The organism is Rhizobacter sp. LjRoot28 (genome assembly GCF_964253025.1).
Classification (GTDB): Bacteria; Pseudomonadota; Gammaproteobacteria; order Burkholderiales; family Burkholderiaceae_C; genus Rhizobacter.
This window is the reverse complement of the sequence record NZ_CAXUQC020000001.1, coordinates 2295702-2351994: the sequence shown is the minus strand read 5'-3', so window position 1 is coordinate 2351994 and position 56293 is coordinate 2295702. Positions and strand designations below refer to the sequence as shown.

Genomic DNA, 56293 nt, shown 5'->3' with positions numbered 1-56293 from the left:
GCGGCTTGCCCACGGGCGTCATCCTCGACCCGGCCCGCAACCTGGCCTTCGTGACGACGCGCGGCGACAACGGCGTGTCGGTCGTCAACACGCAGACCTTCACCGAGCAGGCCCACGTCAAGATGTTCAACCCCGAGCCCGCCTCGGTCGTGAATGGCCGCAAGTTCCTGTTCGATGCAGCACTCACCTCGAGCCGCGGTGATTCGTCCTGCTCGGGCTGCCACATCTTCGGCGACCTCGACCACCTCGCGTGGGACCTGGGCAACCCGGATGGCCGGCGCGTGCAGAACCCGGGCGCCTACAACGTGAACATCCCCCGCCTGGGCCGCAACACCAACCTGCATCCGATGAAGGGCCCGATGACGACCCAGAGCCTGCGCGGCCTCAAGGGCAACGGTCCGATGCACTGGCGTGGGGACCGCACGGGCCAGAGCCGCTCGACGGGCGAGACCATCGAGCAGCAGGCGTTCCAGGACTTCAACGTCGCCTTCACCGACTTGCTCGGCAATGCGACGGAGCTGTCGGACGCCGACATGGCCGCGTTCACCAACTACGCCTTGCAGTTGACGTACCCGCCCAGTCCCATCCTGAACCTCGACCTGTCGCTGACCTCGGCGCAGGCCGCTGGCCAGAACATCTACAACACCATCACCTCCGACACGCTGACCACCTGCAACGGCTGTCACGTGGTGAATGCTGGCCAGAACCGCTTCGGCACGGATGGCACGCTGGCCATCGAAGGTGGCGGCGTTGACGAGGACATGAAGATCCCGCACCTGCGCAACATGTACACCAAGGTCGGCATGTTCGCGGACAACACGCAGATCGCCGGCGTGCCGAACCTGGGTGACCAGATCCGCGGCTTCGGCTTCGACAATGCGGGCGCTTCCGGCACGGTGGCCGACTTCCTCGCTGCGCCGGTCTTCACGCTGAGCGCCACGCAACGCGCGCAGGTCGAGCAGTTCGTGCTGGCGATGAACTCGGAGATGAACCCGGTGGTGGGTCAGCAGGTGACCGTCACGCCTGCCAATGCCGCGCAGGCCGATGTGCGCAACCGCCTGAACCTGCTCATCACCCGCGGCAAGGTGACGAGCCCGCGCGTCGAGTGCGAGGTGGTGGCCAAGGGCGTCGTCGGCGGGGTCGCCAAGGGCTGGGTGCACAACCGAAGCACCGACCAGTTCGTGCCGAACAAGACCACCGAGGCCGCGGTCAACCTGACCACGTTGCTGTCCGATGCGGCCGCCGACAACGCCGCGATCACCTTCACCTGCGCGCCGCCTGGAAACGGCACGCGGTTTGGTGTCGCCCGCAACGGCAGCAAGCGCGACCGCGACTGAGCGAAGCGACTCCCACCCTGCTGCCTCGGCTCGCCGTGGCAGCAGCACGGCCCCCGACTCGCCCTGTGTGAGCGGGGGCCGTCTTCTTGTGTCGATCCCGGACGAGCGACCTCTGGACGGGCCGGGTTTGCCGTGCGTGGCCCGTGTCACCGAGGCGCGTTTCCACATCGTTCGCGAGGGAGTCGTGAACGAAGGTGGGCTCATGCTGCAGCCATGTGCCGTCTGCGCCCGATCACTCGTCCTCCTGCCTTCGCTCGGTTCGCTGTGCACCCGCGGCGGGGAGCGCCGAGACACGCCGGTGGCGATTTGCTCCGGCCAGAGGGGCCTTGCGGAGGATCGCAGTGACCCGCGCTTCCCTGCACGCCAGCCGTTCGGTGGGACTCGATCCCTGCGAGCGGGGGAGGCCTCCACTTCCAGGCCTGGCACCCGTCGATGTCGCCGGCACCACGCCGGCAGCAGGCGCCGCCGGGGATGATGTCATTCGCATCAAGCTGGGCCGACTGGCCCACGCAGACGTCGGGCTGCCGGGCCGGCGCCGCCGCTGGCAGGGCGATGGGGGCGCATGGCACGAATGCGGCATGGTTTCCGTCGCACCCTCCGCCATGCCCCTCCCGCATGCGAAGTTGCTGGGGTCGGGAGCCCTTGTGCTGGCATTCCTGTTGGCGGGCGTGTGGCTGCTTGGCCGCGACCGCGTGGTGACCGCCGCGGGAATGGAAGCAGGGGCGGTTGAGCAGGCGGCCCTGGGCGCGACTGCGGGTGCGAGCGCGGCTGCGTCTGCGTCTGCGTCTGCGGATCCGGGTGCCGGTGCCGGTGCCGGCGTAGGCGTAGGCGCGGGCGTGGGCGTGGGCGTGGGCAAGGCGCTCCCTCCGTCACGGGTCGTGGTGCGCCGCCATTCAACGGCTTCCGATGTCGATCGCATCTTGCTGCCGGATGGTGCGACTTCCGGGACCGAGGGCAACCCTGGTGCGGCGCGGTCGGCCCCGCCAGGGCCTTCACCGCTGCAGCTTGCCGCGGTGCCCGCGTCGACAACGGACGCGTCGCAGGCGGCGGTCCCCCTGCCGGCGGGACTGCGCCTTGGCGTCGCGCCGGGCTCCGATCTTCCGGGGCTTCACGGTCTGCCGGCGGCCGGCGCAGTGCCCCTCCCAACCGCGCCGAGCCGCATGCCCACTTCGGTGGCGAACGCACCGGCCCGTTCGGCAGCAGGCGGCGGGCCGGCCTTGCACGAGCCAACCGGGCCCGTGGCGGGCGCGGGCCCGAGCGCAGGCACGCAACCGGGCGCCAGGTCTGGGCGGCAAGAGGGCGATTGGCACGACGGCATCTGGGACGACGCCCGAACGGTTGCCGCCGCCTCTTCCAGCCCGCGCGCCGGCCTGCGAGCCGCGAGTGGCCCGGATGCACGCGAGCATGCGGACGCGGTCGCCATGCTTGTGCCAGGGGACGCTGTGCGCCCGACCGCGGTCGACGCTCGCTTGGGAAGCGATCCGCCGCTCAAGCGGCCGGAGGGCGCGCCACGGGGCAACACCCGCAAGTCGTCGCGCCCGCGGCCCGCGGAGGGCAGTGCGGTCGTTGCGGCGGCGACATCGAAGAAGCGACGCGGCACAGCGCCGCAGCAAGACGAGCCGGAGCGGGTCGAGCCCGCCGACACACCGCGGCCGGCATCCGCATGGCAGCGGACCGGGCACCGGGAACGGCTGGTGGCCATCGTCGACACCGACACCGTGGTGGTTCCCGACAGCCGGGGTGTACCGGCACGCTTCCGGCTCGGTGACCGACTGCCTTCCGGTGCACTCGTGGTGCGCATCGATCCATCGCGCGGTCGAGCCGAGACCGACCGCGGCACCTTGCTCCTGGAGTAACCCCATGAGATTCGAGCTGGACCTGACCCGGCCTTGCGGCCCCCAGCCGCCTGCCATCCCGCGGCATGCGGTCGTGAGCGACTCGAGCGCGCGTGCCAGCACGGCAGCAAGAGGAAGCTCGCCCGCCGGCTCCAGCCTGGCGCTGAGGCTGCATCTGGGCAGCGGGAATGCAGCGCTACGGGACACGCATGCCGCCATGCATCTGTCATCGCCTGCAGCAATGCGCGCGCTTCCTGTGCTGAGAACGGAAGTGCCGGTGCCGGCGCCAGCGCACGCGCCGGCAGGCGGTGCATTTCGCGAGCCGCTTGACAGCGACGTGACGGCGCAGTGGCTTCATCTGCCGCGACCCGCCCAGGGCCTGTTCGTCGTGCCTGTCGGCACACGCATCGCCGGGGATTGCCGGGCTCGGCACGTCTGGGTCCGCGGTGAGGTCACCGGTCGTGTCACGGCAACCGAGGGCCTGCTGGTCGTCGATCTCGGCGCGCGGGTGCTCGGTGGCGTGGAGGGCAGCGGGTCCGTCGTCATCGCCGGGTCGGTAGCTGCAGGGCACGCCGAGCATGCCGTCATCGCGCGTGGCCGGCTCGATCTGGCGTGCACGGCCATCATCCACGGCTCCGTTCAGCACGGGCTCGTCACCATCTACGAAGGCGCTGCCGTTGACGGTGAGTTCGTCGGCCTGGAGAAGTGACGCCTGGCCATCGGTCCGGGCCGTGCTCGACGGGCAGCGACTCCGGCAGCAAGAAATGCTGTCGGGCCTTTGCTGAGGGGCGGCCGTCGCGGCGGCACCGCACAGTGGCTGGCTCGATCCGAACGCCTGGCCAGCCGGCCCGGTCAACCGCGCATGACGACGCAGCCGCGGGCGCCAGTCTTGCGGCATTTGGCGTGCGTCTCGGCTGAGCCACTCAGGCCGTGGTTCAGGCCTCGGCGGTCCGCGCCCGCGAAGTCAACGCGGGAGGCCGGCCCAACACCAAGGCCGCCGTCGCCGGCTCGGCGTGACGACCTTGCCCAGCGGACCATGCCGCCCGGTCGGCGGACAGATGCAGGACATCAGCACGCGCCAGCAAACCGTCGCCTGGTTCGTCGACCAGGTGCAACGGCTGCCTGCACCGCGGACAACGGGCCGGCTGTCCGAAGTAGAGGTATTCGCAGGCAGCGCAGCAGCCGGTGCCGCGATGGAGTTCGGCGGCGGCGAGTTCGGCAAACACGGTGGGGCGCATGCGCGTCACGGTCGGACGGCAGTCGGCGCAGTCTTCGTGAGGCACGGGATGGTGGAGACAGAACATGGAGGCTCCCTGTCGAAGCAGTGCAGCGGTCATGATCGGGGCGGCCGTCGCCCGACGGTGAAGCAATAAAGCCGGCCATGCACTCGCAATTGCGGCGATGGCCGAAAAGCGCTGCGGTTTGCGCCAATACCGACCTCTCGAACGGGCGTCGTCCTACAGTCAGTTCACGGACCTTTTGGGACGATGGACGTCTCACGAAAGACGAAGGAGAAGTCCCATGCCGCTCGAAACCAAGCCGTCCACCTTCCAGGACAAGACGCAGCGCCTGCGCCGTGCGCTTGGGGCCTGGGGCTATGACCCGCGAGACTTCGATATCGAGGCCGACCGGACGTCCGCCCTCGCGAGCCTCTTCAAGCTGGCGGGCGGGCTGTTGATCGTCCGTCGCCGATCCACCGGCGAGGAGCGCGCCTATGCCACCGACGCCGAATCGGCATGGCTCGACTCCGTCATGCTCGACCTCGCGAAAGGCCACCTCGCGGAGGCCCCTGAAACCATGCCCGCCGCGCTCAACATGCTGCCTCACGAGGACAGCCCGCGCGCACCCACTGCGCATCCTCGGCTGCGCTGAATCAAAGGACACACCATGGCACAGAGCAGCATCCTCGGCGGCCAGCGCGCCCCCACCCAGGCGTCCGGTCGCGACACCGACGCACTCGGCCCGAGCGACAGCACCGACAGCGGGAGCGACGTCCAGGGCGAACGGCCTCATCAGGCGGCCGACGATGCGAACATCGGGGCGCTCCCGGCGGACCTCGGCAGCGACACGGATTCCGCAGGCACCGGCGAACGTGGTGCCGCCTTCGGCGACGACGCCCTCGAAGGGGCTGACATCCTGCCCGATCGCATCGATGCCAATCCGGACGACGCGGCGGACCTCGACGTCGAGGACCTCGGCGACGTCGCGCTCGACGACACCGAGGAAGACCTCGACGAAGCGGCCGACGAATCCACTTCCCGGTAGCCTGCGTGCCTTCCGGCTCGAAGTCCCCGTCGCTGCCAGCGCGACTCAAGCGGCTGCTCCGTTCCACCTTCGGACTCTCGGCGCTGCGCGAAGGGCAGCAAGCGGTGATCGAACGGGTGCTGGCCCGGCGGAACACGCTGGCCGTCATGCCCACGGGCGCCGGCAAGTCGCTCTGCTACCAATTGCCGGCGCTCATGCTGGAAGGCCGCACGCTGGTGGTGTCGCCACTGGTCGCGCTGATGAAGGATCAGTGCGACAAGCTGCGCGAGATGGGCATTGCCGCGGTCCAGCTCAACAGTGCCATCTCGTCCGAGGAGCGCGACGCCTCGGAGACCGCTGTCGCAGACGGGTCGGCGAAGCTCGTCCTGGTGACACCCGAACGGCTTCTCGACAAGGGGTTTCTGCAGCAGCTGGCCCAGCACCCCACTGACTTGCTCGTGGTGGACGAGGCGCACTGCATTGCGCAATGGGGCCATGATTTCCGCCCCGCGTTCCTCGAGATCGGCCTTGCTCGGACCGCCCTCGGCTCGCCCACGGTGCTCGCGTTGACGGCCACGGCGTCGCCCGAGGTGGTCGACGACATTTCCCGGCTGCTCGGCATTCCTGCGGACGGGCTGGTGAACACCGGCATCTGGCGTGAGAACCTCCGCTACCGCGTCGAGCACCTCGCCGACGAAGCCGGCAAGCTCGCGCGCGCGGTTCGCTATGTGAAGGACACCTCCGGACCCGGGCTGGTGTACGCCGCGACCATCAAGGCCGTCGAGGCGGTCAGCAGCGCCTTGGCGCAGGAAGGCGAGTCGGTGGCCTGTTACCACGGGCGATTGCCTGCGGCACGCCGCCGAGAGGTCCAGGACGCTTACATGGCCGGAGAGGTGAGGGTGGTGGTCGCCACCAACGCCTTCGGGCTCGGCATCGACAAGCCCGACACCCGCTTCGTTCTGCACTACCAGATGCCCGGAAGCCTCGATGCGTACTACCAGGAGTCCGGACGCGCCGGCCGGGACGGCGAACCGGCTGACTGCACCTTGCTCTTCCTGCGCGGCGACAAGGCCGTCCAGCAATTCTTCCTCGTCGGCCGGTATCCCGGCGCGTCGGACCTCGAAGCCATCTACCGGGCGCTTCACGGCAGTGGCGGCGATGCGCCCCGTTGGACGGTGGCTGGGCTGTCGGAGGCTTTGCACGTGCCGCTGAGCAAGGTCCAGGTGGTGATCAGCCTGCTGCGTCACGAGAAGGTGATCGCCGCCGACCGCACGGGGCAGTTGGTGCTGCGCAGGCCCGGCCTGGTGGGCGCCGAGCTGGCCGAGCTGCACGCGCTGTACGTCCGCAAGCGGGAACAGGAGCGGGCCACGCTCGAGCGCATGGTGGCTTACGCCCTCGAGGGCGGATGCCGCTGGAAGGCACTGCTGGCGCACTTCGGTGAGACGCCGTCATTCGACCGTTGCGGCACCTGCGACAACTGCGTCCGACTGGCCGGTTTCGAAGCCGACAAGGCGCGTGAGGACACTGCGGAGCAGGTCGAACCGGTCCGGCTCGCCGCGCCGGTCATCGCCTTCGAGACCGGGCAGGCGGTGCGGGTCAAGCGTTACGGCAAGGGCACCGTGGTGTGCGCTGATGCGGCCAGCGTGACAGTCGAGTTCGAGGAAGGCGAGCACCGCTGCTTCCAGCCCGACTACGTGATGCCCGTGCGGACCCGGACGGCGCGGGCGACCCGCAGCGTCAAGGACGTTCCGACAGCTGCCTGATGACGACCTGGCAGCGGATGCCGTTGGGCTCGACCTCGCGCCACTCCACCTCACCACCGAGCTGCTTCACGCGTTTGCGCACGCCGCCGAGGCCGAGTCCATGCGCCCAGGCCTGTGGATTGCGGCCCTGACCGTTGTCCGTGACGCTGAGCACAAGCCGGTCATCGGCGAGCTGGAATTCGATGTCCAGTTGCGTGGCACCGGCGTGGGCGATGGCGTTGCTCACCAATTCCCGCATCACGCGCGTGAGGCCTGACCACTGGACCACGGTGAGCGAGATGTCGCGGTCGAAGTTGAGGTGCCAGCCCAGTCGGATCTGCGCCGCAGACAGCCGTTGCGTCAGGTCCGCCTTCCACTCGCCGGCGGCGTGTGACAACGCGTGGCTCGGTGCCGCCAGGCCGCGGGTGAGCGTCTTCAGGTCTTGCAAGGTGTGCCGGACGTAGTCCTCCATTTCGGGTGACTGGGCCTTGTACATCAGCGTCAGCAACCGGGCGCCGATGTCGTCATGCAGGTCCTGGGCAAGGCGCAGGCGTTCCTCGCTGCGTCCTTGCTCGACGGCACGATCGAAGGCGACCGCCCGGCACAGCTGCTCGACGATGCGGTCGGTCAGGCGGGCATCATCCGAGGTGAAGAGGCGTTGCCCCCGGTCGGCGAAGCGCATGACGATGGAGCTCGGTGTGCCGACCTGCTTGTCGGTGAGCGCCGGCACGGGCAGCATCAGGGTGGAGCCATCTCCCACGACCCGCACCGTCGAACTGCGCTTGTCCACCACCACGGCCTCGAGCGGCTCGAAGAATTCCTGGAGCAGGTGCAGCAACAGGGCCGGGGCGCGGTCGGGATGGGCCTCGACTTCCCGCGCGATGCGGTAGAGCTTCTCGAACAGGCGCTCGGTCGTCAGCATGTTGCGGTGACGCACGCGGTTCAGCACCCATTGTCGCGCGCCGGCATACAAGCCGAGGGACAGGAACAGCGCAAGCGTCACCGAGGCGAACTGCCCGAAGGAGAACACCGCCACGAACAGCAGGTCGAGCGAGGTGGCCACCGTGCTGATGGCCGCGAGCAGCGAGAACTCCCGCATCACCTGCTGCGACTTCGACAGCAGCGGCATCAGCAGCAACAGCGACGCCAGGAAGACGTACCAGATGACCGGCCCGACCGCGGCCACCTGCTGCTGCACCGAGGGCACATGGTCGAGCGCAGCGAGTGCGACCGCGACCGTCAGCAGCACCCAGGTGCTCACCGCCATGACGCCGAAGCGCCGCATGACGATGGCGAACGGATGACGCAGCAACTGGTACGACCACGCCAGCACCGCGATGGTGACGATGCCCATCACCGCCACAGTGTTCTGGATCCACCACCAGATGTCGGAGACCAGCCCCGAGGCAAGCAGCAGGCCGATGGCCCCCATGGCCGACCACCCGAGCCAGGCGACCGCCATCTGGCCTGGTACGCGTCGCGGGTGCAGCGAGGCGGCGTGCACGACAGCGGCGCACATCACCAGATCGAAGCCGATGCGCCACGGCAGGTCCAGCTGCGCGAAGGGCTCGGGCAATCCGAGCAGGAGCGTCGACTCGACCGCAATGAAGGTGAGGTGGCCGGCCTGTGTGGCACACATGACCGAGAACAGCAGGGTGCGCATGGAAGGATGGGCCAGGGCCACCACCATGCCGACCAGGTAGACCACCAGGGCGATGGTCATCATGACCCAGAACATCGCGCCCAGGCTTGCCAGGCCCCGCGGCGCAGGTGCGACCGTCACGGCACCACCGTTCGCAAAGCGAAGGGTGACCGCCGGCTCGGCCAGCACGTGGTCGATCCGCCAGTGCATCGCGAGGTGCCGCTCGCGCAACGCGTCTTCGATGATCCAGCGCGGCGAACGCGTCAGCGCCAGTGCATCCAGGCCCGCCACGCTGCGGGCGGGCGTGGCCAGTTGCACCAGTCCCTGGCCGAGAAAGGGCTTCAGCCGTTCGTCCGACGTGGCGGCAAGAACAAGTTGTCCGGCCGGGTTCATCTGCCAGTCGGCCGGCAACTGCGGGCTGTCCGCCAGCCACCGAGCGAGCAGCGCCACGCCGACGCAGCCGATGAGTGCGGCAACGACGAGGAGTCGAAGCCGCCAGCCCATCCAGCGGGCAAAGTGTTCGACGCTGCCGAGCGTCTGTTCGATGAGGCGGGAGTCGAGGAGCGAGTCCGGCCCGCTGCTGCGGCGTGCGTCGGCAGCGCGAGAGGGAGGGGCGGTGCCGGCACCGCCGGCGGTCGGATCCATCGAGAACCGGGGCGTCACCGCCAGGTCAGACCAGGCCGTGCTTGCTGGCCAGCACTGCGGCCTCCGCACGGCTGGAAACGTTCAGCTTCTTGTAGATGGACTTGATGTGATCGTTCACCGTGAACCACTTGATGCCCATCAGGTTCGCGATCTCCTTGATCGTGAACCCCTTGCTGAGGTACGTCAGGACCTCGCTCTCGCGCGGGGTGAGGCGCTCGTGGTCGAGCGGCGCCCCGCGCCCGAGGGGCAGCGGCCGGCTGCTCTGGAAGCCCGAGCCGCTGAGCAAGGCCGGTTCGCCCAGGCCGGCCAGGGCGCCCATGCCACCCGGGCCCTGGCGGAAGTGGCTCAGCAGCCGACGCGCAATCGCCGGCGAGAGAGGCGGCTGGCCGCGAACGATCTTCTGCAGTTCCTCGACCAGCACCTCGAATCGGTCTTCCTTCAGCAGGTAGCCGTCCGCCCCGCATTGCAGCGCAGGAAAAAGGTGGTCGTCGTCGGAGTAGAGCGTGGTGACGATCTTGGTCGCCGGGTAGCGGACCAGTTCGGTGAGCAGCTCCATGCCGTTGCCGTCAGGCAGTTCCAGGTCGACCAGGATGAGCTTGAAGACGTCGGGCGAGTTCTCATCGACCTTGGGGTCGACGACGCCGATCTGGCGACGTGCGCTCTCCAGGTCACCGGCTTCGGTGATGACGATGGCGTCGCTGAAGCTCTCGCGCACGACGCGGCACAGGAAGCTGCGCGCGACGGGGTTGTCTTCGACGATCAGGACCTTGATTGCCATGCCGGGATGTAGCTTCGAAAGGAAGCACATCGTAGCTTACTCACGCGGTACAAATGGACAGGGAAAGAGCCCCCTGTCAATGTTGACAGGGGGAAGGAGCACGGGTCGATTTTTCTGCTAAGCCCGCATCCCGCGACTCGGCACATCGGCCGTCCTGCAGGCTCAGTCGTTTGTCAGGACCAGCTTGCCATGCACCTTGCGGGTGCTCATGCGGGCGAAGGCATCGGGCAGCGCCGACATCGGCAGGCGCTGGTCGATGACGGGCTTGATCTTCCCTTGGGCGTACCAGCTTGCCAATTCCGCAAGGCCGCGGGCGCTGTTGCCCGGCTCGCGGCGAGCGAATTCGCCCCAGAACACGCCGACGATGGACGCGCCCTTGAGCAGCGTGAGGTTGAGCGGCAGGGAGGGAATCGTGCCTTGCGCAAAGCCGATCACGAGGTAGCGGCCGCGCCAGGCGATGGAGCGGAACACCGGCTCGGCGAGGTCGCCGCCCACGGGGTCGTAGACCACATCCGGGCCCTTGCCGTCTGTGAGGGCCTTGATCTGGTCGCGCAGGTTGCCGGTGCTGTAGTTGATCGTGGCGTCCGCACCCAGCTCCTTGCAGAGCTGGCACTTCTCGTCGCTCGATGCAGCAGCGATGACCTTTGCGCCCGCCGCCTTGGCGATCTGGATGGCCGCCGTGCCGACCCCGCCGGCGGCGCCCAGCACCAGGACGGTTTCACCGGCCTTCAGCTGGCCGCGGTCGATCAGGGCGTGGTGAGTGGTGCCGTAGGTGCAGAGGAAGGCTGCCGCATCGTCGAACGCGAAGCCCTCGGGCAGCGGCATCAGCTGCGCCGCCTTGGTGATGACGTGGGTGCCGAAGCCGCCGCCGCCGCCGAAGGTGGCCACCCTGTCGCCGACCTTGAACTGGGTGACGCCGTCGCCCACGGCCTCGATGACGCCCGCGTACTCCGAGCCTGGAACGAACGGCAGCGGCGGCTTCACCTGGTACTTGTTCTGCACGATGAGCAGATCGGGGAAGTTCAGGCTCGCGGCGCGGATCGCGATGCGCACCTCGCCCGCTTGCGGCTCAGGGGTGGGAAGCGTGGTCCAGACCAGGGCTTCGGGACCGATGGGGTTCTCGCACAACCAGACTTGCATGCTGTTCTCCGGGGTTCTTGTGAGCGTCGAGGATCATAAACAGCGTGCAGATGCCCCACCGTCCCGCAGGTGACGTGTCCTTACAATCGCGCCATGCGCATCCTGATTGCCAATGACGACGGCTACCTTGCTCCGGGCCTGGCCGCGCTCGTCCAAGCCTGCGAAGGCCTGGGCCAGCTCGACGTGGTGGCCCCCGAGCAGAACGCCAGCGGTACGTCCAACTCACTCACGCTGAACCGGCCGCTCTCGGCCTTCACAGCGCCGAACGGCTTCCGCTACCTGAACGGTACGCCATCGGATTGCGTGCACGTCGCGCTCACCGGTTGGCTCTCGGAGCGCCCGGATCTGATCGTGACGGGCATCAACCAGGGCGCCAACATGGGGGACGACACCCTGTATTCGGGGACCGTCGCGGCGGCGATGGAGGGCTTCCTGTTCGGCATTCCGGCCATCGCCTTTTCCCAGGTGCACAAGGGCTGGGCCCACCTGGACGCAGCGGCCCGCGTGGCTCGCTCGGTGATCGAACAGGTGCTGGCGACGCCGCCCGCCGAGTCGCCCTTTCTGCTGAACGTCAACATCCCGAACCTGCCCGACGCCGACCTGCGTCCTCGCGAGGTGACGCGGCTCGGCCGCCGGCACGTGAGCGAGCCCGTCATTCGCCAGACCAACCCCCACGGCGACCCGATCTACTGGATCGGTCCGCCCGGTGACGCGCGCGAAGGCGGCGAGGGCACGGATTTCCACGCCACGGCGCAAGGCCGCGTGTCGATCACGCCGCTTCAGGTTGACCTGACCGACCACGCTCGTTTGCCGCAATGGCGGCGGTGGGCAGAGGGTCGGAGCGGCGCATGAGCCAGCCGCCGTCCCGTCCCAAATTCCCGTTGCAGCTCGATGGCCTTCACAAGCCGGCGCGGCGCCCCGCTGCCGCGGTGCCGACGGTTCGCCCGGCCGTGCCCACATCCGCTCAACCCATCGTGTCGCCCAAGGCTGTGGCGACGCCCATTGCCGGCGCCATCCACCGCAGCGAGCCCCGGCCCTTGCTGCGCCCGCAGCAGCCGCTGCTGCAGGCCGCGCGCGACCTGGCGCGCCACGTGGCACCGTCCGGCCTCGGCCTCGATTCCGCCGGCATTCGCCGGCGCATGGTCGACCGCCTGGCCCAGGCGGGCTTGCGCGACGACCTCGTGAAGGAGGCCATGCGCCAGGTGCCGCGGCACGTGTTCGTCGACACCGCGCTCGTGAACCAGGCCTACGAAGACACGAGCCTGCCGATCGGCCATGGTCAGACGATCTCCAAGCCATCGGTGGTGGCCCGGATGATCGAGCTGCTCATGCTCGGGGCGAACGCGCGAGCACGGCGTTCGCTGGGCCAGACGCTGGAAATCGGCACGGGATGCGGCTACCAGGCGGCGGTGCTCGCGCAGATGTCGCGCCAGGTCATGAGCATCGAGCGCATCCGCCCGTTGCACGACAAGGCGCGTGAGCACCTGGCACCCCTGCGCCAGATGAACATCCGGCTGGTGTATGGTGACGGGATGCGGGGGCACCCTCCGAACGCCCCCTATGACAGCATCATCGCCGCCGCCGGTGGCGAGGCGCTTCCGGACGCCTGGCTCGATCAGCTCGCCGTCGGTGGCCGTTTGGTGGCCCCGGTGCACGACGCATCGGGCTCCCGCCAGGTTCTGGTGGTGGTGGATCGGACGGACGAGGGCTTCACCCGCTCGGTGCATGAGGCGGTGCACTTCGTCCCTTTAAAATCAGGAATCGATTGATGGCTTGGGTACCGATGGGATTGAATCTGGACGGGGCGCTGCGCGCCGATGGGATGAAAGAGGCGGGCCGGGTGGCCCGCTTCTCGGGTGCGCTGTTCCTGGCCGCCACACTGGTGGCCTGCGCCGGTCCCGGCCGTACGTCCCGGGCGCCGGTCGAGGAACGCAACGTTGGCGGCCGTGCCGCCGTCCCCTTGCCGGGCGCCGCCGCCTCGGAGCCGGCCGAGGCGGTGAAACCGCTGCCTGGTGCCGAGAACGCCGGCAAGCCAGGCTACTTCACCGTGCGCCCGGGCGACACCCTGATCCGGGTCGGCCTGGAGACCGGCCAGAACTGGAAAGACCTGGTCAAGTGGAACAGCCTCGAGAACCCCAACATCCTGGAAGTGGGGCAGGTGCTTCGTGTCGTCCCGCCGGGGGCCGATCCTGGGGCGTTGACCACTCGCCCCGTGACGGCGGCGAAGGTGGAATCGCGTCCCCTCGATGCGCCCAAGCCGGCCTCCGCGCCCGCATCCACGCCGCCGCCGACGGCTGCGCCGGCACCCGTCGCGCCGCCTCCCGTCGCGGCACCCACGGGCGACGACAACGTCAACTGGCTCTGGCCCGCCAACGGCACCGTTCTCGCCCGCTTCGATGAAGTGCGGAGCAAGGGGTTGGCCATCGCGGGCAAGGCCGGCGACCCCGTGCTGGCCGCGGCGGACGGCCGCGTGGTCTACGCGGGCAGCGGCCTGCGCGGCTATGGCAACCTCGTCATCCTGAAGCACAACAACACCTACCTCACGGCCTACGCCCACAACCAGGCGCTGCTGGTGAAGGAGGAGCAGAACGTCAAGCGCGGCCAGAAGATCGCCGAAATGGGCGCGACGGACGCCGACCGCGTGAAGCTGCACTTCGAGATCCGCAAGCAGGGCAAGCCGGTCGATCCCGAGCGACTTCTCCCTGCTCGCTAGGCCTGCGGCCGCTCCGCTGGACGAAGAGCGGGTGCGCTGGACTGACGGGAATGACGGAGTCTGCGGGTCCCGTGCTGTTCGGGGTTGCGTACCGCTGCAACCGCGCAGTCACTGGCGTTGACCTCTGAGGTTCATCGATGGGCCGGGCCAACGTGGCCGGCAGCCAGCACATGGCGCGACGGCGCGGTTTTTGGCGGTGGAATGGCATTTGCCGATCGAGGGCCTCAATCCTGGAGGCTGCAATGACTGTCAACCGCTTTGCTCTCGTTTTCGGCATCGTCTTCCTGCTGGTCGGGGTGGTCGGGTTCATCCCCGGCCTCACGACCATGCACTCACACCCTGATGTGACCGTCACCGCCGGTCTGGGGCTGGCCCTGGGCCTGTTTCCGGTCAACATCCTGCACAACGTCGTGCACCTGCTGTTCGGGGCGTGGGGCCTCGCGGCGAGCCGTTCTGCAAGTGCCGCCGTGCTCTACGCCAAGGTCGTTGCCGTGAGCTACGCGCTGCTCACGGTGATGGGCCTGATCTCGGCGGCCCGGCTGTACACGACGTTCGGGCTGATTCCGCTGTACGGTCATGACATCTGGCTCCACGCCGTCCTTGCCGCGGTGGGCGCCTATTTCGGATTCATGCGCCGGGACGCTCACGTCCGCGCCTAAGCGCGCGGGCGCCTCCAGCGGCGCGGTTCGTCGCTTGCCGGCCGACGCCCGTTCCGTCCCCGGCCGCGCCTGCGAAGGGGCGGCGGGCTCGCCGGGTCTTCAATCGCATGCCCCGCAGGGTCGAGTGGGTCCTGTGGTCGCGCCTCCCCGCGCTTGTATCATCGGCGGGAGGCAACACCATGGCAAACACCGATGCCGACGGATTGGAAGGGACGCCGGCTGAAGGGCCGATGCCGCCCTTGCCGGCCGTCGACGGTCCGGATCCGATGATTGCCACCGGTTTGACGGCGGGCGAGGCGGAGGTGGGCAACACCTTGCAGACCTACCTGCGGGAAATCAGGCGGGCCCCGCTTTTCACGCCCGAGGAGGAGTTCGATGCCGCCACCCGGGCGAGGGGCGGCGACTTCTCCGCCCGCCAGCAGATGATCGAGCGCAACCTGCGCCTGGTGGTCAGCATTGCCAAGAACTACCTGGGACGAGGGCTGCCGCTCACGGACCTGATCGAGGAGGGCAACCTCGGGCTGATGCATGCCATCGAGAAGTTCGAACCCGACCGGGGTTTCCGCTTCTCCACCTATGCCTCCTGGTGGATCCGTCAGAGCGTCGAGCGGTCCATCATGCACCAGGCGCGATTGGTTCGTTTGCCGGTGCATGTCGTGCGCGAACTCAACCACGTCCTCAAGGCGCGGCGTGCTCTCGAATCCGAGCAGCCGGCTGATGGCAGCGAGCCACGGGTCAGGGTGGAGGCCATCGCCGCCCGGATCGGCCGCTCCGCCCGTGAGGTCGCCGAGCTGCTCCGCCTGGCGGAGCTGCCGGCGTCCCTCGATGCGCCCCTCGACCGCGACAGCGCCGACTCCATGCTCGACGGCGTCGCCGATGAAGCGGCCCTTGACCCGCTCAGCCTCACGCTGAGTCACGAGGTCGACGTGCTGTTGAACCACGGGCTCGAAGGGCTCAACGAACGTGAACGGGAAGTCCTGTGCGGGCGATACGGCCTTCACGATCGGGAACCCGAGACGCTGGAGGTGCTGGCGGCACGCCTGGGCTTGACGCGAGAACGGATTCGCCAGATCCAGCAGGAGGCCCTGATGAAGCTGCGCCGGCGGATGGCGCGCAGCGGCGTGCACCGCGACTCGCTCTTCTGAGATTGCCGGTCCGGCGGCGCGGGATAATGCCGGGATGACTCAAGCAATGGAATGGCTCAAGGTCGAATCGCTCGACCTCGAAGGCCAGGGCGTGGCCCACAACGAGGAAGGCAAGGTGGTGTTCATCGACGGGGCGCTCCCCGGCGAGGAAGTGCAGGTGTCCGTGGGGCGCCGCAAGAACAACTGGGAACAGGCCACCATGACGGCGCTGCGGCGGGAGAGTTCGCAACGTGTCGTCCCGAAGTGCCGGCATTTCGGAACCTGTGGCGGCTGCAAGCTGCAGCATCTGCACGTGGGCGCCCAGGTGGCCACCAAGCAGCGCGCCCTGGAAGACGCCCTGTGGCACCTGGGCAAGGTCAAGCCTGAACGGCTTCTTCGTCCGATCGAAGGTCCCGCCTGGGGGTATCGGTTCCGGGCACGTCTCTCGGTGCGGCATGTCGCCAAGAAGGGGCGCGTCCTGGTGGGGTTCCACGAGCGCAAGTCCACCTATGTGGCCGACATGACCACCTGCGAGGTGCTGCCGCCGCAGCTGGCCGCGCTCATCGTGCCGCTGCAGGAGCTCGTCATGTCGATGGATGCCCGCGACCGCGTTCCGCAGATCGAGGTCGCGGTTGGCGCAGAGACGACGGCGCTCGTGCTGCGCCACCTGGAGCCGCTCAGTGCCGGCGACCTCGGGCGGCTCGCCGCGTTTTCCTCCCGGCACGCGATCCAGTGGTGGTTGCAGCCCAAAGGGCCGGACACCGTGCACCGGCTGGAGGAGGGTGGCCCCGAGCTCAACTACACGCTGCCCGAGTTCGGCCTGACGATGCCCTTCAAGCCGACCGACTTCACGCAGGTCAACCACCACATCAACCGCGTGCTGGTGGGGCGGGCGCTGCGCTTGCTGGACGCGCAGCCCGACGAGCGCGTGATCGACTGGTTCTGCGGTCTCGGCAACTTCACCCTGCCGATCGCGACCCAGGCGCGCGAGGTGCTGGGCATCGAAGGCAGCGAAGCACTGGTGGCGCGTTCGCGAGAGAACGCCGATCGCAACGGATTGGCGGGCAAGACACGCTTCGACGCCCGAAACCTGTTCGAGATGACGCCGGCCTTGCTCGCGGCCCAGGGCGCAGCGGACAAGTGGCTGGTCGATCCTCCGCGGGAAGGCGCGTTCGCGCTGGTCAAGGCGCTGGTCGACCTGCACCAGGACCCGGCGCTCGCGCCCGGCTTCGAGCTGCCGCGCCGGATCGTCTATGTCAGCTGCAATCCGGCAACCCTGGCGCGCGACGCCGGGTTGCTGCAGCACCAGGGCGGTTACCGCTGCACTGCGGCGGGTGCGGTCAACATGTTCCCGCATACCGCGCATGTGGAGAGCATCGCGGTGTTCGAGCGGTGGGCGCCCGGCGAGGCTCCGCCGGCACCAGCAGCAGCGGAATGAGCAACGGGGCCGCTGAGGGCCCCGTTTTTCAATGGCGAGCTGTCCGCGGCTCCGTCGAAGCTCAGTCGGAGTCGCCGCCGAAGATGCCGAGCAGGCTTAGAAGGTGGACGAAGACGTTGTACACGTCGAGGTAGATCGCCAGCGTGGCAGTGATGTAGTTGGTCTCGCCACCGTCCACCACCCGCTTCAGGTCGTACAGCATCAGGGCCGAGAAGATCACGATGGCGAGCACCGAAACCGTCAGCATCAGCGCTGGCATCTGCAGCCAGATGTTGGCGACACTCGCCACGATGAGCCCGATCACGCCCACCATCAGCCACTGGCCGAGACCCGAGATGTCGCGGCGGATCGACGTGGCGAGCGACGCCATGCCGAGGAACACGAGCGACGTCCCTCCGAAGGCCATCATGATCAGCTGGCTTCCGTTGCTGTAGTTGCCCAGCACCGCCCCGATGAGGCGGGAGAGCATCAGGCCCATGAAGAAGGTGAAGGCCAGCAGCAGGGCCACACCGACACTGGAGTTCTTGAACTTCTCGATGGCGAAGAAGAAGCCGAAGGCCACGCCCATGAAGACGATGAAGCCGATGAAGGGGTTGCCCGCGAACAGGCTGAAGCCGGTTGCGACCCCCAGCCACGCGCCCAGCACGGTGGGCACCATCGACAGGGCCAACAGCCAGTAGGTATTGCGCAGGACGCGGTTTCGGTCGCCGGCCAAGGTGCCGGACGGGCCATGGGCGGCAGTCACCGCCTGCAAGTGCTCGTTCATGGAACCTCCTTGTGATCGGGCCGACCACCGGCCCTACGGCATCATGAGACCCGGCGGCCGACCGCAGGTTCCGCCGGCATCACGCGCGGCAGGGATGGCAGTCAAGGAGGGAAGGGAGCCGAGCTGCCCGGGACGGCAGCTCAGGCCTGCGGCTGCAGGCGGGACGGCCGATCAGGCCGCCAGGGGAATTCGAGCCGGAAGATGGTGAACCGGCGCCGTGCCGTTCCGCGCGGCGTCGAACACGTCGCGCGCGCAGTCGTTGCAGTTGCCGCAGCAGGAAGCCACGCCGGTCTCCATCTGGAGTTCGTCGAAGCTGGCGCAGCCACTGCGGGCATGGCGCTCGATGTCGCGGTCGGAAACACGTCGGCAGACACAAACGATCATGGTCAGGAACTCCGGCGGCCTTGACACTGACCGCTGGACGGAATCATAAATAGGAATGATTCCTAGTTCAAGCCCCTTCGCCCCTCAGCCGGGATGGCCGCAAGGTTTTGCCAAATACGCCTCACCGACCGCGTGCGGGATCAGCTGAGTTCCGCCATCTGTGACTGCAGGTAGTTCTGCAGACCGACCTTGGCGACGAGGTCGATCTGGGTCTCGAGGAAGTCGATGTGCTCCTCGGTGTCTTCGAGGATGGATTGCAGCAGGTCGCGCGACACGTAGTCACGCACCGACTCGCAATAGGCGATACCGTCCTTGATGGTCGCCTGGGCGCCGCGCTCGAGCTTCAGGTCGCAGTCGAGGATCTCGACGGTGTCCTCGCCCACCAGCAGCTTGCCGAGGTCCTGCAGGTTCGGCAGGCCGTCGAGCGTGAAGATGCGGTCCATCAGGGCGTCGGCATGCTTCATCTCGCCAATGGACTCCTCGTACTCCTTCTTCGCGAGCTTGTCGAAGCCCCAGTGCTTCAGCATCCGGTAGTGGAGGAAGTACTGGTTGATGGCGGTGAGCTCGTTCTTGAGTTGAGCATTCAGGTGCTCGATGACTTTCGGGTCGCCCTTCATGGCGTGTCCTTCCGGAGTGGGTGCAATGCGGACATTATGGGAGCCCCTGACGCCATCGGGGAGAAGTCCCCCAAGGCGGAGGTTCTTCGCCTTGATGGCGTTTCCGCCAGCCGCGTTCAACCCGGCGTCTCGCGCCTCGGGTACAATGCGAGGGTTTACCTGCAACCATCTCGCCCAGCGAAACCTTCGCGGTTTTCCTGCTGAAAACTCCCCCAGTTTTCTCCACCGGACTTTAGCTCTTCGAGCAGAGCTGGGCGCGCCAAAATTCGGAGAATCGCGTGCCCGCGCCACTGCTGCCCATACAAGAACAGGCTCTTCTCGCACTCGCGGACGGAACAATCTTCCAAGGCATCTCGATTGGCGCTGCGGGGCACACGGTCGGGGAAGTGGTGTTCAACACCTCGCTCACCGGGTACCAGGAGATCCTCACCGACCCGAGCTACGCCCGCCAGATGGTCACGCTGACCTACCCGCACATCGGCAGCTACGGGGTCAATGCCGAGGACGTCGAAGCGCGCAAGGTCCACGCCTCCGGCCTGATCATCAAGGATCTGCCGATTCGCGCGTCGAACTTCCGTTCGACCATGACGCTCACGCAGTACCTGCAGCGCGAGGGCACCGTCGCCATCGCGAACATCGACACCCGTCAGCTGACCCGCGTGCTGCGCACCAAGGGCGCCCAGAACGGCTGCATCCTCACGCTGTCCGCCGGCGAGGTGATCACCCAGGCTGACCGCGAGCGGGCGATCGAACTGGCCCAGGCCGCGCCCAGCATGGCCGGGCTCGACCTGGCGCAGGTCGTGTCGCAAGGCGACATCACCGAGTGGACCGAAGGCGAGTGGGCCCTGGGCACCGGCTTCGCGCAGCTCAAGAATCCACGCTTCCACGTGGTCGCCTATGACTACGGCGTCAAGCGAAACATCCTTCGCATGCTGGTCAGCCGCGGTTGCCGCGTCACCGTGGTGCCGGCCCGCACCCCGGCAGCAGACGTTCTGGCAATGAAACCCGATGGCGTCTTCCTGAGCAATGGCCCCGGCGACCCGGAGCCGTGCGACTACGCCATCGCGGCCACCCGCACCATCATCGAGGCCGGCATCCCGACCTTCGGCATCTGCCTCGGCCACCAGATCATGGCGCTGGCTTCGGGCGCGCGCACCTTCAAGATGAAGTTCGGCCACCACGGCGCGAACCATCCGGTGAAGGATTTGGACAACCTGCGCGTGAGCATCACGAGCCAGAACCACGGTTTTGCCGTCGACGAGAAGTCGCTGCCGGCGAACCTGCGCCCGACGCACGTGAGCCTGTTCGACGGCACCCTGCAAGGGCTTGCTCGCACCGACAAACCCGCCTTCTGCTTCCAGGGCCACCCCGAGGCCTCTCCCGGACCCCATGACATCGCCTATCTGTTCGACCGCTTCACCGCGCTGATGGAGAAGACCAATGCCTAAGCGCCAAGACATCAAATCGATCCTCATCATCGGTGCCGGCCCGATCATCATCGGCCAGGCATGCGAGTTCGACTACTCCGGGGCGCAGGCCTGCAAGGCGCTGCGCGAGGAGGGCTACAAGGTCATCCTGGTCAACAGCAACCCGGCGACCATCATGACCGACCCTGAGATGGCCGATGTGACCTACATCGAACCCATCACCTGGCAGGTGGTCGAGAAGATCATCGCCAAGGAGCGGCCTGATGCCGTGCTGCCCACCATGGGTGGCCAGACGGCGCTCAACTGCGCGCTCGACCTGCACAAGCATGGCGTGCTCGCCAAGTACGGCGTCGAAATGATCGGCGCCAACGAAACCGCGATCGAGAAGGCGGAAGACCGCCTGAAGTTCAAGGACGCCATGACCGGCATCGGCCTCGGCTCGGCACGCTCGGGCATTGCGCACTCGATGGAAGAGGCGCTCGCGGTGCAGCAGCGCATCATGCGCGAGATCGGTGGCACGGGCTTTCCGATGGTCATCCGCCCGAGCTTCACGCTCGGCGGCACCGGTGGCGGCATCGCCTACAACCCCGACGAATTCGAAGAGATCTGCAAGCGCGGCCTCGACCTTTCGCCCACCAAGGAGCTCCTCATCGAGGAGAGCCTGATCGGCTGGAAGGAATACGAGATGGAGGTTGTCCGCGACAGCAAGGACAACTGCATCATCGTCTGCGCGATCGAGAACCTCGATCCCATGGGCATCCACACGGGTGACTCCATCACCGTGGCGCCCGCCCAGACGCTGACCGACCGCGAGTACCAGCTGCTGCGCAACGCGAGCATCGCGATCCTGCGCGAGATCGGCGTGGACACCGGCGGCTCCAACGTGCAGTTCTCGATCAACCCCGAAGACGGCCGCATGGTCGTCATCGAGATGAACCCGCGCGTGAGCCGGTCATCGGCACTGGCCTCCAAGGCCACCGGCTTCCCGATCGCCAAGGTGGCGGCAAAGCTGGCCGTCGGCTACACGCTCGACGAGCTGCGCAACGACATCACGGGTGGCGCCACGCCGGCCTCGTTCGAGCCGAGCATCGACTACGTGGTGACCAAGATCCCGCGTTTCGCGTTCGAGAAATTTCCCGCGGCCGACTCCCACCTCACGACGCAGATGAAGTCGGTGGGCGAGGTGATGGCCATGGGCCGCACCTTCCAGGAGAGCTTCCAGAAGGCACTTCGCGGCCTGGAGACCGGCATCGACGGCCTCACCGAGCGCAGCACCGACCGCGACGAGATCATCGAGGAGATCGGCGAGCCGGGCCCCGAGCGCATCCTGTTCGTGGCCGATGCCTTCCGCATCGGCATGTCGCTCGACGAGGTGTACGAAGAGACGTCCATCGACCCCTGGTTCCTCGCCCAGATCGAGCAGCTGGTGCAGACCGAGCAGGCCCTGCAGGGCCGTGCGCTCGAAAGCCTGTCCGCCGCCGAGTTGCGCTACCTGAAGCAAAAGGGCTTCTCCGACCGTCGCCTGGCCAAGCTGCTCGGCACGCACCAGCATGCCGTGCGCGAGGCGCGCTGGGCGCAGAACGTTCGCCCGGTCTACAAGCGGGTGGACACCTGCGCGGCGGAGTTCGCCACCCAGACGGCCTACCTGTACTCGACGTACGACGCCGAGTGCGAGGCCGCGCCCACCGACAAGAAGAAGATCGTTGTGCTCGGCGGCGGGCCGAACCGCATCGGGCAGGGCATCGAGTTCGACTACTGCTGCGTGCACGCGGCCCTCGCCATGCGCGAGGACGGGTACGAAACCATCATGGTCAACTGCAACCCCGAGACCGTCTCGACCGACTACGACACCTCCGACCGCCTCTACTTCGAGCCGGTGACGCTCGAGGACGTGCTCGAGATCGTCGACAAGGAAAAGCCGGTCGGCGTGATCGTGCAGTACGGCGGCCAGACGCCCCTCAAGCTCGCACTCGACCTCGAGCGCGCAGGTGTGCCGATCGTCGGCACGACGCCGGACAGCATCGACATCGCCGAAGACCGCGAGCGCTTCCAGAAGCTGCTCAACGAGCTGGGCCTCAAGCAGCCGCCCAACCGCACGGCCCGCACAGAGGACCAGGCCCTGACGCTGGCCCGCGAGATCGGCTACCCGCTGGTGGTGCGCCCGAGCTATGTGCTGGGTGGTCGCGCCATGGAAATCGTGCACGGCGACAAGGACCTCGAGCGCTACATGCGCGAGGCCGTCAAGGTGTCAGAGAAGTCGCCGGTGCTGCTCGATCGCTTCCTCGATGACGCCATCGAGGTGGACGTCGACTGCATCAGCGATGGTCAGGACTGCATGATCGGCGGCATCATGGAGCACGTCGAACAGGCCGGCATCCACTCCGGCGACTCCGCATGCTCGCTGCCGCCGTACTCGCTGTCGACGGCCATGCAGGACGAGCTGCGCCGCCAGACCGTGCTGATGGCCAAGGCCTTGCACGTGAAGGGCCTGATGAACGTGCAGTTCGCCATCCAGGGCGAAGGCGCGGACGCCGTGGTCTACGTGCTCGAGGTGAACCCGCGTGCCTCGCGCACCGTGCCGTTCGTGTCGAAGGCCACCGGTCAGCCGCTGGCCAAGATCGCCGCGCGCTGCATGGTCGGCCAGAAGCTCTCCGAGCAGCGCGCCAAGGATGGCAAGCCGCCGCGTGAAGTGATCCCGCCGTACTTCTCGGTCAAGGAAGCGGTCTTCCCGTTCAACAAGTTCCCGGGCGTGGACCCGATCCTCGGCCCGGAGATGCGCTCCACGGGCGAGGTGATGGGTGCGGGCCGCACGTTCGGCGAGGCGATGCTCAAGAGCCAGCTGGGCGCAGGGTCCCGCTTGCCGACCAAGGGCACGGTGTGCCTGACGGTGAAGCACAACGACAAGCCGCGGGCCGTGGTGCTGGCCCGTGAACTGCACGCGCTCGGCTTCCAGGTGGTGGCCACGCGCGGCACCGCCGCGGCCATTGCCGAAGCCGGCGTGCCGGTGCGTGCGGTGAACAAGGTCAAGGACGGCCGACCGCACATCGTCGACATGCTGAAGGCCGGAGAGATCCAGCTCGTCTTCACCACGGTCGACGAGACACGCACGGCCATCGCGGACTCGCGCCACATTCGCCAGGCTGCGCTTGCCAATCGCATCACTTACTACACCAGCATGGCGGGGTGCGAGGCTGCGGTCGAAGGCATGAAGCACCAGGACGATCTGGTGGTGTTGTCCCTGCAAGAGCTGCACTCGGAACTGCACTAAACTCGTTCGACACACACATCTGTTTCGTCGGCCGCCGCCGGCCTCCCGCGAGGGAGTGGGCGGCGGTTTGTTTTCAGCATCACGTCATTGCGATTCAAGGTTCGACCATGGCCACCATTCCCCTTACCCAACGCGGTGCCGAGAAGCTCAAGGAAGAGCTTCACCGGCTCAAGACCGTCGAGCGCCACGCCGTGATCCAGGCGATCGCCGAAGCGCGCGCGCAGGGTGACCTCTCCGAGAACGCCGAGTACGAAGCGGCCAAGGACAAGCAGGGTTTCATCGAGGGCCGCATCCTCGAGATCGACAGCAAGCTGGCCGCTGCACAGATCATCGATCCGCGCTCGCTCGATGCCGAAGGGCGCGTGGTGTTTGGTGCCACCGTCGACCTCGAGGACGAGGATTCGGGCGCCGCCGTGACGTACCAGATCGTCGGCGAGGACGAAGCCGATCTGAAGGAAGGCCGCATCTCCATCAGCTCGCCCATCGCACGCGCGCTGATCGGCAAGGAAGCCGGCGCCGTGGCCGAGGTCAATGCGCCCGGCGGCATCAAGAGCTACGAGATCATCAACGTCCGCTACATCTGATCGACGCCGCCGTGCCGGGTTCTTCGAAGCGACGCGCAGCGGCCGTTCTCGCGGCCGTCTGGGCCGGGGTGATTCTCGGGGTGGCTGCCATCGGCACGCCAGCGGGATTCGCGCTCGTGCCCACCGACGTGGCCGGCCGCCTGGCGGGTTTCATGCTGCGGCGGGAGGCCTACGTCAGCATCGCGATGAGCGTCGTCCTGTTCATCATCGTGCGCGCACAGGCGCGCGATGCGGCGCGGCGCCGCCAGGGCTCGGTGCTGAGCACCGAGGTCCTGTTGGTGATGGGTGCGCTCTTCTGCACGGTATTCGGGCACTTCGGCCTGCGTTCGGCAATGGACGCGGCGCGCGCGGGCGAGGGCATGCTGTCCTTCGGCGCGCTGCACGGCATCTCGGTGGCGATCTTCGGGTTCAAGGGCCTGCTGGTGCTGGCCCTGGCCTGGCGCCTCACGGCGAGCCGGCCTGCTGCGGACTGACGCGGGGCGCGTGGCGACGCGCTTGACGCCCTGCGGCCCGGCGTCGGGCAACTGAGGCGCGCAGCGCCACGTTGCCCGCCGAGGGTCAAGCCTGCTGGGTCTTCTTGACGCTGGTCACGCGCTTGCGAGCGCGCTTGACTTCGCCGCCGGCGGCGATGCGCTGGTTGCCCAGCACCTTGATCTTCTTGACCTGAGGGCGGTGGTTGCCGCTCTTGGAGAACTTCAGGATCTTGACGACCTTCGGGCCGGGCATGCGGTCGTCGCGCTCGGCCTTTTCCTTCGGGACCGGCGGGCGCCAGAGGATGAGAAGCTTGCCCAGGTGCTGGATGGGCGCGGCGTTCAGGTCGTGCGAGAGCTTGGCCATCATGGCTTCGCGTGCGGCGCGGTCGTCGGAGAAGACGCGCACCTTGATGAGCCCATGGCTGTTGAGGGCCAGGTCGACCTCGCGAACGACGGCGGGCGTGAGCCCGTCGCCGCCGATGAGGACGACGGGGTCCAGGTGATGGGCGGCCGAGCGCTGTTCTTTGCGCTGGGCGGGAGTAAGTTCGATGGCAGGCATGCCGCTATTATCGTTGGGCCACGGGAATCGCGATGAAAACGCAGACAAAAAGCAAGAAGGTCAACAAGGCGTGGCTGCATGACCATGTCAACGACACGTATGTGAAGTTGGCTCACAAGGAAGGCTACCGCGCGCGGGCGGCCTACAAGCTCAAGGAAATCGATGAGCAGCTTGGCCTCATCAAGCCCGGGCAGCTCGTTGTCGACCTGGGTGCGACCCCCGGGGCCTGGAGCCAGTACCTGCGACGCCGCTTCGCCCCCCGGGATGCCGGCACGGGCGGCGCTGCCGCGGGACAGCTCAACGGCACCATCATTGCGCTCGACCTGCTGCCCTTCGAGGCCATCGAGGGCGTCACCTTCATCCAGGGCGACTTCCGCGAGGAGGCCGTCCTCGCGCAGCTGGACGAGGCCGTGGCCGGGCGTCCGGTCGATGTCGTGGTGTCGGACATGGCGCCCAATCTCTCCGGCATCGGCAGCGCCGACGCGGCCCGCATCGAGAACCTGGTCGAGCTCGCGGTCGACTTCGCGCAGCACCGGCTGACGCCCGGCGGCGCGTTGGTGGCCAAGGTATTCCATGGCGCGAGCTACGACCCCCTGGTCGCGCTCTTCCGAAAGACCTTCAGGGTGGTCAAGGCCATCAAGCCAAAAGCCTCCCGGGACAAATCTGCTGAAACCTTTTTGGTGGGAATCGGTCTGAAAACGGGCGGGAAGCTGGCGGGCAAACCGGTCGGAGCCTCGGAATAGCCGTGCTGGAAGGTGATACATGCCAACATGGCGTCGGGCTTGACTGGAATAGAATCGTCCCCATCTGCCGTGGATGCGTGGCACATCGTGTGCCGGCGAGGAAGATATTGATGGCAAGAAGGAGCCGCGGTGAACAATCAATGGTTCTCTAAAGTCGCTGTTTGGCTGGTGATCGCACTCGTGCTGTTCACCGTGTTCAAGCAGTTCGACAAGGGTGCAGCGCAGGGCCAGCCGATCGCTTATTCGGAGTTCCTCGATGAGGTCGCCGCGAAGCGCATCAAGTCGGTCACGTTGCCCGAGGGGCCTGTGGGCGGCGATATCTACGCCATCACGACCGACGACCGCCGCCTGCGCAGCACCGTGACCTACCTGGATCGCGGTCTGGTGGGCGACCTGGTCAAGAACGGCGTCAAGTTCGACGTCAAGCCCCGTGAGGAGCAGTCCCTGCTGGTGAGCATGTTCATCAACTGGGGCCCGATGATGCTGCTCATCGGCGTGTGGATCTACTTCATGCGCCAGATGCAGGGCGGCGGCAAGGGGGGGGCGTTCAGCTTCGGCAAGTCCAAGGCGCGCATGCTCGACGAGGCCAACAACTCCACCACCTTCGCCGACGTCGCCGGGTGCGACGAGGCCAAGGAAGAAGTTCGCGAGCTCGTCGACTTCCTGAAGGACCCGCAGCGCTTCCAGAAGCTCGGCGGCCGCATTCCCCGCGGCGTGCTGCTCGTCGGCCCTCCGGGCACCGGCAAGACGCTGCTGGCCAAGGCCATCGCGGGCGAAGCCAAGGTGCCGTTCTTCAGCATCTCCGGCTCCGACTTCGTCGAGATGTTCGTCGGTGTGGGCGCGGCCCGAGTCCGCGACATGTTCGAACAGGCCAAGAAGAGCGCACCGTGCATCATCTTCGTCGATGAAATCGACGCGGTCGGCCGCCATCGCGGTGCAGGCCTCGGCGGCGGCAACGACGAGCGCGAGCAGACCCTCAACCAGATGCTGGTCGAGATGGACGGCTTCGAGACCAACCTCGGCGTGATCGTGATGGCGGCCACCAACCGGCCGGACATCCTCGACCCCGCGCTGCTGCGCCCGGGCCGCTTCGACCGCCAGGTCTACGTGACCCTGCCTGACGTGCGCGGCCGCGAGCAGATCCTGACGGTTCACATGCGCAAGGTCCCCGTGGGCCAGGACATCCGTGCCGACATCCTGGCGCGGGGTACCCCCGGTTTCTCCGGTGCCGACCTCGCCAACCTGGTGAACGAGGCGGCCCTGTTCGCCGCCCGCCGCAACGCCCGCGTCGTCGACATGATCGACTTCGAGCGCGCCAAGGACAAGATCATGATGGGGCCGGAGCGCAAGTCCATGGTCATGCCGGAAGAGGAACGCCGCAACACGGCGTACCACGAGTCCGGTCACGCCCTGGTGGCTCGCCTGCTGCCCAAGACCGATCCGGTTCACAAGGTGACTGTGATTCCCCGTGGCCGCGCCCTGGGCGTGACCATGCAGTTGCCCGAAGGCGATCGCTACAGCCTCGACAAGGAGCGCATGCTCAGCACCATCTCCGTGCTGTTCGGTGGCCGCATTGCCGAGGAGGTGTTCATGAACCAGATGACCACCGGCGCCAGCAACGACTTCGAGCGTGCCACCCAGATCGCCCGCGACATGGTGACCCGTTACGGCATGACGGATGAACTCGGCCCGATGGTTTATGCCGAGAACGAGGGCGAGGTGTTCCTCGGTCGCTCGGTCACCAAGCAGGTCAACGTCTCCGAGCAGACGATGCAGAAGGTCGACGGCGTCATCCGCCGCATCATCGACGAGCAGTACAGCATCGCCCGCAAGCTGATCGAGGACAACCAGGACAAGATGCACGCGATGGCCAATGCGCTGCTCGAATGGGAAACCATCGACGCCGACCAGATCGACGACATCATGAACGGCCGTCCGCCGCGTCCGCCCAAGGACTGGACCAGCAGCACGAGCAAGCCGAGCGGCCCCACGCCGCCGGTGAACCCGGGCAGCGCGCCGGCAGCGGCCTGATCGCCTGACGGTTGTTGGTTCAATGAACGCGTAAACGGGGCTTCGGCCCCGTTTTCGTTGGTGCCCGACCATCGGGCGCCCACGCTCCATGCGAGCCGCGAGCCTGCCACCGGCCGACCTACGGACCGTTCCTGCGCTGATCCGTCCTCCCAACCCATCTTTGCTCCACTGCACCATGATCTGGCAGACCACAAGGTTCCGCATCGACTTGAGCCGTCCGCAGGTGATGGGCATCGTGAACACGACGCCGGACTCCTTCTCCGATGGCGGCAGTCATGCGAGCGCGTCCGCCGCGGCGCGACATTGCGAACGCCTCGTGGCGGAGGGGGTCGACATCCTGGACATCGGGGGCGAATCGACTCGCCCCGGCGCCACGCCGGTGCCGCTGGCCGAGGAGTTGGCGCGGGTGCTGCCTGTGCTCAAGGCTGCCGTGACGATGGGCGTACCGGTGTCGATCGACACCTACAAGGCGGATGTGATGGCTGCCGCGCTCGACCTCGGCGTCGACATCGTCAACGACATCGCTGCGCTCCAGCAGCCGCGGGCCCTGGCAGTCGTCTCCGCGCACCCGTCCTGCGGGGTGTGCCTGATGCACATGCAGGGAGAGCCCGGCTCCATGCAGGCGGCCCCGACATACGGCGACGTCGTCGCCGAGGTGGACCGATTCCTTCGGGAGCGTGCCCGGGCCGTCCGGGATGCCGGTGTGCAGGACGAACGCATTGTTCTCGACCCGGGCATCGGTTTCGGCAAGACGGCGGCGCACAATCTCGCTCTGCTGGCCCGTCAGCGGGAACTGCTCACACTCGGCCATCCCTTGCTCGTGGGCTGGTCTCGCAAGCGAACCTTGGGGGAACTGACGGGGCGCCCGGTTGATGAACGCGTGGTCGCCAGCGTGGCGGCGGCGCTGGCTGCAGTGCTCCGGGGCGCCCATGTGTTGCGGGTGCACGACGTGGCCGCCACGGTCGACGCGTTGAAGGTCTGGCAGGCCGCCGGTTCGGGGGATGTGGCAGCCACGTGACTGCCCGACAATCCCGGACTGGAAATAATTGCCTGATTCGCAGGAACCGACATGAGCAGAACCTACTTTGGCACCGATGGCATCCGGGGCACGGTCGGGCAATCGCCGATCACACCCGACTTCATGCTCCGCTTGGGCAATGCCGTCGGCCGCGTGCTCAAGTCCGACATCGACCGGCCCACGGTCCTCATCGGCAAGGACACCCGCATCTCGGGCTACATGATCGAATCGGCCCTCGAAGCCGGCTTCGCCTCGGCCGGGGTCGACGTGCTGCTCACCGGTCCGCTCCCCACGCCGGGTGTTGCCTATCTCACGCGCGCCCTGCGGCTCGACCTGGGTGTGGTGATCAGTGCCTCGCACAACCCGTACGCGGACAACGGCATCAAGTTCTTCTCGGCGAGCGGTGAAAAGCTCCCCGACGAGTGGGAACGTCGGGTCGAAACTGCATTGCTCGACGAGCCCGAATGGGTTCCGTCCGCGCAGCTGGGCAAGGCGCGTCGCCTCGAGGCTGCGCGCGGGCGCTATGTGGAGTTCTGCAAGAGCACCTTCGGCAACGACCTGTCGCTCAAGGGGCTCAAGATCGTGGTCGACGCCGCCCACGGGGCTGCGTACCAGACGGCCCCGGAGGTGTTCCATGAGCTGGGCGCCGAGGTCATCTGCATCGGCTGCAATCCCGATGGGGTGAACATCAACGCCGGATTCGGCGCCACGGCACCGCAGGCGCTGGTCCAGGCCGTGAAGGAGCACAAGGCGCACTACGGGGTGGCCCTGGACGGGGATGCCGACCGACTTCAGCTCGTCGACGGGGAAGGGCGCCTGTACAACGGCGACGAGCTGCTCTACGTGATGGTCGCCGATCGTCTGGCGCAGGGCCAGCGCGTGCCCGGTGCCGTCGGCACCCTGATGACGAACATGGCGGTCGAGGTCGCACTGAAGGCGAGGGACGTCGAATTCGTCCGAGCCAAGGTGGGCGACCGCTACGTCCTCGAGGAGCTGGCGGCACGCGGCTGGCTGCTGGGCGGTGAAGGTTCCGGCCACCTCCTGGCCCTCGACAAGCACACCACGGGCGACGGCATCGTGAGCGCGCTGCAGATCCTGCAGGCGGTGAGCCGAAGCGGCAAGACCCTGGCTCAGCTGCTCGACGGCGTGGCCCTGTTCCCGCAGGTTCTCATCAACGTGCGGCTCAAGGCCGGGCAGGACTGGAAGGCCACGCCGGGCTTGGCGGACACGCAGGCTGCGGTCGCCCGGGAACTCGATGGCAGCGGACGCCTGCTGATTCGCCCCTCGGGTACCGAGCCGCTGGTGCGGGTGATGGTGGAGGCGCGTGACGCCGCCCAGGCGCAGGCTTGCGCCGAACGTCTGGCCGCGCTGCTGCGCGGCTGATCGAGCGTCGCCTGCACGGGAGTGCAGGCAAGCGCGGCAGGACCCGGGCCGATGCCGGGTCAGGAGCTCACTTCGTCGGCGGCACCAGCACGCGGTCGATGTGGTGAACCACGCCGTTGCTGGCCTTGATGTCGGCCGTCGTCACGACGGCGTCTTCGACCGTGGCGAAATTGCCGGCTTGGGACAGGGCCACCTTGGCGCCATTGAGGGTAGGCGCGGAGCCATTGCGGATGTTGGCGGCCATCATGGTGCCCGGTACCACGTGGAACTTGATCAGCGCGGCCACCCGGTCCTTGTCCTTGGCCAGCGATTCCCAGGCGCGCGACGGCACGGTCTTGAAGGCTTCGTCGGTCGGGGCGAACACCGTGAACGGGCCGGGCTGGGCCAGCGCATCGGCCAGGCCGTGCTCCTGGATGAGCTTGTTGAGGGTCGTCAGCTGCGGGTCGGCGGCGATGGTGTCGGCAACCGACTTTGGTCCGGACAGGTTGGCGCAACCGGCCAGGAAAAGGGTGGCAGCGGCGGTGGTGGCGAGCAGCCAGGTGCGTTTGTTGATCATTCTGATACTCCTCGATAAGGGACATGGGGCCACGGCAGCATCCCCCCGGACGCCGGTTTTCCCGGGCTACGTCGAGCTTATGCAGCTCATGTGACAACCCGGTGAAGTGCGTGTGACAACTCCCGGGGACGGGGCCCAAGCATTCATGACAATTGACGCCTTGAATTGTCATGTCGCTGTCACACACCACTTTTACAGTCCGTCGTGTCTCCTCAGTCCCGTATGCGAAAGGTATGCACATGAACTTCCCTCCGATCCGCGTTGCCCTCTCGGCGCTGGCCCTGACCGCCGGCTCCGGCGTCGCCGTGGCCCAGGACGTCACGGGCGCTGGTGCCAGCTTCCCCGCTCCGCTGTATGCCAAGTGGGCTGATTCGTACAACAAGGCGACCGGCGCGCGCATCAACTACCAATCGGTGGGTTCCGGTGCCGGCATCAAGCAGATCCGCGGCAAGACGGTGGACTTCGGTGCTTCCGACGCCCCGCTGAAGGACGAAGAGCTGGCCAAGGACGGTCTGATCCAGTTCCCCACCGTCATCGGCGGCGTCATTCCGGTGGTCAACATCAAGGGCATCGCCCCGGGCCAGATCAAGCTGACCGGCCAGGTGCTGGGCGACATCTATCTCGGCAAGATCACGAAGTGGAACGATGCGGCCCTGACGGCGCTGAACCCCGGCGTGCCGCTGCCGGACGCCGCCATCTCGGTGGTGCGTCGCGCTGACGGCTCGGGCACGAGCTTCATCTTCACGAACTACCTCTCGAAGGTGAACGCCGAGTGGAAGTCGAAGGTTGGCGAAGGCACGGCCGTCAACTGGCCCACCGGCGCCGGTGGCAAGGGCAACGAAGGTGTGTCCGCCTTCGTGCAGCGCCTGCCGAACTCCATCGGGTATGTCGAATACGCCTACGTCAAGCAGAACAAGATGACGTTCACCCTCCTGAAGAACAAGGACGGTCAATTCGCCTCGCCGGATGACACCGGGTTCAAGTCGGCAGCTGCCGGCGCTGACTGGGCGAAGTCGTTCTACCAGGTGCTGACCGATCAGCCGGGCAAGGATTCGTGGCCCATCACCGGCGCCACCTTCATCATGATGCACAAGGCGCAGGACAAGCCGGCATCGGCCACGAACGCGCTCAAGTTCTTTGACTGGGCCTACACCAACGGCGACAAGGCGGCTGCCGACCTCGAGTACGTGGCGCTGCCCGAGTCGGTGAAGAACCTCGTGCGCAAGCAGTGGGGCGAGATCAAGGACACGAGCGGCAAGCCCGTCGCGTTCAAGTAATTGATCCACCCGCGCGCCGGCCAGCCGGCGCGCCCGATCGATCCGGGGCGGGGCGCTCGACGCTCCGCCCTCCAGGGCATTCCGGAGGGGCCGTGGCCGCTACACTTCCCGCATCTCACTACGAAAACGACAAGATGTCCCGTTCCGAGCCAACGGGGCGGCCCCCCGAGCGCCGGCAGTCCGCGCCCTGGGCCGACACGGTGTTTTCCGCGCTCGCCCACGGCGCGGCAATCCTGACCTTGCTGCTGCTGGCCGGCATCATCGTCTCGCTCCTGATCGGCGCCGCTCCCTCCATCCAGGCCTACGGCTTGAGCTTCCTCTGGACCAGCGACTGGGATCCGGTGCAAGACAAGTACGGTGGCCTGGTGATGATCTACGGCACGCTGATGACCTCGTTCATCGCGCTGCTGATCGCGGTTCCGGTGAGCTTCGGCATCGCGCTCTTCCTCACCGAACTCTCGCCCAACTGGCTGCGCCGTCCGCTCGGCATCGCCGTCGAGCTGCTGGCGGCCGTGCCCTCCATCGTCTACGGCATGTGGGGCCTGCTGGTGTTCAGTCCGGTGCTGTCGACCTACGTCCAGCAGCCGCTGCAATCCCTCTTTGCCGGCGTGCCGGTGCTGTCGACGTTGGTGTCCGGCGCACCGGTGGGCATCGGCATCCTGTCGGCGGGCATCATCCTGGCCATCATGATCATTCCCTTCATCGCCTCGGTGATGCGCGACGTCTTTGCCGTCACGCCGCCCATGCTGAAGGAGTCGTCGTATGCCCTCGGCTCCACCACCTGGGAGGTGGTGTTCAAGGTGGTGCTGCCCTACACCAAGACCGGTGTGATCGGCGGCATCATGCTCGGCCTCGGCCGGGCACTCGGCGAAACCATGGCCGTCACCTTCGTGATCGGCAACTTCAACCAGCTCAACAGCCTGTCGCTGTTCGAGGCCGCCAACAGCATCTCCTCGGCCCTCGCGAACGAGTTCGCCGAAGCGGGTGAGGGCCTGCACCAGGCCTCGCTCATCTACCTCGGCCTGGTGCTGTTCTTCATCACCTTCGTGGTGCTGTCGCTGTCGCGCCTGCTGTTGGCCCGCCTGAAGAAGAACGAAGGATCCCGCACGTGAACGCCACCACGCCCTTCATCCGCATGGACGCTGGCCGCCTGGCCAAGCACCGCAAGCGCAAGCTCGTCAACGGCATCGCGCTGTCGATGTCGATGCTGGCCATGGCCTTCGGCCTCTTCTGGCTGTTCTGGATCCTCTTCGAGACCATCAGTCTCGGCATCGGCGGCCTGACCTGGTCCACCTTCACCGAAATGACGCCACCGCCCATGGCCGAGACCGGCGGCCTTGCCAACGCGATCTTCGGCTCGCTGATGATGGTGGGGCTGGCCACGCTTGTCGGCACGCCCATCGGCATCCTGGCAGGCATCTACCTCGGCGAGTATGGCCAGAAGACCTGGCTCGGCAGCGCGACGCGCTTCATCAATGACATCCTGCTGTCGGCGCCCAGCATCGTCATCGGCCTGTTCATCTACTCGGTCGTCGTGTCGCAGTTCAAGTCGTTCTCAGCGATCGCCGGCATCCTCGCGCTTTCGCTGATCGTGATCCCGGTGGTCATCCGCACCACCGAGAACATGCTGACCCTGATCCCGAACGCCCTGCGCGAGGCCGCATACGCCCTCGGCACGCCCAAGTGGCGCGTCATCATGACGATCACGTTGAAGTCGGCGCGCGCCGGCGTCATCACCGGCGTGCTGCTGGCCCTGGCCCGCATCGCAGGCGAGACCGCGCCGCTGCTCTTCACGGCCTTGTCCAACCAGTTCTGGACCTCGAGCCTCACCGAACCGATGGCGAGCCTGCCCGTCACGATCTTCAAATTCGCGATGAGCCCGTATGAGAACTGGCAGAAGCTCGCCTGGGCCGGCGTCTTCCTGATCACGGTGGGCGTGCTCGCGCTGAACATCCTGGCGCGCGTGCTGTTCCGCAACAAAAACTGATTCCCCGGGGCGTACACCATGGACACCAAAGTCGACCTTCCCGCCGTGACCGACCGCCCGAAGCTGTCGGTGCGCGATCTCAATTTCTACTACGGCGCTTTCCACGCGCTGAAGCACATCAACCTCGACATTCCCGAGAAGAAGGTCACCGCCTTCATCGGGCCATCGGGCTGCGGCAAGTCCACGCTCCTGCGCACCTTCAACCGCATGTTCGAGCTGTACCCCGAGCAGCGCGCCGAAGGGTCGATCACGATCGACGGCGAGAACATCCTGAAGTCGCGGCAGGACGTCTCCCTCATCCGCGCCAAGATCGGCATGGTGTTCCAGAAGCCCACGCCGTTCCCGATGTCGATCTACGACAACATCGCCTTCGGCGTGCGCCTGTTCGAGACGCTGCCCCGTGTCGAGATGGACGAGCGGGTGGAGTGGGCCCTCAAGAAGGCCGCCCTCTGGAACGAGGTCAAGGACAAGCTCAACCAGAGCGGCTCGGGCCTCTCCGGCGGACAGCAGCAGCGGCTGTGCATCGCCCGCGGCATCGCCATCAAGCCCGAAGTCCTGCTGCTCGACGAGCCGTGCTCCGCGCTCGACCCGATTTCCACGGGCAAGATCGAGGAGCTCATCCACGAGCTCAAGGACGACTACACCGTCGTCATCGTCACCCACAACATGCAGCAGGCCGCACGCTGCTCCGATTACACCGCCTACATGTACCTCGGCGACCTGATCGAGTTCGGACCGACGTCCGAACTCTTCATGAAGCCCAAGAAGAAGGACACCGAGGACTACATCACCGGGCGCTTCGGCTGACCACGCCACCACGGACGGGCTTCGCCCCGCGCGCAACGGATCAGCACAGACACGAGGAATCGACATGAGCGACAAACACCTTTCCACCCAGTTCGACAGCGAGCTGAGCGGCATTTCCACCCGCGTGCTCGAGATGGGCGGCCTGGTCGAGTCCCAGGTGGCCCAGGCCGTCTATGCGCTGACCCACTTCAGCGGCGACATCGCCAGCGAAGTCCTGCGCAACGAGGAACGCGTCAACTCCATGGAAATGGAGATCGACCGTGATCTGTCGACCATCATCGCCCGCCGCCAGCCGACGGCCCGCGACCTGCGGCTGCTGATCGCCATCTCGAAGACCATTGCCAACCTCGAGCGCGTGGGCGACGAGGCGGCACGCATCGCCCGCACGGTGCAGCGCCTCATCAACACCGGCGTGTCGAGCCGCCTGCGCCTGCCTGTCAACGACCTGGCCCATGAGTCGGAGCTCGCGATCGCGCAACTGCGCAAGTCGCTGGACGCCTTCGCGCGGCTCGATACCCAGAAGGCCATCGAGGTCCTCAAGCAGGACGACCAGATCGACCAGGAGTTCGACGGACTGCTGCGCAAGCTCATCACCTACATGATGGAAGACCCGCGCACCATCTCGTCGAGCATCGACCTGGTATTCGTCGCCAAGGCGATCGAGCGCGTCGGCGACCACGCCAAGAACCTCGCCGAAGTCATCATCTACATCGTCAAGGGCACGGACGTTCGCCACAACACCGTCGCAGCCGTCGAGTCGATGGTGAAGTGAACAACATCTGAGGAGGAACCCATGAGTCAAGTCCTGGTGGTCGAGGACGAGTCGGCGATCGCCGAACTGATGTCCATCAACCTCCGCCATGCCGGGTACGACGTGGTGGTCGCAGCCACCGCAGACGAGGCCATCGCCCAGGTCGATCGGGTGCTGCCGGACCTCATCGTGCTGGACTGGATGCTGCCCGGCCAGAGCGGGCTGTCCCTGGCCAAGCGCTGGCGTGCCGCTCCGCGCACGCGCGAACTGCCGATCATCATGCTCACCGCCCGCGCGGAAGAGTCCGACAAGATTTCCGGCCTCGACGCCGGGGCCGATGACTACCTCACCAAGCCGTTCTCGACGCACGAACTGATGGCGCGCATTCGCGCCGTCCTTCGCCGCAAGGCGCCCGAGGCGCTCGATTCGGCCGTGGAAGTGGGCCCGCTCAAGCTCGACCCGGCCACCCGGCGGGTGTCGCGCGAACTGCAGGAAGTGCGCCTCGGCCCGACCGAGTTCCGCCTGCTGCATTTCTTCATGACGCATCCCGAGCGGGTGCACAGCCGCTCGCAGCTGCTCGACCGCGTCTGGGGCGACCACGTGTTCATCGAGGAACGCACGGTCGACGTGCACGTGAAACGCCTGCGCGAGGCGTTGTCCCCGGTGAGCTGTTCGCACATGATCGAGACGGTGCGCGGCGCGGGTTACCGCCTCACGCACCAAGTGCAGTCGCTGTCGGCCTGAGCGTCGACCTCCGAGTGTCCCGATGACCTGGCTGTTTCCGCGTTTCCTGGCGAGTGTTCTCGCGATGGCCGCCGGCGGGCTGCTGGGCTACTGGACCGGTGGTCCCATCCGCGCCTCCCTGCTGGGCGCCCTGATCGGCGGAGCGATCGGCGTGGGCATCATCGCCTTGCTGGACACCGTACGGGGCTACCGACTCATCCACTGGCTGGCCGGTTCGCAGGAGGGTGCGGCACCGCGCGATACCGGCTTCTGGGGCGAGATCGGCTACCGCGTCGAGCGGTCCATCCGCAACCGTGAACGCGGCGCGGAACAGGAACGCCTGCGCCTCGAGCAGTTCATCTCGGCCATGGAGGCCTCGCCGAACGGCATCCTGCTGCTCGACGAACGCGACCAGATCACCTGGTGCAACTCGGTGGCCGCCGACCACTTCGGGCTGGATCCCAAGCGCGACCGCCAGCAGCCCGTCACCAACCTCGTGCGCTCGCCCGGTTTCGTTGCCGCCTTGCAGCTCGAGCGCACCCAAGAACCGGTCGTGATGCCCGATCTCCACGGCCGGGGCACCCTGTCGATCGTCATCCGCACCTACGGCGAGGGCTTGCGCCTCGTGATCTCCCACGACATCACCCAGCGCGAGCGGGCCGATGCCATGCGGCGGGACTTCGTCGCCAACGTCTCCCACGAAATCCGCACGCCGCTCACGGTGCTTGCCGGCTTCATCGAGACCATGGGCAACCTGCCGCTCACCGAGCCCGAGCGCCGGCGCGTGCTCACCCTGATGGGCCAGCAGACCCAGCGCATGCAGACGCTGGTTGCCGACCTGCTCACGCTCGCCCAGCTCGAAGGCAGCCCCCGGCCCGCCAGCGACCGCTGGGTGCCGCTGGCCAAGCTCTTTGCCCAGGCGCAGGCCGACGCGGCCGGCCTGTCCATGGGCCGGCACCAGTTCAAGTTCCCCGAGCAGTGCCCCGCTCAGGTGGCGGGCAACGAGGCCGAGTTCCTCAGCGCCATCACCAACGTTGTCAACAACGCCGTTCGCTACACGCCCGAGGGCGGGGCCATCACCGTGAGCTGGCGGGTGCGGGAGGACGGGTCAGGCGAGGTGGCGGTGGCCGACACCGGCATCGGCATCGACCGCGAGCACATCCCCCGTCTCACGGAGCGCTTCTATCGGGTCGATGGCAGCCGGTCGCGCGATACGGGCGGTACCGGCCTCGGCCTGTCGATCGTCAAGCACGTGGTGCAGCGGCATGGCGGCGAACTCGAGGTTCGCAGCGAGGTCGGCAAGGGGTCGCGCTTCATCCTGATCCTGCCGCCGGCCCGGGTCCGGGCTGGGCGAAGCGACCCGGGCACCCCGCAGATCAACGCGCCCGAGCGTTCAGCCGCCTGACGCGGGCAGGGTCCATGCGGCCCGCCGAGTGAACTTCAGCGCTCAGCGCTGCCCGAGGCGGGTGCGGCGGTAGACGGCGACGATGGTGTCGTTGTCGGTCGGCCGCGCCTCGCGAGCCACCAGGGTCCAGCCCGAGCTGACCTCGATCGGACGGTCCCGCGTCTCGGTCAGCACGAGGATGTCGCAGTCGGACGCCTGCTCGTCGCCGACCGCATCCACCGCGTACCGGCCGAAGTACTCGAACGCGGCGGCCAGGCCCACGTTCATGCCGGGCGCCGCGAGGCAATGGCCCTCGGGCACGTGCTGCGCGACACGGTTCACCAGCGGCCGGTAGCTTCGCGCGTAGTCGAGCACGGGCAGCCACAGCGTCATCGCCAGCAGCCAGCACAGCGCGACACCCCCCGCCGGAAGCGCCAGGCTCTTCCACAGCGGATGCCGGTTGCGGCCGGTGCGCCACATCACGAGCCACAGCCAGGCGGCCGATGCGAGCAGGCCCAGCACCAGTTCGAAACCGGAGAACTGAGGCACGAAGCCCACCGCCAGCTTGGCCACGTTCGCGGCCGGCTTGGCCGGCCAACCGGTCTGCATCGCCACGTACATCACCCAGACGAAGAGCGCGCAAATGGTGAAGAAGAACACCGAGAACCAGTCGATGGCCGCAGCGGTGCTTCGCTGCAGCGTCGGGAGGATGAACGCCGCCAGGACCGCGAGCGAGGGCAGGGCGAGCATCAGGGCGCGGTCCGACCCGCCCATCGCCACGCAGGCGAGCAACGCCACGAGCGCGCCGCACAAGGGCACGGAGATGTGCCGGTGCATCAGGTGCTTGCGCCAACGCCACAGCGTCCAGAGGGCCAGCGGCCAGGCGGGCCACAGGAACCAGAGCAGCTGGCGCAGCAGCGAACCGATGGAGCCGATGCGCTCGTACCCGCGCAGGCGCCATCCCCAGGCGCCGAATACGGTTGCGGCCACCGCCGCCAGCACCAGCGCGGCCGCGATCCACAGCATCAGGCGGCGCACCGGCTCGTAGCTCGATTGCCGGCACACCAGCAGCCCGCCGAGCCCTAGCGCGATGGCAATGCTCGGTGCGCCGCTGGCCGCCATGATGGGGAGGGAGGCCATCAGTGCGACCTGTGACTGCCAGCCGCGGTACGGGCGGGCGGCGAGCGCGTAGAGAAAGAGCGCCGCGCCAAAGAGCTGCCCGAGCTCGGGCGTGGTCTCGTGGCCCAGCTGCAGCAGTCCGAGCGAGGCGATCAGCGCCAGCAGGGCCCCATCGGCCACGGCCCGGGCATAGTCGATCGGCTTGGCCTCGCCGCCGAACGCGAATGCCAGCGGCTGGGCGGCTTCGGTTCGGGCAAGGTGGAAGGTGCTGTACCAGGTCAGCATCATCACCAGGCCCAGCAGGATGGCGAACGGGATGCGGGCGGCCAGCGGCGCGCCGACCCAGGGACCCAGCAGGTGGATGAAGGCGGCGCCGAGCCAGTAGGGCAGGACGGCGCCATCGGCGGGAAGACCGCCAACGGTCGGCGCGAGCCAGTGGCCCTGGCCTCGGGCGATGTCCATCATGAAGCCGAAGGCCGTGATGTCCGCGTTCTTCCAGGGATCGCGGCCGAAGAGGCCGGGCAGCAGGTACGCCGCGCTCAGCAGCAGCAGCGCCACGCGCGGCAGGCGCTGCGCAGCACGTTCGGTGACCAGGGCAGGGTTCGGGGAGTTCAAGGGTCGCGGTGGCGCAAATTCGTGATCATGCCCTAAGGTCCGGCTGCACGGGCTTGTCCGTGTCGGGGCGTGGAGGCGGACAGGGACAAGGGGCCGACGGCAGGGCAACAAAAAAGGCAGCCGAGGCTGCCTTTTCCGATGCGATGAAGCCGCAAGCGGCCCAGGCCGCTTCGTGCAACCAAAGAGATTACTTCTTCAGGTGCGCGAACTTGTTGCGGAACTTCTCGACGCGGCCGCCCAGGGAGTCGACGCTCTTCTGGGTGCCGGTGTAGAACGGATGCGATTCGCTCGTGGTTTCCAGCTTGAAGAGCGGCACTTCACGGCCATCGTCGAGCTTGGTCATTTCCTTCGTCTGCGCGCACGAGCGCGTCACGAACTTGAAACCGTTCGACAGGTCCACGAAGCAGACGTCGCGGTAGTTGGGGTGAATGCCTTCTTTCATGGGAGAACCTTTTCGCTGTTGAACCCGGAAGCCACACCGAACCCTTCGGCGCACTTTCCAGAATGCGGGAAACCGCAGATTATAGCCTGCGCGGAAGGGCGCGCGCCGCAATTTGAGCGCTCGCCCGTGATGCAGTCGGGGCTCAGCCGCCGCGACGCATCATGTCGAAGAAGTCCAGGTTGGTCTTCGTCGACTTCATCTTGTCGAGGATGAACTCCATCGCCTCGATCTCGTCCATCGAGTACAGCAGCTTGCGCAGGATCCAGGTCTTCTGGAGGATCTCCGGCTTGAGCAGCAACTCCTCGCGGCGCGTGCCCGACTTGTTCAGCAGGATCGACGGGTAGACCCGCTTCTCGGCCATGCGGCGGTCGAGGTGGATCTCGCAGTTGCCGGTGCCCTTGAACTCCTCGTAGATCACTTCGTCCATGCGGCTGCCGGTGTCGACGAGGGCGGTGCCGATGATGGTCAGCGAGCCGCCTTCCTCGATGTTGCGCGCCGCACCGAAGAAGCGCTTGGGGCGCTGCAGGGCGTTGGAGTCAACGCCGCCGGTCAGCACCTTGCCTGATGACGGCAGCACGTTGTTGTAGGCGCGGGCCAGGCGGGTGATCGAGTCCAGAAGGATGATCACGTCCTTCTTCATCTCGACCAGGCGCTTGGCGCGTTCGATCACCATCTCGGCCACCTGCACGTGGCGTGCGGCGGGTTCGTCGAAGGTGGAGCTGATGACCTCGCCGCGCACCGTGCGCTGCATTTCGGTCACTTCCTCGGGGCGCTCGTCGACGAGCAGCACGATGAGGTAGACGTCGGGGTAGTTCGCCGTGAGGGCGTGTGCGAGGTTCTGCATCATCACCGTCTTGCCGCTCTTGGGCGGGGCGACGAGCAGCGCGCGCTGGCCTTTGCCGAGCGGTGCGATCAGGTCGATGATGCGGCCGGTGATGTTCTCCTCGGCCTTGATGTCGCGCTCGAGCCTGAACTGTTCCTTGGGGAACAGCGGGGTCAGGTTCTCGAACATGATCTTGTGCTTGCTCTCCTCGGGCGTGAGGCCGTTCACCCGGTCGACCTTCACGAGGGCGAAGTAGCGTTCACCGTCCTTGGGGACCCGGACTTCGCCTTCAATGGCGTCGCCGGTGTGCAGGTTGAAGCGGCGGATCTGACTCGGCGACAGGTAGATGTCGTCGGTCGAAGCCATGTAGCTCGCGTCAGGGGCCCGCAGGAAGCCGAAACCGTCGGGCAGCACTTCCAGCACGCCGTCGCCGAACACCTGCTCGCCCGCCTTGGCGCGTTTCTTCATGATCGCGAACATCAGCTCCTGCTTGCGCATTCGCGTGACGGCGTCGATTTCCAGTTCCTCGCCCATCTTGATGAGCTCGGAGACGTGGAGGGCTTTCAGTTCTGACAGATGCATGGGTGGGGACCCTGGGGTGAAGCCAGTCGGGCTGGCGCGTTGTGCTGGACAGCACTGCAATGACGGCCACCGGCGCCGGCGTTCCGGCCGATGGCGGCTTGCGTGATACCGAACGAACCGGTGTGCACTGCGGGATTTTCCGGGCACGCCCGGACGAACAAACAAGCTGGGGAGGGGGGCCGAACCCTGGCGCCGCCGAAGCGGGCAGGGTGGCAAATCTTCAGGCAGTGGAGCGACGTGCGCCGGTGTCAGCGGACGCCGCATCCATTGCGGTTGGCGCGATTATAGATGAGTGTCGATGAAGGCGGTCAACTGGGCCTTCGACAATGCGCCAACCTTGGTGGCGGCCAGCTGGCCGTCCTTGAACAGCATGAGCGTCGGGATGCCGCGGATGCCGAACTTGGCCGGCACATCACGGTTCTCGTCGACGTTCATCTTGGCGATCTTGAGGCGCCCGTCGTAGTCCTTCGACACTTCGTCGAGGATGGGAGCAATCATCTTGCACGGGCCGCACCACTCGGCCCAGTAGTCCACCAGCACAGGCTGGCCGGCTTTGAGCACGTCGCTTTCAAAGGAAGCGTCCGTGGTGTGTTTGATCAGTTCGCTGCTCATGGTCGTGTCCTGGAGGCATGGGCCACTTGGCAGAGGCCAAGTGGAATGGTTGGGCAATTTTGACACAAACCCCCGGGGATACGTCGGGGCGCCTCAGCCGTTCTTCCTATGGCCGCCATAGCGCCCGCCCGAAGCGCGGCAGGCAAGCGGGCTGCGACGCGTGAGGTCTTTGCCGAAACCGCGCGAGAACGGGGATTAGGCACGGATTCCGGCGCCACATCCGCGCATCGCGAATCAGGCGCCGGGTTCCAATACGCTAGAACTGCCACCGCCTCCGCCCACCGCCACGTCGCGCCCGATGTCCGCCACCGAAATCCCTGTCGCCAAGCCAGCCGCCACGCGGGTGTTCGGCCGCTTCGAGCTCCGACGGTTGTTGGGCAAGAGTGCCCGCAGCATGAGCTGGCTCGCGCTCGACCCCCGGTCGGGCCAGGAGGTCATGCTGACCATGCCTCGCGTGCAGCCCGCTGACGAGACAGCCCTCCACACCTGGAAGAACGACGTGGAGCAGGGCTCCCGCCTGAACCACCCGAACCTCGCCCATGTGATCGAGATCGGCGTGCACGACGGCTGGCCGTATGTGAGCGTCGATCGGGCGCTCGGCCTGACCCTCGGCGAGCGCCTGGAGACCCAGCGCGCGACGCCCACCGCCGATGCCGTCGACTGGACGCTGCAGATGCTCGAGGGCCTCGCCTTCGCCCACCAGGCAGCCGTTGCCCATGGCGACCTTCAAGTCCACCAGGTGCTGGTGAGCGACCAAGGCATCGTGCGGGTGATGGGCCTCGCCGCGAGCGGCCTGACCTATTCCGACGGTGCGGCGCGCACCCGCGCCGCCGCTGAAGCCCCGAGCCTGCGGGTCAGCCGCACGGCCGCCCAACGCGACGTGCTCACGGCCGGCCTGCTGATGCACCACCTGCTGGCGGGGGCACCCGCGCTCGACGAGCCGGACACCTCCAAGGTGATCGACCGCCTGCCGCCGCTTGGCCGCGACATCATCCGCCTGCCCTGGACCACGCCGCAGCCGGTGGCGGAGGGCCTGCGTGCCATCGCCAACCGCACGACGGACCGCCAGGAGCGCCACCGCTACCACAACGCCCGCACGCTGCTGAGGGCGCTGCACGGTTGGCGCGATGCCGCCGCGCAGGACGCGGGCGGGCCGCTCGCCCTGCTGCTCGACCGCCTGCACACCGTCGGGCACCTGCCCGCCCGGCCCGGGGTCGGTGCGCGTGTTGCTCGGCTTGCGATGGCCGAGGGCCAGCGCACGGACGAAATGGCCGAGCAGGTGCTGCAGGACATGGCCCTGAGCTTCGAGCTTCTGCGCCACGTCAACTCCGCCCAGGTGCAAGGGACGCAAGCCTCCGGCAGCGCGCCGGTGCTCACGCTGCGGCGTGCCATTGCGCTCGTGGGCGTGAAGGGCCTGAGGCAGGCGGCATCGAGCCTGCGGCCCTGGCCCGGACCCTTGTCCGAGCCCCATGCCGAGGCGCTGGCCACCCTGATGGACCGCGTTCGCCTGGCCGGCCACACCGCCCAGGCCCTGCGGCCCGCTGGCTATGATCCGGAAGTGGTGTACCTGGTCACCTTGCTGCAGAACCTGGGCCGCTTGCTGGTGCAATACCACTTCCCCGACGAGGCGCAACAGATCCGCGACCTGATGCACACCTTGCCGCCCGTGGCGGTCGGTGAGCCCGATGAGCCCGGCATGACGGAAGAGGCGGCGTCCTTCGCCGTCCTCGGCATCGACAGCGAGTCGCTCGGCGCTGCCGTGGCGCGCCACTGGGGCCTGACCGACGACGTGCTGCACATGGTGCGCCGCCTGACGACTCAGCGTCCGGTGCGGGCCGCTGACGGCGACGGCGACGTGCTGCGCATGGTGGCGAGCCTGGCCAACGAGGTGGTCGATGCCGTGACCACCTTGCCGTCCACCAAGGTCGGCGCCGCGCTCACCGCGCTGGCCCAGCGCTACGCGCGCGGCATCGAGCTGAGTGCTCGCGACATCGGCGAGGCCCTGCAGGCGGGGCGGGCGGCCATGAAGGGCGTGGCGATACCGCCGCGGCCGACCGACGCCGTTGCCGCAACGGTGGCGACACCCGCGGCGCCTCGCGTCGACGTTGCGCGCAACGTTCTCTGACCCACCCACGACCATGACCGCGCTCGCCGCACCGCCGACCCGTCTCGGCCGCTTCGAACTGCGCCGCCAGCTGGGCCGGGGCGCGCAGGCGTCGGTGTGGCTGGCCTTCGACCCCCGACTGGAGCGCGAGGTCGCCGTCAAGCTGATGCACATGGGCGCCACGGCTGCCACCGCTGGCGCCTGGCTGCAGGAAGCCCGCAGCGTCAGCCGCCTGAACCATCCGCACATCGTGCCCTTGTTCGAGGCCGACATGCACGGCCAGCAGGCCTACCTGGTCTTCGAGTACGTGGCCGGGCGCACCTTGGCCGAGTACCTGCGGGCAAAGGGCGCCATGGCACCCCGCGATGCCGTGCAACTGATGATTCCCGTGCTGGACGCACTGGAGTCGGCCCACGCCGCCGGGGTGATCCACCGCGACCTGAAGCCCTCGAACATCCTGCTCGACGGCCAGGGGCGCGCACGCGTGATGGACTTCGGCATCGCGGCGCGCGCCACCGATGCCGCCCATCAGCAGGTCGTCGGCACGCCGGGCTACCTGTCACCCGAGGCGACCCAGGGCGTGCGGCCCTCGGCCGCCATGGATGTGTTTTCCGCCGGCCTCGTGCTGGCCGAACTGTTGGCCGGACGCCCGGTCATTGCCGAGCGGGACCCCATCCGCGCCCTGTACCGCGTCACCCACGAGGACCTGCCGCTGCCCGACGGCATGCCGCTGGAGGCCGACGATGCCTTGCGGGCCATCGTCCAGCGGGCCATCGCCCGCGACCCCTCGCGCCGCCATCCGAGCGCGCAGGAGCTGCGCGACGCGCTGCAGCAATGGCTTCATCCGAAGGCGGTGATGGCCCAAGGCGTGGATGCGCCGGTGGCGGCCAGCAGCGCCACGCTCGACTTCCTGCTCCGGCGCATGCGCCACAAGACCGACTTCCCCGCGCTGTCCGACTCCGTCGGGCGCATCCAGCGGGTGGCCAACTCCGAGAACGAGAGCATCGCCAGCCTGTCGGGCGAGATCCTCAAGGACGTGGCGCTGACCAACAAGCTGCTGCGGCTGGTGAACACCGCCCACTACAGCCAGGCGGGTGGGGGCAGCATCAGCACGGTGTCGCGCGCGGTGGCACTGATCGGTTTCGCGGGCATCCGCAACATGGCGCTGAGCCTGGTGCTGCTCGAGCACATGCATGACAAGGCCCATGCGAACCTGCTCAAGGAGGAGTTCCTGCGTTCGCTCATGGCCGGCTCGCTGGCGAGCGAGCTGCGCGCCACGGCGCGTGACGGCGAGGAAGCCTTCATCGGCGCGATGTTCCAGAACCTCGGACGCCTGCTCACCGAGTTCTACTTCCCCGAGGAAGCGCGTGCCGTTCGCAACCTCCGGGCGCCCGATGGCTCGGGGCGCAGCATCGAGAGCGAGGCCGCTGCCTCCTTCCGGATCCTCGGCCTGAGCTTCGAGGAATTGGGCCTCGGCGTGGCCAAGGCGTGGGGCCTGCCCGAGGGCCTGCAACGCTGCATGCGCCGCCCTCCTACCGAGGTGCCCTCCCAGGTGCCGGGCAAGGCGGCCGATCAGCTGCGCTGGGTGGCCTTTGTCGCCAACGAAGTGACCGACGTGCTCCTGCAGGCCGAACCGGGCCAGACCAGCCAGGCGATCGCGCGCGTCGCTGACCGCTACGCCCGCGTCCTGGGCGTCAGCAGCCGCGACATGCAGGCGGCGGCCGTGCTCGCCCAGCAGCGGGTGGCGGAACTGGCGAGGGCCATGGGCCTGCAGGTGCAGCCCGGCTCTCCCATGCGGCGGCTGCTCGCTCCGCCGGGCAATGGCACCGGTGCGGCGGCGCCAGCCGACAGTCTCACGGCGCACGAGCTGCATGCCACCCGACCGGCCGATGAATCGACCGGTGCGGACGCGCCGCGTGAAGCGCCCGCCGCCGACGCGGCGGCGATGCTGGCCGCCGGTATCCAGGACATCACCAACACCATGGTGGAGGACTTCAAGCTCAACGAGGTGCTGCGCATGATCCTCGAGACCATGCTGCGCGCCCTCGGTTTCCAGCGCATCGTCTTCTGCCTGCGGGATCCCCGCACCGAAACGCTGACCGGCCGCTTCGGCCTTGGCCAGGGCGTCGAGGGCGTGACACCGCATTTCCGCGTCGCCTTGCGTCCCAGCGCGGGCACACCGCCGGACCTCTTCACGGCCGTTTGCCTGAAGGGTGCCGACACGCTCATCTCCGACGCCACGATCGGCACCATCGCCGGCCGGCTGCCGGCCTGGTACACCCGGTCGGTCAATGCGCCGGCCTTCCTGCTCCTGCCCCTGCTCATGAAGGGCGCGCCCTTCGCGCTCATCTACGCCGACAAGTCGGTGCCGGGCGGCATCGAACTGGGCGAAAAGGAACTGTCACTGCTGCGCACCTTGCGCAACCAGGCCGTGATGGCCTTCAAGCAGTCCAGCTGAACGCCAGCGGGTACGAACTCGTACCCGCTCTGATCTCGCCGACGCACCTGACGTGATGCGCGTCACGCTGCATGGCGTGATGCGCCCGCGGGTCACGGGTAATCCCCTTGGTGCACGGTCGTGCGCTGCTCAAGAATCGCCCCGTTGCTGTTTCATTTGGCTACGTGTGGATGACACGGCAACCCACAACCACAACGGGAAGACGGAGAGAGTCATGATGCCTTGCCACTGGACGCGCCGACAGGCGCTTCGAACCACCGCGGCTGCTGCCGGCGCGCTGGCCTGTGGGCCCTTGTGGGCCCAGGACGCCAAGGAAATCCGCATCGGGCAGAGCGTGCACCTGAGCGGTCCGCTTGCGGCCACCATGACCGCTCCGTTGCGCGGACAGCAGCTGGCCATCGACGAGGTCAACCGCAAGGGCGGGATCGCCGGCAAGCCGCTGAAGCTGGTGATGCTGGACGACGCCTTCGACCCCAAGCGGGCCGTCGAGAACACCATCAAGCTGATCGACGAGGAGAAGTGCGTCGCGCTGTTCGGCTACGCCAGCACGGCCAACATTGCAGCCGTCCTGCCCCTCATCGCGGAGAAGAAGGTGCCCCTCATCGGTGCCTATGGCGGCTCGCCCTCCCTGCGCGTCAAGCACCATCCGTACTTCTTCACGGCGATGGCCAGCTATCGCGACGAAGTGGTGCAGATGATCCGCAACCTGCTGACCACCCAGCGCAGCCAGCTCGGCGTCATCTACCAGAACCATGCCTTCGGTCAGCTGATGCTGCCGGTGGTGGAATCGGTTGCCAAGGAGCTCGGGGCCAACATCGTTGCCAAGCAGTCGCTGGAGATGAGCGGCGCCGACGCGGTGGCGGCGGCGCAGTCGATGGCGGCAGCAAAGCCCGAGGCGGTGCTGCTCATGGCGTTCGGTCCCTCGACGGTCCCGGTCATCAAGGCCTTGCGCAACCATGTGGGCACGCCCATCTACGCGCTCTCCATCGCGAATGCCAAGACCCTCGTGGCCGCCCTCGGGGACGACGGCCGGGGCATGGCCTACACGCAGATCATTCCGTATCCGTGGCGCCTGGCCAGCCCGCTGACCCGCGACTTCAACGCGGCCATGCAGGGTGCCAGCATCGAGGTCGACTACGACCACTTCTTCGGCTACCTCAACACCCGCGTGCTCATCGAGGGCCTCAAGCGGGCAGGGGCGACGGGCCGGCCGCTGACGCCCGCCAGCGTGCTGACCGGCATGGAGTCCATCGGCAAGTTCGACATGGGTGGCTTCCCGCTGCACTATGGTCCGACGCGCCACCATGGCTCCGCCTTCGTGGAGATCACCATCGTCGGCCCGCGCGGCAAGTACATGCGCTGACGAGAGGCTGCGCCCGACGGGCATTCGCCGTCGGGCGCGGTTCTCCAGGCTGAAGGACGGTGGGCTGATGCCGTCCTACACGCCAGCGGGATTCACGCCGCTTGGTGGGGCCGGAGCCGGGCACCTATCGTCTATGGGAGGGCGGTGCGCCGTGCTGCCCCAGAGCAGCGAACTGGAGACCCCATGGCCGACAAGCCCCAATCCCACACCCGGCCCGTGCAGACGACCACCGACGATCCGACGGACGTGCCGCAGTCCGCGCCGCGCATGCCGCACGAGCGCGACGAATCCTCCGACAGCCAGCACACGGAACCGCGAGGCAAGATGAAGCAGGCGCACCGCGACCTTGAGCGCGGTCTGGTGGACACCGACCGCGGCACACCCGCAGACGAGGCCTACCAGCATCAGAAGCCCGACGCGCCGACACCGTCCAGGGGATCGTGAAGTCAAGCAGCCCTTTGCCCGCCGACATGCACTGTCGGCGTTTTCTCACAGCACATTGCGCCTGCGTAGTGGTGCGTTTCGGACAGGCAATCCCTAGCATCTGCTCATTCAAGAAATGAAGTCAGAGGCATTGATGAACCGCTCCCATCTCGCGAAGTACCTGGTGTTGCTCGGCCCCACCGAGGCGCCGCGTGCGTTGCTGTTCAATGGCGAACATCGCTACCTGGCCGAAGTGTTCGATGAAGACGGCATCACCGTCGACCAGTTGATGAAGTCGAGCACGGTGTGCCCGACGCCGCGCAACCTCGCGCTGGACGAGGTGGTGCCATCGCCGGCCGTCGGCCCTGGCGAAGACGGTGTCCGTTGCTACGCACTGGGCTGACCTGACCCGACGCTCGACCTTCCGGAAGAGGCCCTTCCGGCTTATCCGGCCTGCACCTTGTGCAGGATCCATTGCCCCGCCGCCAGCGCCAGGGCGAGCCACACGATCAACACCACCACGCCCCCGACGAAGCTGCGCGGCTTGCGCCCTTCGTCAGCCATCCACCGATCGGCCTGCTCTCGGCAATGAGCCAGGGCCGGCTTGGGAATCAGGGCAATGGCCAGCCAGATCAACACGGGCAAGAGGATGACGTCGTCCAGGTACCCGAGGATCGGGATGAAATCGGGGATCAGATCGATCGGGCTGAGCGCATAGGCAACGACCACGAGACCCAGTGCCTTCGCATGCCATGGGACGCCGGGATGGCGCATGGCGAACCAGAGCGTGACCCCGTCGCGCTTCACGCGTCGCGCCCAGGCGGTGAGCGGTTTCAGTCGGTCTGCACGCGTCATGGCAAGGGAAAGGCGAGGTCCGCGGGAAGCAGCAGTGTCACTGCGAGGCACGCCAGCAAGCAGAACGAACGCAGGTCCGGCCGCGGATCCGCGATGGCCGGCCGGTGAGGCTCTCGAACTTGGGAATCGACCCCTGTCCACCAGGCCGTGAGAGTGACCCGTGACTGTGGCCGGTATGGGCGGAAGCGCGCAGGGGGCGCGCAAGGGGGCGCGCAGATCACGGCACTTGAAGAAGGGTGACGAGCCTGACCCCGGCACTGGTCACAGCGGTTGGGGCTGCTTCGTTCCCGACCTGACCCGGTTGGCCGCGCTTCCATGCGGGGAGGCCCGTCACCGACGATTGTAAGGGCAGTCGGCCCCGCTTTCAGGGCCGGGCCCAAAAGTCTCAGCGAAGCTGCAGGGCGTCGTCGCCGAATTCGATGCCGAGGGGTTCGATGATCAGCTTCTTGGGGCCGGCTTCCACGCGGCCGGCGACAAGCGCCTCGATGCCCTGGGCCCGTGCCACCTCGACGGTGCGCTCGGCATCCTCGGCCCTCACGAAGAGCGCGAAGCCCGCGCCCATGTTGAGGGTGCTGTAGGCCTCAAGGTCGTCCTGCCTGGCGTGCGTCTGGATGAACTTCAGCACCGGCGTCACCTCGGGCACGGCATGAATGCGGTAGGTGTGGGTGGCCGGGTGGCGCAGCAGCTTGCGCCAGCCGTGGCCCGTGATGTTGGCGCAGTACTGCGGAACGATGCCGGCCTTGTACAGCGCCTCCGTGACCGGCGAATACAACACCGTGGGCGCCAGCAGCGCCTCGCCGTAGCTGAGGCCGGGCGACACTTCGGTAAGGTAGCCCTGCGGCAGGCGCTCGACGAGCTTGCGCGCCAGGCTCAGCCCGTTGGCATGAATGCCGCTCGAAGCCAGCAGCACGATGGCATCGCCCGGGGCGAGGCGGTCACCCACGGACAGCCGTTCCTTCGGGTTGATGAGGCCCGTGCAGCTGGCGGCCAGGTCGATGCGGCCATCGGCCACGATGCCGGCGAGCGCCGGTGTCTCGCCGCCGCCCCAGGCCACGCTGCAGGTGTCGCAGGCGCGTTTCCAACCGTCGACCAGGGCTTGCGCCCGCTGGGCGTCGCCGAACCAGTCGGAGCCACCCGCGGCCCAGTAGGCCTGCACCACCAGCGGCGTGGCGCCGACGGTGATCAGGTCGTTGATGGCCATCGCGATCGTGTCCTGGGCGATGCCGTCGTAGTAGCTCTTGCCGGTGAGGGCCTTCATCTCGTCGGCGACCAGCGCCTTGGAGCCCAGGCACTCGACGATGGAGGCGATGTAGAAGGGGCCCACGTCCACCACATAGGCGGATTCCCCGCGCGACGCCTCGACTTCGCTGAAGCCGTGGCCCAGCAGGTGTGCACCGGTCGCTTTCGCCGCCCGCTGGGCCGCGACCTTGAGCGGGTCGATCAGGTCGTAGTTGACGCCGGCCTGTTCATAGCTGAGCGTGTCGCTGGAGGTGGACGAGGAGGGCTTGGAATTCATGGACGGGCTCTGACAACGCCAGCGGGCTGGCCAAACGCCGATTATCGGGCACGCGAAGGCGGTGGGGGTGGACAGCGCCCGTAGAATCACCGGATGTCCTACCTCGTTCTGGCTCGCAAGTACCGCTCCCGTGATTTCGAATCGCTGGTGGGCCAGGAGCACGTCGTGCAGGCGCTGAGCAATGCGCTCACCCAGCAGCGACTGCACCATGCGTACCTCTTCACCGGCACGCGGGGCGTGGGCAAGACCTCCGTCTCGCGCATCCTCGCCAAGGCACTCAACTGCACCGGTGCCGACGGCCAGGGCGGCATCACCGCCCAGCCCTGCGGCGTATGCGACGCCTGCCGTGACATCGACAGCGGCCGCTTCGTCGACTACGTCGAACTCGATGCGGCCTCGAACCGCGGCGTCGAGGAGATCTCGCAACTGCTCGACCAGGCGGTGTACAAGCCGGTGATGGGCCGCTTCAAGGTCTACATGATCGACGAAGTGCACATGCTCTCGAACACCGCGTTCAACGCGATGCTCAAGACGCTCGAGGAGCCGCCCGAATACCTGAAGTTCGTGCTGGCCACCACCGATCCGCAGAAGGTGCCGCCGACCGTGCTGTCGCGCTGCCTGCAGTTCAACCTGCGCCCCATGGCACCGCAGACGGTGCTGGAACACCTCGGCGCCGTGCTCGCCGCCGAAGGCATTCCAGCCGAGCCGGGCGCGCTGCGCCTGCTGTCCCGGGCCGCGCGCGGCTCCATGCGCGATGCCCTCTCGCTGACCGACCAGGCCATCGCCTTCGGCGCTGGCGCACTCACCGAGGCCGGCGTGCGGCAGATGCTCGGGGCGGTGGACCGCAGCCATGCCGTGCGCCTCGTCGAGGCGCTGGCCGCAGGGCAGGGCGCCGACGTGGTCGCCGCGACCAACGACCTCCGCTCGCTCGGCCTGTCCGCCTCGGGCACGCTTGAGGAAATGGCCGAGCTCCTGCAGCAGATGGCGGTGGTGCAGGCCGTGCCCGATGCACTCGACCCGGCCGAGCCCGACACGCCGACCGTGCTGCGCCTCTCCGCGCTGCTGCCGGCCGACGAGGTTCAGCTTCTCTACAGCATCGTCCTGCACGGTCGCGCCGAACTCAACCTCGCCCCGGACGAATACAGCGGCCTGGTGATGGTGCTGTTGCGCATGCTCGCCTTCCGTCCGCCGGGCTCGGCCACGCCTGCGCCCGCCGGCGGGGCCGGCGGAAACACGGCGACCCGCCACGGCAGCGAGGCGGCCTCTTCATTGGCTGCGTCGGTCGCCAGCGGAGCGCCTTCGCCGACGGCCGTGGGTGCGGGAACCGCGCCGGTCGCCGCGCCTCCCCCTGCCGCGTCTGCGGCGCCCCGGGCCGCCACACCGCAGTCCGCGCCCGTCGTGGCCCAGCCGGCGACCGTGCCCACCACGTCGCCCGCGTCATCGGGTCCGACCATTTCTCCATCGGTGGCGGTCGCTTCGGCGGGTGCACCTGCGCAGGCTCCGGCCAACGCACCGGAGGCTGCACCGGCTGCCCCGGCCACCGAGCGTGTCGCGCCCCCCATGTCGACCGTCCCGCCGCCGGCTGCGCCGCGCGAACCGGTGCGCCCCGCCGCGGTGGCATCGGCGCCCGTGGCTCGGGTCACGCCGCGCTTGCCCGAGCCACCGGCCTGGGTCGACGAGCAGCCCTTCGAGGGTGAGTTGTCCGGCGGCGATGCCGTCAGCCTCGACGAACTCGATGCGGCGTCGGCGCCGGTCGAAGGCGCCGTGGCGCCGACCGCCCGGCGTCCGCTGCCGGCCGATGCGCCCATGGCCACGGCCGCCTTCACGCCCACCCCGCTGGGCGACCGCTGGAACGACGCGGTGCTCAAGCTCAACGCAGCATCGTCCATCACGGCACTGGCCCGCGAGATGGCGATGCAGGCCCATTGCGTCGACGTCGCCTCCCAGGACGGGGTCGAGGTCTGGCGGCTTCGCGTCGAGCGCGAGATGCTGCGTGCCCCGGCCCAGCGTGACAAGGTGCAGCAGGCGCTGGCCCAGTTGCTCGGCCATCCGGTGCGCATCGAGTTCGAGCCGGGCCCTGCCACCGACACCCCGGCCGTGCGCGCCTCGGCGGAGCGCCTTCGGCGCCAGGCCGAGGCCGAACAGATCATCCACAACGACCCGCTGGTGCAGACCCTGATGCAGCAGTTCAAGACGGCGCGCATCGTGCCCGGCTCGGTCAAATTTCACTGAACCTCCACGAGGACCACCACCATGATGAAGAACCAGATCGCCGGCTTGATGAAGCAGGCGCAGGCGATGCAGGAAAACCTGAAGAAGGCCCAGGACGAACTGGCCACGATCGAGGTCGAGGGCCAGTCCGGCGCCGGTCTCGTCAAGATCACGATGACCTGCAAGCACGACGTCAAGCGCGTCGTCATCGACCCGAGCCTGTTCGGCGACGACAAGGACATGCTTGAGGACCTGGTGGCCGCCGCCTTCAACGACAGCATCCGTCGCGCCGAGGAGGTTTCCCAGGAAAAGATGGGCAAGCTCACCGCCGGCATGCCGCTGCCCGGCGGCATGAAGTTCCCGTTCTGAGCGCTCGCCGATGGCCACGTCCGCGCTCGACGCCCTGATCGAGGCCCTCCGGCAACTGCCGGGCGTCGGGCAGAAGTCGGCGCAGCGCATGGCCTTCCACCTCCTGCAGCACGACCGTGTCGGGGCGCAGCGCATCGCGGCCGCGCTCGACACCGCGCTGCACGACGTGCGGCACTGCGAGCGGTGCCACACCTTCACCGAGGCGCCGGTGTGCAGCACCTGCCTGGATCCTGCCCGGGACGCCCGGCTGCTGTGTGTCGTCGAGACACCGGCGGATCAGGCAGCGATGGAGCGCACCGGCAGCTACACCGGCCTCTACTTCGTGCTGATGGGGCGGCTGAGCCCGCTCGACGGCATCGGCGTGCCCGACATCGGGATGCAGGCGCTGATGCAGCGGGCAACCGATGGCGTGGTCGACGAGGTCATCGTCGCCACCAACTTCACGGCCGAGGGCGAAGCCACGTCTCACGTGATCGCCGAGGCGCTCAAGTCCCGCGGCGTGCGCGTGACCCGGCTCGCCCGCGGGGTGCCCATCGGCAGCGAACTGGAATACGTGGACCTGGGCACCATCGCGCACGCGCTGACCGACCGGCGCTGATGCGCCGCCGCGAAACGCTCGACCTCGTCCCGCGTCACGGGTAGGCGATGGCCTGCTTGCTGCAGGCAAACAAACTCCGCGCCGAGGAGCGGTGCGCTGTCTCGAGCCTTCGGTGAGAGGCTCGCCAAGCGGTCCCGCTCAGCGCTTGTTTTTGACGCTCTTCTTGGCCGGCGCGGCTTTCTTGCCCTTGGCCGTCTTGCCGGAGGCCGCCTTGCGCGACCCGGAGCTGGCCTTGCCCGCGGACGTCGCCTTCACCACGCCCTTGCGGGCACCCGCGCGAACCGAGGCGGCCTTGCCGCGCACGGCCTTCTGGGCGAGGTAGACCACGATGGTCTGGCCCGGCTTGAAGCGGGCGCCGGCGCTCACCTGGTTCCAGTTCGCGACCTGGCTCGGTGAGACCTTGTAGCGGCGGGCCACGCTGGCCACGGTGTCACGCTTGCCGGCACGCAGCGACACGCGCCGCAGCGGGGGCTGATCCGGTGTCAGCGACATCACGGCGTTGTCGGCGATGTGCGGCGAGACGTCGCTGCGGGAGGTGCTGGCACGCGGCACGAGCAGCGTGGACCCGGCCCTCACCAGCATCGAGGGCGGAATCTTGTTCACCTCGCGGAGTTCGGCCTCCTCCATGCCCACGCGCTTGGCTGCCTCTGACGGGTGGAGGGTGGTGGGCGCCACCCAGGCCGTCCAGGTGGCGAGCGGACCCTGGTGCGAGCCGATGTTGCGGATGAACTGGCTGGCGTTGTCGTACGGCAGCAGCAGCTGCGGTGTGCCGGCGGCCAGGATCACCGGCTTGTTCATCTGCGGGTTGAGCGTCTGGAATTCCTCACGCGATACCCCGGCCAGCGACACGGCCAGGGCCACGTCGATGTCGCGCTCGATGGGGACGCTGAGGAAGTAGGGGTGGTTCTCCAGCGGAGGGAGCGTGATGCCGAAGTCCGAGGGCCGGGCGACGAGGTTCTTCACGGCCTGCAGCTTGGGCACGTAGTACTGCGTCTCGTCGGGCATGCGCAGGCTCAGGTAGTCGGTCGGCAGCCCGCGGCGCTGGTTGCGCCGGATGGCGCGCTGCACGCTGCCTTCGCCCCAGTTGTAGGCGGCCAGCGCCAGATGCCAGTCGCCGAACATGCCGTACAGCTTGCCCAGGTAGTCGAGCGCGGCCCGCGTGGATGCGAGCACGTCCCGACGGTCGTCACGGAAGACGTTCTGGCGCAGCTCGAAGTACTTGCCGGTGGCCGGCATGAATTGCCACATGCCGGAGGCCTTGGCGGACGAGACGGCCTGCGGGTTGAACGCGCTTTCGATGAAGGGCAGCAGGGCCAGCTCGGTCGGCATGCCGCGGCGCTCGACCTCCTCGACGATGTGGAACAGGTAGCGGCTGCCGCGCGTCGTCATGCGTTGCACGTAGTCCGGGCGCGCGGCGTAGTACTGCTCGCCCTTCTGCACGAGCGGGGTGTCCAGGTCGGGAATGGCGAAGCCGCGGCGCAGCCGGCTCCACAGGTCGACCGTTGCGGCCGCGGAGCCCAGGTCCACCTTCTCGTCGGGGCGCAGCGGGTCGATGGGCGCCGCCACGGCGCTCGCCGGTTCGCTGGCCGCTGAAGCCGGCGACGACGCCGCAGCCGCGGAGGCGGAGGCCGCAGCCGCCGAGGCGGCCGATTCGGCGGCGCGAACGATGTCGGAAACGTCGTCCTCGGGCAGTTCCTCCGCGGGGGGCGCGACGGTGGCGCAGCCGGCGAGCCAGAGGGACAACAGCAGCGCCGCGAAAGAGGCCGGGCGGCGAAGGGAGGGCAAGGAGATCATCGGAATTCGTTTTTCCATTGGCGCAGCGCTGCCAGCACGTCCACCGGTTCATCGCTTGCGGCGCCGTGGCGGCGCGCAGCCTGCGCGACGGCCGGCAGGCTGCAACGCAGGAACGGGTTGACGAGGCGTTCCTGGCCGATGGTGCTGGGCAGGGTGGGAAGTTGTCGGCTGCGCAGGGCTTCGCAGCGCGAGAGGTAGTCGAGCAGGTCGGCGTTGTCGGGTTCGACCGCCCGGGCAAACTTGAGGTTCGAGAGAGTGTATTCGTGAGCGCAGCACACCTGCGTCTCGGAGGGCAGGGCGGCAAGCTGGGCCAGCGACTGGTGCATCTGGGCGGGCGTGCCTTCGAACAGCCGGCCGCAGCCGCCGGAGAACAG

The 56293-nt window shown here is 67.6% G+C and carries 52 protein-coding genes and 1 other RNA gene (2 of these 53 only partly in view); 35 read left to right on the top strand and 18 right to left on the bottom strand.

The window, feature by feature from the left end; all coding sequences use genetic code 11:
- The 3 genes from ACSQ2F_RS10835 to ACSQ2F_RS10825 form a co-directional block, all read left to right on the top strand.
- Positions 1-1337, top strand: partial view of a YncE family protein gene (locus ACSQ2F_RS10835; RefSeq protein ID WP_436022601.1) — the 3' portion only. The gene continues 1762 nt to the left of window position 1, outside the view; the window shows 1337 of its 3099 coding nt (coding positions 1763-3099); its start codon lies beyond the left edge, outside the window; the stop codon is at positions 1335-1337.
- A gap of 1694 nt (positions 1338-3031) precedes the next feature.
- The gene (locus ACSQ2F_RS10830) at positions 3032-3193 is read left to right on the top strand and encodes a hypothetical protein (protein WP_436022599.1); all 162 of its coding nucleotides are present in this window, start codon (positions 3032-3034) and stop codon (positions 3191-3193) included.
- 220 nt (positions 3194-3413) lie between these two features.
- Positions 3414-3881 (top strand): bactofilin family protein, encoded by a 468-nt coding sequence (locus ACSQ2F_RS10825; protein ID WP_436022597.1) that lies wholly within the window; start codon positions 3414-3416, stop codon positions 3879-3881.
- 226 nt (positions 3882-4107) lie between these two features.
- On the opposite strand, the gene ACSQ2F_RS10820 is transcribed toward ACSQ2F_RS10825, so the two are convergent.
- On the bottom strand, positions 4108-4410 hold the full coding sequence (locus ACSQ2F_RS10820; RefSeq protein ID WP_436022595.1) for a hypothetical protein: 303 nt from the start codon (positions 4408-4410) through the stop codon (positions 4108-4110).
- Positions 4411-4693: 283 nt separating this feature from the next.
- Between ACSQ2F_RS10820 and ACSQ2F_RS10815 the strand changes: the two genes are divergently transcribed.
- The 3 genes from ACSQ2F_RS10815 to ACSQ2F_RS10805 are packed head-to-tail and all read left to right on the top strand — an operon-like array spanning position 4694 to position 7179.
- Entirely contained in the window at positions 4694-5044 is a 351-nt protein-coding gene (locus ACSQ2F_RS10815; RefSeq protein ID WP_436022593.1) for a hypothetical protein, read from the top strand.
- Between the two features lie 15 nt (positions 5045-5059).
- The gene (locus tag ACSQ2F_RS10810) at positions 5060-5437 is read left to right on the top strand and encodes a hypothetical protein (protein WP_436022591.1); all 378 of its coding nucleotides are present in this window, start codon (positions 5060-5062) and stop codon (positions 5435-5437) included.
- A 5-nt stretch (positions 5438-5442) separates the two neighbouring features.
- Complete coding sequence (locus tag ACSQ2F_RS10805) at positions 5443-7179, top strand: RecQ family ATP-dependent DNA helicase (RefSeq protein WP_436022589.1); 1737 nt, start codon at positions 5443-5445, stop codon at positions 7177-7179.
- Here ACSQ2F_RS10805 and ACSQ2F_RS10800 read toward each other — a convergent pair.
- From ACSQ2F_RS10800 to ACSQ2F_RS10790, 3 genes are all read right to left on the bottom strand, one after another.
- A complete protein-coding gene (locus ACSQ2F_RS10800) occupies positions 7154-9445 on the bottom strand; it encodes a sensor histidine kinase (RefSeq protein WP_436022587.1) in 2292 nt (763 codons plus the stop codon). The genes ACSQ2F_RS10805 and ACSQ2F_RS10800 overlap by 26 nt on opposite strands.
- A gap of 25 nt (positions 9446-9470) precedes the next feature.
- Positions 9471-10223, bottom strand: a complete 753-nt coding sequence (locus ACSQ2F_RS10795) for a LuxR C-terminal-related transcriptional regulator (protein WP_436022585.1) — start codon at positions 10221-10223, stop codon at positions 9471-9473.
- A 162-nt stretch (positions 10224-10385) separates the two neighbouring features.
- On the bottom strand, positions 10386-11363 hold the full coding sequence (locus ACSQ2F_RS10790; RefSeq protein ID WP_436022583.1) for an NADPH:quinone oxidoreductase family protein: 978 nt from the start codon (positions 11361-11363) through the stop codon (positions 10386-10388).
- 93 nt (positions 11364-11456) lie between these two features.
- Between ACSQ2F_RS10790 and surE the strand changes: the two genes are divergently transcribed.
- The 6 genes from surE to rlmD all read left to right on the top strand — a co-directional run bounded on the left by surE (position 11457) and on the right by rlmD (position 17297).
- Entirely contained in the window at positions 11457-12215 is a 759-nt protein-coding gene (gene surE, locus ACSQ2F_RS10785) for a 5'/3'-nucleotidase SurE (protein ID WP_436022581.1), read from the top strand.
- Positions 12212-13132 (top strand): protein-L-isoaspartate(D-aspartate) O-methyltransferase, encoded by a 921-nt coding sequence (locus tag ACSQ2F_RS10780; protein WP_436022579.1) that lies wholly within the window; start codon positions 12212-12214, stop codon positions 13130-13132. The genes surE and ACSQ2F_RS10780 overlap by 4 nt, the downstream gene beginning before the upstream one ends.
- A 53-nt stretch (positions 13133-13185) precedes the next feature.
- Positions 13186-14076: a peptidoglycan DD-metalloendopeptidase family protein gene (locus ACSQ2F_RS10775; RefSeq protein WP_436026796.1), complete on the top strand. Its 891-nt coding sequence runs from the start codon at positions 13186-13188 to the stop codon at positions 14074-14076.
- 242 nt (positions 14077-14318) lie between these two features.
- Positions 14319-14735, top strand: a complete 417-nt coding sequence (locus tag ACSQ2F_RS10770; protein WP_436022577.1) for a DUF4383 domain-containing protein — start codon at positions 14319-14321, stop codon at positions 14733-14735.
- 179 nt (positions 14736-14914) lie between these two features.
- Complete coding sequence (rpoS, locus tag ACSQ2F_RS10765) at positions 14915-15880, top strand: RNA polymerase sigma factor RpoS (protein WP_436022575.1); 966 nt, start codon at positions 14915-14917, stop codon at positions 15878-15880.
- A gap of 34 nt (positions 15881-15914) precedes the next feature.
- Positions 15915-17297 carry a 23S rRNA (uracil(1939)-C(5))-methyltransferase RlmD gene (rlmD, locus tag ACSQ2F_RS10760; RefSeq protein ID WP_436022573.1) on the top strand — a complete coding sequence of 461 codons (1383 nt, stop codon included), beginning with the start codon at positions 15915-15917 and terminating at the stop codon, positions 17295-17297.
- A 61-nt stretch (positions 17298-17358) separates the two neighbouring features.
- On the opposite strand, the gene ACSQ2F_RS10755 is transcribed toward rlmD, so the two are convergent.
- From ACSQ2F_RS10755 to bfr, 3 genes are all read right to left on the bottom strand, one after another.
- Positions 17359-18063, bottom strand: coding sequence for a Bax inhibitor-1/YccA family protein (locus tag ACSQ2F_RS10755; protein ID WP_436022571.1), 705 nt, complete (start codon positions 18061-18063; stop codon positions 17359-17361).
- Positions 18064-18234: 171 nt separating this feature from the next.
- Positions 18235-18447 carry a (2Fe-2S)-binding protein gene (locus ACSQ2F_RS10750; protein ID WP_436022569.1) on the bottom strand — a complete coding sequence of 71 codons (213 nt, stop codon included), beginning with the start codon at positions 18445-18447 and terminating at the stop codon, positions 18235-18237.
- 140 nt (positions 18448-18587) lie between these two features.
- A complete protein-coding gene (gene bfr / locus ACSQ2F_RS10745) occupies positions 18588-19064 on the bottom strand; it encodes a bacterioferritin (protein ID WP_436022567.1) in 477 nt (158 codons plus the stop codon).
- 278 nt (positions 19065-19342) lie between these two features.
- Here bfr and carA point away from each other — a divergent pair, with 278 nt between their 5' ends.
- From carA to ACSQ2F_RS10725, 4 genes are all read left to right on the top strand, one after another.
- On the top strand, positions 19343-20512 hold the full coding sequence (carA, locus tag ACSQ2F_RS10740) for a glutamine-hydrolyzing carbamoyl-phosphate synthase small subunit (RefSeq protein ID WP_436022565.1): 1170 nt from the start codon (positions 19343-19345) through the stop codon (positions 20510-20512).
- The gene (gene carB / locus ACSQ2F_RS10735; RefSeq protein WP_436022563.1) at positions 20505-23759 is read left to right on the top strand and encodes a carbamoyl-phosphate synthase large subunit; all 3255 of its coding nucleotides are present in this window, start codon (positions 20505-20507) and stop codon (positions 23757-23759) included. The genes carA and carB overlap by 8 nt, the downstream gene beginning before the upstream one ends.
- Positions 23760-23866: 107 nt before the next feature.
- Positions 23867-24343 (top strand): transcription elongation factor GreA, encoded by a 477-nt coding sequence (greA, locus tag ACSQ2F_RS10730; protein WP_436022561.1) that lies wholly within the window; start codon positions 23867-23869, stop codon positions 24341-24343.
- 11 nt (positions 24344-24354) lie between these two features.
- Positions 24355-24816, top strand: a complete 462-nt coding sequence (locus tag ACSQ2F_RS10725; protein WP_436022559.1) for a DUF4149 domain-containing protein — start codon at positions 24355-24357, stop codon at positions 24814-24816.
- Positions 24817-24901: 85 nt separating this feature from the next.
- On the opposite strand, the gene ACSQ2F_RS10720 is transcribed toward ACSQ2F_RS10725, so the two are convergent.
- Positions 24902-25375, bottom strand: coding sequence for a YhbY family RNA-binding protein (locus ACSQ2F_RS10720; protein WP_436022557.1), 474 nt, complete (start codon positions 25373-25375; stop codon positions 24902-24904).
- A gap of 32 nt (positions 25376-25407) precedes the next feature.
- Between ACSQ2F_RS10720 and ACSQ2F_RS10715 the strand changes: the two genes are divergently transcribed.
- From ACSQ2F_RS10715 to glmM, 4 genes are all read left to right on the top strand, one after another.
- On the top strand, positions 25408-26118 hold the full coding sequence (locus tag ACSQ2F_RS10715) for an RlmE family RNA methyltransferase (protein WP_436022555.1): 711 nt from the start codon (positions 25408-25410) through the stop codon (positions 26116-26118).
- A gap of 129 nt (positions 26119-26247) precedes the next feature.
- Complete coding sequence (gene ftsH, locus ACSQ2F_RS10710) at positions 26248-28149, top strand: ATP-dependent zinc metalloprotease FtsH (RefSeq protein ID WP_436022553.1); 1902 nt, start codon at positions 26248-26250, stop codon at positions 28147-28149.
- 175 nt (positions 28150-28324) lie between these two features.
- Positions 28325-29167, top strand: a complete 843-nt coding sequence (gene folP / locus ACSQ2F_RS10705; RefSeq protein WP_436022551.1) for a dihydropteroate synthase — start codon at positions 28325-28327, stop codon at positions 29165-29167.
- A 51-nt stretch (positions 29168-29218) separates the two neighbouring features.
- A complete protein-coding gene (glmM, locus tag ACSQ2F_RS10700; protein WP_436022549.1) occupies positions 29219-30550 on the top strand; it encodes a phosphoglucosamine mutase in 1332 nt (443 codons plus the stop codon).
- A 67-nt stretch (positions 30551-30617) separates the two neighbouring features.
- Here glmM and ACSQ2F_RS10695 read toward each other — a convergent pair whose 3' ends face one another.
- Complete coding sequence (locus ACSQ2F_RS10695) at positions 30618-31106, bottom strand: fasciclin domain-containing protein (RefSeq protein WP_436022547.1); 489 nt, start codon at positions 31104-31106, stop codon at positions 30618-30620.
- A 239-nt stretch (positions 31107-31345) separates the two neighbouring features.
- On the opposite strand from ACSQ2F_RS10695, the gene pstS reads away from it, so the two are divergent.
- The 7 genes from pstS (at position 31346) to phoR (ending at position 38056) form a co-directional block, all read left to right on the top strand.
- Positions 31346-32383, top strand: a complete 1038-nt coding sequence (pstS, locus tag ACSQ2F_RS10690; protein ID WP_436022545.1) for a phosphate ABC transporter substrate-binding protein PstS — start codon at positions 31346-31348, stop codon at positions 32381-32383.
- A 134-nt stretch (positions 32384-32517) separates the two neighbouring features.
- Complete coding sequence (pstC, locus tag ACSQ2F_RS10685; RefSeq protein ID WP_436022543.1) at positions 32518-33495, top strand: phosphate ABC transporter permease PstC; 978 nt, start codon at positions 32518-32520, stop codon at positions 33493-33495.
- A gap of 23 nt (positions 33496-33518) precedes the next feature.
- Positions 33519-34370 carry a phosphate ABC transporter permease PstA gene (gene pstA, locus ACSQ2F_RS10680; protein ID WP_436026794.1) on the top strand — a complete coding sequence of 284 codons (852 nt, stop codon included), beginning with the start codon at positions 33519-33521 and terminating at the stop codon, positions 34368-34370.
- Positions 34371-34388: 18 nt separating this feature from the next.
- Complete coding sequence (gene pstB, locus ACSQ2F_RS10675; RefSeq protein ID WP_436022541.1) at positions 34389-35177, top strand: phosphate ABC transporter ATP-binding protein PstB; 789 nt, start codon at positions 34389-34391, stop codon at positions 35175-35177.
- A 64-nt stretch (positions 35178-35241) separates the two neighbouring features.
- Positions 35242-35949, top strand: coding sequence for a phosphate signaling complex protein PhoU (gene phoU, locus ACSQ2F_RS10670; RefSeq protein ID WP_436022539.1), 708 nt, complete (start codon positions 35242-35244; stop codon positions 35947-35949).
- A gap of 21 nt (positions 35950-35970) precedes the next feature.
- The gene (phoB, locus tag ACSQ2F_RS10665) at positions 35971-36672 is read left to right on the top strand and encodes a phosphate regulon transcriptional regulator PhoB (RefSeq protein WP_436022538.1); all 702 of its coding nucleotides are present in this window, start codon (positions 35971-35973) and stop codon (positions 36670-36672) included.
- Between the two features lie 22 nt (positions 36673-36694).
- Positions 36695-38056, top strand: a complete 1362-nt coding sequence (phoR, locus tag ACSQ2F_RS10660; protein ID WP_436022537.1) for a phosphate regulon sensor histidine kinase PhoR — start codon at positions 36695-36697, stop codon at positions 38054-38056.
- Positions 38057-38098: 42 nt separating this feature from the next.
- Here the strand turns inward: phoR and ACSQ2F_RS10655 are convergent, their stop codons facing one another.
- From ACSQ2F_RS10655 to trxA, 4 genes are all read right to left on the bottom strand, one after another.
- Entirely contained in the window at positions 38099-39769 is a 1671-nt protein-coding gene (locus tag ACSQ2F_RS10655; RefSeq protein ID WP_436022535.1) for a hypothetical protein, read from the bottom strand.
- Positions 39770-39956: 187 nt separating this feature from the next.
- Complete coding sequence (locus ACSQ2F_RS10650) at positions 39957-40211, bottom strand: type B 50S ribosomal protein L31 (protein ID WP_436022533.1); 255 nt, start codon at positions 40209-40211, stop codon at positions 39957-39959.
- 142 nt (positions 40212-40353) lie between these two features.
- Positions 40354-41616 (bottom strand): transcription termination factor Rho, encoded by a 1263-nt coding sequence (rho, locus tag ACSQ2F_RS10645; protein WP_436022531.1) that lies wholly within the window; start codon positions 41614-41616, stop codon positions 40354-40356.
- A gap of 282 nt (positions 41617-41898) precedes the next feature.
- Positions 41899-42228 (bottom strand): thioredoxin TrxA, encoded by a 330-nt coding sequence (gene trxA / locus ACSQ2F_RS10640; RefSeq protein WP_436022529.1) that lies wholly within the window; start codon positions 42226-42228, stop codon positions 41899-41901.
- Positions 42229-42526: 298 nt separating this feature from the next.
- Here trxA and ACSQ2F_RS10635 point away from each other — a divergent pair, with 298 nt between their 5' ends.
- From ACSQ2F_RS10635 to ACSQ2F_RS10615, 5 genes are all read left to right on the top strand, one after another.
- A complete protein-coding gene (locus ACSQ2F_RS10635; RefSeq protein ID WP_436022527.1) occupies positions 42527-44353 on the top strand; it encodes an HDOD domain-containing protein in 1827 nt (608 codons plus the stop codon).
- Positions 44354-44366: 13 nt separating this feature from the next.
- Positions 44367-46790 carry a protein kinase domain-containing protein gene (locus ACSQ2F_RS10630; protein WP_436022525.1) on the top strand — a complete coding sequence of 808 codons (2424 nt, stop codon included), beginning with the start codon at positions 44367-44369 and terminating at the stop codon, positions 46788-46790.
- Positions 46791-47004: 214 nt separating this feature from the next.
- Positions 47005-48153: an ABC transporter substrate-binding protein gene (locus ACSQ2F_RS10625; RefSeq protein WP_436022523.1), complete on the top strand. Its 1149-nt coding sequence runs from the start codon at positions 47005-47007 to the stop codon at positions 48151-48153.
- A gap of 183 nt (positions 48154-48336) precedes the next feature.
- Positions 48337-48597: a hypothetical protein gene (locus ACSQ2F_RS10620; RefSeq protein WP_436022521.1), complete on the top strand. Its 261-nt coding sequence runs from the start codon at positions 48337-48339 to the stop codon at positions 48595-48597.
- A gap of 133 nt (positions 48598-48730) precedes the next feature.
- On the top strand, positions 48731-48979 hold the full coding sequence (locus ACSQ2F_RS10615; RefSeq protein WP_436022519.1) for a hypothetical protein: 249 nt from the start codon (positions 48731-48733) through the stop codon (positions 48977-48979).
- A 41-nt stretch (positions 48980-49020) separates the two neighbouring features.
- On the opposite strand, the gene ACSQ2F_RS10610 is transcribed toward ACSQ2F_RS10615, so the two are convergent.
- The 3 genes from ACSQ2F_RS10610 to ACSQ2F_RS10600 all read right to left on the bottom strand — a co-directional run bounded on the left by ACSQ2F_RS10610 (position 49021) and on the right by ACSQ2F_RS10600 (position 50947).
- Positions 49021-49431 (bottom strand): YkvA family protein, encoded by a 411-nt coding sequence (locus tag ACSQ2F_RS10610; protein WP_436022517.1) that lies wholly within the window; start codon positions 49429-49431, stop codon positions 49021-49023.
- A gap of 235 nt (positions 49432-49666) precedes the next feature.
- Positions 49667-49763: signal recognition particle sRNA small type (gene ffs, locus ACSQ2F_RS10605), an RNA gene on the bottom strand.
- A gap of 53 nt (positions 49764-49816) precedes the next feature.
- Positions 49817-50947 (bottom strand): AIR synthase-related protein, encoded by a 1131-nt coding sequence (locus ACSQ2F_RS10600; RefSeq protein WP_436022515.1) that lies wholly within the window; start codon positions 50945-50947, stop codon positions 49817-49819.
- A 93-nt stretch (positions 50948-51040) separates the two neighbouring features.
- Between ACSQ2F_RS10600 and dnaX the strand changes: the two genes are divergently transcribed.
- From dnaX to recR, 3 genes are read left to right on the top strand one after another with little or no spacing between them, the layout of a single operon-like run.
- A complete protein-coding gene (gene dnaX, locus ACSQ2F_RS10595) occupies positions 51041-53179 on the top strand; it encodes a DNA polymerase III subunit gamma/tau (RefSeq protein ID WP_436022513.1) in 2139 nt (712 codons plus the stop codon).
- A 21-nt stretch (positions 53180-53200) separates the two neighbouring features.
- The gene (locus ACSQ2F_RS10590) at positions 53201-53527 is read left to right on the top strand and encodes a YbaB/EbfC family nucleoid-associated protein (protein ID WP_436022511.1); all 327 of its coding nucleotides are present in this window, start codon (positions 53201-53203) and stop codon (positions 53525-53527) included.
- A 10-nt stretch (positions 53528-53537) separates the two neighbouring features.
- Positions 53538-54125: a recombination mediator RecR gene (recR, locus tag ACSQ2F_RS10585; RefSeq protein ID WP_436022509.1), complete on the top strand. Its 588-nt coding sequence runs from the start codon at positions 53538-53540 to the stop codon at positions 54123-54125.
- Between the two features lie 138 nt (positions 54126-54263).
- Here the strand turns inward: recR and ACSQ2F_RS10580 are convergent, their stop codons facing one another.
- A complete protein-coding gene (locus ACSQ2F_RS10580) occupies positions 54264-55919 on the bottom strand; it encodes a transglycosylase SLT domain-containing protein (protein ID WP_436022505.1) in 1656 nt (551 codons plus the stop codon).
- Positions 55916-56293, bottom strand: partial view of a hydroxyacylglutathione hydrolase gene (gene gloB, locus ACSQ2F_RS10575; RefSeq protein WP_436022503.1) — the end only. The gene runs 393 nt beyond the window's last position; 378 of the gene's 771 nt are visible here — the last part of the coding sequence; its start codon lies off the right edge, out of view; the stop codon is at positions 55916-55918. Before gloB ends, ACSQ2F_RS10580 begins: the two co-directional genes overlap by 4 nt.

Coding starts and splice junctions, on each gene's coding strand:
- ACSQ2F_RS10815 (WP_436022593.1), top strand. CDS start 4,694: ATGCCGCTCGAAACCAAGCCGTCCACCTTCCAGGACAAGACGCAGCGC.
- glmM (WP_436022549.1), top strand. CDS start 29,219: ATGAGCAGAACCTACTTTGGCACCGATGGCATCCGGGGCACGGTCGGG.
- ACSQ2F_RS10720 (WP_436022557.1), bottom strand. CDS start 25,375: ATGCCTGCCATCGAACTTACTCCCGCCCAGCGCAAAGAACAGCGCTCG.
- ACSQ2F_RS10780 (WP_436022579.1), top strand. CDS start 12,212: ATGAGCCAGCCGCCGTCCCGTCCCAAATTCCCGTTGCAGCTCGATGGC.
- pstB (WP_436022541.1), top strand. CDS start 34,389: ATGGACACCAAAGTCGACCTTCCCGCCGTGACCGACCGCCCGAAGCTG.
- rho (WP_436022531.1), bottom strand. CDS start 41,616: ATGCATCTGTCAGAACTGAAAGCCCTCCACGTCTCCGAGCTCATCAAG.
- ACSQ2F_RS10620 (WP_436022521.1), top strand. CDS start 48,337: ATGGCCGACAAGCCCCAATCCCACACCCGGCCCGTGCAGACGACCACC.
- ACSQ2F_RS10590 (WP_436022511.1), top strand. CDS start 53,201: ATGATGAAGAACCAGATCGCCGGCTTGATGAAGCAGGCGCAGGCGATG.
- ACSQ2F_RS10625 (WP_436022523.1), top strand. CDS start 47,005: ATGATGCCTTGCCACTGGACGCGCCGACAGGCGCTTCGAACCACCGCG.
- rlmD (WP_436022573.1), top strand. CDS start 15,915: ATGACTCAAGCAATGGAATGGCTCAAGGTCGAATCGCTCGACCTCGAA.
- ACSQ2F_RS10750 (WP_436022569.1), bottom strand. CDS start 18,447: ATGATCGTTTGTGTCTGCCGACGTGTTTCCGACCGCGACATCGAGCGC.
- trxA (WP_436022529.1), bottom strand. CDS start 42,228: ATGAGCAGCGAACTGATCAAACACACCACGGACGCTTCCTTTGAAAGC.
- recR (WP_436022509.1), top strand. CDS start 53,538: ATGGCCACGTCCGCGCTCGACGCCCTGATCGAGGCCCTCCGGCAACTG.
- ACSQ2F_RS10695 (WP_436022547.1), bottom strand. CDS start 31,106: ATGATCAACAAACGCACCTGGCTGCTCGCCACCACCGCCGCTGCCACC.
- carB (WP_436022563.1), top strand. CDS start 20,505: ATGCCTAAGCGCCAAGACATCAAATCGATCCTCATCATCGGTGCCGGC.
- ACSQ2F_RS10810 (WP_436022591.1), top strand. CDS start 5,060: ATGGCACAGAGCAGCATCCTCGGCGGCCAGCGCGCCCCCACCCAGGCG.
- phoB (WP_436022538.1), top strand. CDS start 35,971: ATGAGTCAAGTCCTGGTGGTCGAGGACGAGTCGGCGATCGCCGAACTG.
- ACSQ2F_RS10775 (WP_436026796.1), top strand. CDS start 13,186: ATGAAAGAGGCGGGCCGGGTGGCCCGCTTCTCGGGTGCGCTGTTCCTG.
- ACSQ2F_RS10580 (WP_436022505.1), bottom strand. CDS start 55,919: ATGATCTCCTTGCCCTCCCTTCGCCGCCCGGCCTCTTTCGCGGCGCTG.
- bfr (WP_436022567.1), bottom strand. CDS start 19,064: ATGAAGGGCGACCCGAAAGTCATCGAGCACCTGAATGCTCAACTCAAG.
- greA (WP_436022561.1), top strand. CDS start 23,867: ATGGCCACCATTCCCCTTACCCAACGCGGTGCCGAGAAGCTCAAGGAA.
- ACSQ2F_RS10715 (WP_436022555.1), top strand. CDS start 25,408: ATGAAAACGCAGACAAAAAGCAAGAAGGTCAACAAGGCGTGGCTGCAT.
- folP (WP_436022551.1), top strand. CDS start 28,325: ATGATCTGGCAGACCACAAGGTTCCGCATCGACTTGAGCCGTCCGCAG.
- ACSQ2F_RS10600 (WP_436022515.1), bottom strand. CDS start 50,947: ATGAATTCCAAGCCCTCCTCGTCCACCTCCAGCGACACGCTCAGCTAT.
- ACSQ2F_RS10635 (WP_436022527.1), top strand. CDS start 42,527: ATGTCCGCCACCGAAATCCCTGTCGCCAAGCCAGCCGCCACGCGGGTG.
- ACSQ2F_RS10610 (WP_436022517.1), bottom strand. CDS start 49,431: ATGACGCGTGCAGACCGACTGAAACCGCTCACCGCCTGGGCGCGACGC.
- surE (WP_436022581.1), top strand. CDS start 11,457: ATGCGCATCCTGATTGCCAATGACGACGGCTACCTTGCTCCGGGCCTG.
- ACSQ2F_RS10790 (WP_436022583.1), bottom strand. CDS start 11,363: ATGCAAGTCTGGTTGTGCGAGAACCCCATCGGTCCCGAAGCCCTGGTC.
- ACSQ2F_RS10755 (WP_436022571.1), bottom strand. CDS start 18,063: ATGAACGAGCACTTGCAGGCGGTGACTGCCGCCCATGGCCCGTCCGGC.
- rpoS (WP_436022575.1), top strand. CDS start 14,915: ATGGCAAACACCGATGCCGACGGATTGGAAGGGACGCCGGCTGAAGGG.
- ACSQ2F_RS10825 (WP_436022597.1), top strand. CDS start 3,414: ATGCGCGCGCTTCCTGTGCTGAGAACGGAAGTGCCGGTGCCGGCGCCA.
- ACSQ2F_RS10630 (WP_436022525.1), top strand. CDS start 44,367: ATGACCGCGCTCGCCGCACCGCCGACCCGTCTCGGCCGCTTCGAACTG.
- phoU (WP_436022539.1), top strand. CDS start 35,242: ATGAGCGACAAACACCTTTCCACCCAGTTCGACAGCGAGCTGAGCGGC.
- phoR (WP_436022537.1), top strand. CDS start 36,695: ATGACCTGGCTGTTTCCGCGTTTCCTGGCGAGTGTTCTCGCGATGGCC.
- ACSQ2F_RS10770 (WP_436022577.1), top strand. CDS start 14,319: ATGACTGTCAACCGCTTTGCTCTCGTTTTCGGCATCGTCTTCCTGCTG.
- dnaX (WP_436022513.1), top strand. CDS start 51,041: ATGTCCTACCTCGTTCTGGCTCGCAAGTACCGCTCCCGTGATTTCGAA.
- ACSQ2F_RS10800 (WP_436022587.1), bottom strand. CDS start 9,445: ATGGATCCGACCGCCGGCGGTGCCGGCACCGCCCCTCCCTCTCGCGCT.
- pstC (WP_436022543.1), top strand. CDS start 32,518: ATGTCCCGTTCCGAGCCAACGGGGCGGCCCCCCGAGCGCCGGCAGTCC.
- ACSQ2F_RS10795 (WP_436022585.1), bottom strand. CDS start 10,223: ATGGCAATCAAGGTCCTGATCGTCGAAGACAACCCCGTCGCGCGCAGC.
- ACSQ2F_RS10615 (WP_436022519.1), top strand. CDS start 48,731: ATGAACCGCTCCCATCTCGCGAAGTACCTGGTGTTGCTCGGCCCCACC.
- ACSQ2F_RS10650 (WP_436022533.1), bottom strand. CDS start 40,211: ATGAAAGAAGGCATTCACCCCAACTACCGCGACGTCTGCTTCGTGGAC.
- pstA (WP_436026794.1), top strand. CDS start 33,519: ATGGACGCTGGCCGCCTGGCCAAGCACCGCAAGCGCAAGCTCGTCAAC.
- ACSQ2F_RS10820 (WP_436022595.1), bottom strand. CDS start 4,410: ATGCGCCCCACCGTGTTTGCCGAACTCGCCGCCGCCGAACTCCATCGC.
- pstS (WP_436022545.1), top strand. CDS start 31,346: ATGAACTTCCCTCCGATCCGCGTTGCCCTCTCGGCGCTGGCCCTGACC.